The sequence below is a fragment of the Halorubrum wangae genome (assembly GCF_051194135.1).
GTDB lineage: Archaea > Halobacteriota > Halobacteria > Halobacteriales > Haloferacaceae > Halorubrum.
Window position 1 is genome coordinate 273,830 of sequence record NZ_JBLZNH010000001.1, and the last position, 55,220, is coordinate 329,049.

Here is a 55,220-nt window from a genome sequence, read left to right on the forward strand (position 1 = left end):
GCTCCCGTTGACCGTCGCGACGTACGCGAGGTTCTCGATGGCCCGCGCCCGCCCGAGCGTCCGCCAGTGCTCCACGCGCGGATACGGCCACGCGCTCGGCACCAACACGCACTCGACGCCGGCCGAGACCATCTCGCGGAACTGCTCCGGGAAGCGGAGGTCGTAACACGTCGTGACGCCGACCCGCACGCCCGCCACGTCGACGACCGGGGTGGCCTCGCCGGGCACCATTCGGTCGGTCTCCTCGGAGCCGTACCCGAAGAGGTGGTGCTTCCGGTACACCAGTCGGCGCTCCCCGTTGCGGTCGAAGAGAACGGCCGTGTTCGCGAGCCCCTCCGCTGTCGGGACGTCGACCCCGTCTGCGGCCGAGGCCGCGAGGTCCTCGACGACGGTCCCCGCGAGCAGGGCGACGTCGGTGTCGGCCGCGACCGCCGCGAACCGCGACAGCCGGTCACCGGCGACGCTCTCCGCCGCGCGGGCGTACGAGTCGAACGCGAAGTACCCGACGTCGAACAGCTCCGGGAGGACCACCAGGTCCGCTCCGTCGGCGGCGGCCGCCCGGACTCGGTCGATCGCGCTCTCGACGTTGGCCGCCACGGCGCCGCCCTCGACTCCGAGTTGGACGCAGGCTATGTTCATGCGTTCGGGCCGAGCGAGGCGCGGAGTGCGTCTTCGAGGTTATCGAGCTCTGCGTCGAAGTTACGCTCGAAGAAGGACTCGACGCCGGGGAGGCGACCGTCGACGACGAACTCGTTGGCCAGCCGGCACCCTCCGTCGGTCTCGGTGATCTCGTGTTCTCCCGTCACGCGGAACGCCTTCGATTTCCCGACGAACTTCACTCGGTTCGGCGGGTCGCGCTCGACTTCTTCCGTCTCGACGGAGATTGTCGAACGGATTATCGGGATCGGAAGCGCGACGTGCCAGGTCGCGCGTCCCTCGCCGTGGACATCGAAGGTGTCGACCACGCTGATCGCTCCGGCGCGCTTCTCGGCGTCCGAGATGAACGCCCACACGTCCTCCGGTGGCGCGTCGAACTCGAACGTCCGGGATACTCGGACGGTCATACCTCGTTGTAGGTGCCGCGGGTGTTAAAAAGACGCGAGTTCGACGGCGGTGGACTCAGCCTTGGGGGGTCACTCGCCACGTCGTCGAGCGGGCCCGCCCCCACTTCTCGATGTCGACGTCGTCGGACTTCTCTGCGAGTCGAGGGAGCCGCGATCCGACCTGCTTGGCCGTGAGGCCGATGGCCTCGGCAATCGTCTTCGAGCGGACGTACCGCTCGCCACGGGTGACGCTGTCCGTGAGGTACGCGAGGATACGCTGCTCTTCCTCGGTGTACTCGCTCATGCCGAGAACGTAAGCGTCTGACGTCCTTAACGGTTTCTCGTCTGACGCTCGCTCAGTCGAACACCTGCACGGCGACGACCGCGCAGAGGCCGAAGACCAGCGCCGCCGCGAAGCCCCACGCGCGGCCGATCTGCGACGGGTACCCGATCATCAGCGCCGCGCCGACGAGCGCGACGGCCCCCAGCGCGAGCGCCACACCGATCTCCATGTCGGACTCGATAGATCCCTCAGTCATACCTGTCGCTTCGCGGGCGACCACTTAGTTCATGCGAAGGGCGCGACGACAGTTCGGCTCACAAAACCGCCGCGATCAGATAATCTCGACGTGCTCGGACTCCTCGTTGAGCGCGAGGTTCGCGGCGATCTCGGCGTTCCGCATCGCGTACTCGGCGGTGTGCTGGAGGCTGACGAGCACTTCGCGAGTCATCAGCAGGGTGTCGTTGTCGAGGTCGCTCGGTAGCTCGCCGAGGATCTCCTGTTCGCGGTCCTCCAGCCGGGCGAACATGTCGCGGCACTCGACGGTGAGGTCGTAGTCGCGTTCGACGACGGCCCTGACCGCCAGTGCGGTCAGGTCGTCCACCTGATCGGTGAACTCGCGGATCTGGCGCATCGTCGCGCTGTCGACGTCGAGAGTGTGGCCGTCGGCCTCCATCACGATGTCGGCGATGTCCTCCGCGTTGTCGGCAGTGAGCTCCAGGTTCTTCGCCACGGAGCGGTAGCCGATGAGGGGGAACCCCTCTTCCAAGCCGACCGCGCGGGCGAGGTTCGGGTTCTGGTACGCCGTGAAGATGAGCCGGAGCAGGAGGACGAATATCTTGTTCGCCTGTCGCTCTCGGTTGAGCGCGCGCTGCGCGAGGTCCGGGTTGCCGTGGGCGAGCGCCTTCACGGCCTCGCCGCGCATCGTCGACCCCGTGTTCTCCAGCCGTTCGAGCAGGTTGTCGAGGGTGAAATCCTCCGGGTCGACCGAACAGCGGATGGAGATGTCTTCCGGCGTCTCCTCGATGACGCCGAGCCCCATCAGCTGCGTCTCCGCTTTATATACGGCGTTGATGTGTTCGCTGTCGAGCGTCCCCTCGCTTCGGACGTGGATCACGCGCCGCCCGAGCACGTACTGCGCGACGATAGCCCGCTCCAGCGACCTGGCGTCGAGTCCGTCGGCGTTGATGACCGCCTCCGACTCCTCCGTGCTCACCGACTCCGGGAGCACCGTGAGCGTCCCCTTTCCGCCCATCCGCAAGGAGACTTCGTCGCCCTTGTTGACGCCGTGTTCCTGTGCCCACTCGGCCGGGAGCGTCATCGCCAGCGTCGACGGACCCAACCGCTGAACCTTCCGCGTTTCCATGCCGTAGGATACCGCGGGATACACCTTAACCTTGTTCCTATGGTGATTATATGCTTCGTCGAATATACAAGGGATTGTGTTGCGTGGTAGGACACGTATCTTCGGTGGCGCCTCCACAGTAAGCCGCCCTCGGATACCGATCGGCGGCCGATCGGTTGTCATGACCGATCGGGTACTCGTCGACGCGTGTTGTCACACCGCTTCGAACGACCGCAGGATGGCCATGAGCGCGCTGGCAAGCTCCTCGAACCGGTCCATCTCCATCGAGTCGGTCGTTACCCACACGCCGTGGTCTCCGGCGATGACCCGTGTGAGGTACCCGTTCTCGAACACGCGAACGGTGAACTGGTAGTCGCCGAGCTGCGTGTCGGCGTACAGCGACTGCGAGTGGAACCCCTGCCGCTCATTCTCTGCGAATCCGACCAGATCGGCGGTCCGGCTTAGGTCGCTGCGGAGGTACAACTGTGTGACGTCATCCTCCGTGAAGTACGTGAGGCTTCGGAGTTCGTCGCCGATCGCCGTCCGAGACGCGCTGAGTAGTTCGTCGACATGAGAGTCGGGTGGCTTCGACATATGTCCATTATCTATGGTCGGATACATGAGCGTGTGGGTGGCCGCAGGACCGACGACATGTCGACAGGTCGAGTTGAACTCTCCGTCGGCAGGGTCGACAATCCGGACCATCCTCCCCGACCGCGAGTGTCGGTTGCGCCGACGCCCATTCGCTCCGTTCCGCCGCGCCAGAAGGGCAGAGTTTAGGGACTCCCCCGCCGTCGACCCGCCATGAGCGACTACGACGACGTCTGCGTCCTGCTGCCCACGATGGACGAAGTCGAGACGGTCGCAGACGTCGTCGATGCCTTCCGCGACGCCGGTATCGAGGACGTCCTGGTTATCGACGGCGGCTCTACCGACGGGACACGGGCGGCCGCTCGCGATGCCGGCGCCCGCGTGGTCGAGCAGTCGGGGCGAGGGAAGGGACAGGCCGTTCGCGAGGCAGTGCGCGACCACATCGACGCCTCCTACATCTTGATGGCGGACGCCGACGCGACGTACGACGCGGCGGACGCCGACGCGATGCTCGATCCCCTGCTGGCCGGCGAGGTCGACCACGTCATCGGGAATCGGTTCGCCGACATGCGCCCGGGGGCAATGACTCGTCTGAACCGGGCCGGGAACCGCATCATCAATCTCGCGTTCCACACGATCCACGGCGAGAGGTACAGAGACATTCTCTCGGGGTACCGTGCGTTCACCCGTGAGTCGTTCCTCAAGCTTCACCTCACCGCCGACGGCTTCGGTGTCGAGACGGAGATGGCCGTCGAGTGCGTGAAAAATCAGGTGCCGGTCGCGGTCGTTCCGATCACGTACCGCGAGCGCCCCGGCGGCTCGGCGACGAACCTCCACCCGATCCGCGACGGCGGCGTGATCTTCCTCGAACTGTACCGCAAGGCGAAGACGAACAACCCGCTGTTCTACTTCGGTAGCCTCGGTGCGGTGTCGACGGCGGCCGGCGGGGTCATGACCGCGTACGTCCTCTACGAGTGGTTCGCGTTCCGCGTGACTCACGAAGTCATTGCCATCGGCGCCGTCGGGGCGGCGATCCTCGGCATCCAACTCCTAATATTCGGCGTGCTCGCGGACATGATCCTCTCGCTGCACCGCGAGCAGGAGGCGCGGCTTGAGCGAGCGTTCGAAGACGACAACGCGGCGGGGAGCGAGGAAGCGGCGAGGAGCGAGGACGCGGCGAGGAGCGAGGACGCTGCGGGGAGTGGAAACACGGAGACGCTCCGCGGCTCGGCCGACGGCGACGACTGAGCGCTCGAAGCGAGCCGCTCCGGCGACAGCCCGCTTCTATCCGTTGATCGGAGCACATCGTTTATGTCGGTACGCGGAGAGCAACGACTATGGACGAAAAGCGGTTCGTCATCGCCCTCTTCGGTCTCGCAGTGGCGCTTGTCGTCGGGTTCATCGGCTATCGGTTCATCGCCCCGCTCACGGTCGCGGTGTTCCTCTACTACTCCACCCGCCGGCTCTTCTACCGGCTCGATCGATTTCACCTCCCCGCCAGCGTCCGCGCCGCCGTCTCCCTCTCACTCATTGGAATCCCGCTGATCGCCCTCCTCGGGTACACGGTGCTGTTGGTGCTGATCGAGGCGCGACGGTTCATCGGGCAATATCCGGTCGCCGAGACGATCGGCGCGGAAAACTCCTGGGTCGGCGACTTGGCCGAGCTTTCGAACCCCACCCTCGACGGGCTCGTCGCCGCGTACCGTTCCGGGCAGCTCGACCCACTTATCGAGTTCGTCTCCGAGCAGGCGCCGCTGTTGGCGAGCACGCTCTCCGGGCTCGTGCTCAACCTCCTTATCGTCGTCGTCGTCACGTACTACCTGCTGCTGGACGGCTCGAAATTCCACGGGTGGCTGCTCACGTTCGACGACGACGCGATGGTCCGGCAGTACCTCGAGACCGCCGACGCCGAACTGGAGGCGGTGCTGTACGGGAACCTGCTCAACGTCATCGCCATCTCCATCATCGCGGTCGTCACGTACACCGCGTACAACGTGGTCGCGCCCGCACCGGTCGAGGTCCCGTATCCGGCACTCGCTGGCGCGCTCACCGGGATCGCGAGCTTGATACCGGTGATCGGGATGAAGATCGTGTACATCCCGCTGGCAGCCGTGAGCTCCGTGCCGACCATCCTCGGCGACGACCTCGCGCTGCTCGTCTACGTCGCCGGCTTCCTCGTCGTCGCCGCGGTCGTCGTCGACACGATCCCCGATCTCGTGCTCAGGCCGTACTTCAGCGGGAAGACGACCCACGTCGGACTGCTCATGCTCGCGTACATCTTCGGGCCCGTCGTCTTCGGTTTCCACGGGCTGTTCCTCGCGCCGATCGTCCTGGTGTTGGCGCTCACGTTCGCTGACACGGCGCTGATCCAACTGCTCGGCGGCGACTCGGACGAGATCGGCGACGACAGGGGTTCCGTAACGGTCGATCGCGGACAGCGGCGGCTCGACGAGTTCTGACCGACGGTGGCTCCGGGCGCGCGGCGAGCCGAAGAGATAAGCCCCCGCTGACCGACCGAGGTGACGTATGCGAATTCACGTCATCGGTCTGGGCGGCGCCGGTGGCCGGATCGCCGACCGGCTCGCGACCGACCACGGCGACAACCGGTTCCTGCAGGGGATCAACGCGTTCGATACGGACGCGGCGGCCCTCGGAGAGCTTCGGTCGCTCGACGAGTCGCGCCGGTACCGCTTCGGCGACGCGGCCGACGGCGACGGCCTCGCCGGCGACCTCCACGCGGGCCGGCGGCTCGGCGGCGCCCACGCCAGCGAACTCGGTCGCGTCATGGACGACGAGAACCCGTCGACTTCGGAGGCGTTCGTGCTCGTCGTCGGCCTCGGCGGCGGCGCGGGCGCGGGGGTCTCGCCGGCACTCGCCGAAGAGGTGTCGCGGCTCTACGACGCCCCGGTGTACGCCGTCGGGTTGCTCCCGACGCCGGCGGAGTCGGCCGCCAGCGAGGTGGACCCCGTCCGCGGGAGTGCGACCGACCCCGCCGAGCGCAAGCCTGACCGCCCGCTCGCGGAGAAGAACGCGGCCCGAACGCTCGACGCCCTCTCCGACCACTGTGCGGCGCTGTTCCCCTTCGACAACGACGCGTGGCTGCGCACGGGTGAGACGCTCCTCGACGCCCGGGACCGACTGAACGGTGTGGTCGCCGATCGGATCGCGGCACTGTTCGCGGCCGGCGACGGGACCGACGCGGCGTCGACCCCCCAGCAGGTCGTGGACGCGAGCGACGTCGCTCGCGCGGCGGGCGACGACGGGGCGATCGCGGCCGTCGGTCACGCAACACAGGCCGTCGACCCGCCGGAGTCGGGATCGCGGTTCGGACTCGGGCTGTTCGGTTCGAGCGAACCCGCAGCGGTCGACACCAGCGCCGCGGTGTCGGTGGTCGAGACGACGATCCGGAAGGCGACGCGGGGGAAGTCGACGCTCGAGGTCCCCGAGGGACGCGCGGACCGGACTCTCCTCATCGTCGGCGGACCCCCGGCCTGGCTCAACCGACAGGCGATCGCTGACGGTCGGCGGTGGCTCGCCGAGGAGACCGGATCGGACGCCGTTCTGAGCGGGGACGCTCCGGACCCGGACGCCGAGGCGGTGTACGCCGTGGTGTTGCGCTCGGGGATCGATGAGCCGGCGCGGCTTCGGGAGATCCGCGAGTCGATCTCGTGAGTATCGACGGATCGGCCCGTTCTCTACCCGAACTGATTAACCGCTCGTGGCACTCATCTCCGTCGTGACTACCCACGCCGACCTCGGCCTCGACCTCGACGTGCGCGACACGGACGCGGTCGCCGACCGGCGCGACGAACTCGTCGCCGCGGTCCGCGACCACGCCGGAACGATCGCCTACCAGCTCGCCAAGCTTCAGGGCGGCGACTACGGTCGCCAGGAGCTGTCGACGTCCGGCGGCGCGTGGACGGTCAAACACGAGGCCGGAGAGCTTGAGTTCCTGCTGTTCTCGCCGAAGTCCGGCTCGGACGTGTACGTCGTCTCGACGAAACAGCCGCCCGATCCGTCCGACCTCGCGGCCGCGCTCGGCGACTACGCGAACCTCGTCGGCGCGTGGAACGAGTACGTCGCGTCGCTGTCGGGCGTCCTCGACGGCGTGAGCGCCGACTTCCCGGAGCCCACCTCGACCGACGGGGTCGTCGCCGAACGCGACCGCGTGCTGGACGCGATCCGCGAGGCCTGCTCCGTCATGGCCGGCGAGATCTACCGGTACGAGGGGGACGACTACGGCACCTACACCGCCCGCGTCGACGGTAACCGATGGGAACTGAAGTGGGACGAAGGGACCGTCTCGTACCTCCGCGTCGGCGGCTCCGGCGGGCTCTACCTCCTCTCGCAGTACGAGGCACCCTCCGCGGCCGACGTCCGGGAGTACGCCGAGCCGTTCCGCGGGTTCGTCGGGGCGTACAACGAGTTCGTCGACGACTTGGAGAGCGACCTCGCGACCGTCGATCTCTGAGCGAGGTCTCGCTCGACGCCGCGATCACGGGCCTCCCGACCCGTTGACGGCCCCGAACGGAACACGTTCCGTGGCTCCGTGCGCGCCCACTACTATCCACGTTTATCCACGTTCGTGCGTATCTATCCGGGCGATGTGGGAATATTTATGCAGCAACGTCGGGTACGCGCCGTGTATGTCGATCACCCTGCCGGGACCGACGCTCGGCGTCGTCGGCGGCGGACAACTGGGTCGGATGATCGGGGAGGCGGTCGCGCGGCTCGGCGTCGAAGTCGTCGTGCTTGACCCGACGCCGAACTGTCCGGCCGCCCCCGTCGCGAGCGAGCAGATCCTCGGCGACTTCGACGATCCGGACGCCGTCCACGAGCTTGCGAGCCGCGTCGACGCGCTGACATTCGAGATCGAACTGGCCGACCCGGACCTGCTCGCCGAGGCGAGCGCGGAGCACGAGGTGCCAGTCCAGCCGGACCCCGCCACCCTTGAGACGATCCAGGACAAACTGGTTCAGAAGGAGGCGCTCGCGGACGCGGGGATCCCCGTCCCGGAGTTCGTCGCGGTCGCGACCGCGGAGGGACTCGAACGCGTCGTCGAGGAGTTCGGCGGCGTCATGCTGAAGGCCCGCGAGGGCGGCTACGACGGCCGCGGGAACGTCCCCGTCACCGACCCCGCGGACGCCGCGGACGCGCTTGACGAAGTCGGCGGGAACGCGATGGCCGAAGAGCTCCTCGACTTCGAGCGCGAGATCGCCGTGATGGGGCTGAAAGGCGCCGACGGCGAGACGCGGACCTACCCCGTCACGGAGACGCTCCACCGCGAGGAGATCCTCCGCGAGAGCGTCGCGCCCGCCCGCGCCGACGACGGGGTCGTCGCCGAGGCGGAGTCGGTCGCCGGCGACGTGCTGTCGTTCCTCGACGGCCGCGGAGTCTACGGGATCGAGCTGTTCGAGACCCGCGACGGCGAGGTCCTGGTCAACGAGATCGCACCGCGCCCCCACAACTCCGGCCACTGGACCATCGAGGGCGCGCGCACCTCGCAGTTCGAGAACCACGTCCGGGCCGTGCTCGGGTGGCCGCTCGGTCCGACCGACCTCGTCACGCCGTCGGTCACGGCGAACGTGCTCGGCGACGTAGACGAGACGGGACCGGCGACTCTCCGCGGCGCCCGATCGGTCCTCGCGGCCCCCGACGCGGATCTCCACTGGTACGGGAAGGCCGACGTTCGCCCCCTCCGGAAGATGGGGCACCTGACGGTGACGTCCGGTGACGAGGCGGACACGGACCGTGACGCTCTGCTCTCTCAAGCCCGGGAGCTACGCGACGGACTGACGTTCCGAGACGCCTGACGCCTCGAGACCCGGCGTCGCCGCATCCGGGACTTCCTTGTAGCCCTCCGCCGAAGCCCCTCTATGCCAACCGTGCAGGACCTCATCGACCGACTCGAATCTGAGGCGGCGGCCGACGCCGACCCGGAGACCACCCCCGACGTGGGGATCATCATGGGTTCGGACTCGGACCTGCCCGTCATGGAGGGCGCGTACGAGGCGCTCGACGAGCTCGGCTTCGCGGAGCAGACCGACTTTCGCGACGCGCCCGACGCGCGGTTCACCTACGAGAGCTACGTCGTCTCCGCGCACCGAACGCCTGAGCTCATGTACGCGTACGGGGAGACCGCCCGCGCTCGCGGCGTCGACGTGATCATCGCCGGAGCGGGCGGGAAGTCCGCCGACCTCCCGAATATGACCGCGTCGCTCGCGTACCCGCTTCCCGTCATCGGGGTGCCGGTCCAGGAGAAGTCCGTCGACTCCGTGATCGGGATGCCGACCGGCGCACCGATCGTCGCGGTCGACGCCGGCAAGTCCTTCAACGCGGCCCTCTCCGCCGCGCAAGTGCTCGCGCGCGAACACGACTCGATCGAAGAGCGGCTGATGGCGTATCACGAGGACCTCAAGGGCGGCGTCGCCGACGTCTCCGCCGACCTCCACGACCTCGGAATCGACGGGTTCCGCACTCGAAGCGGGGAGTAGCCTTCGAGCGACCCGCGACACCGCGAGAATCGACGGCTGACGGATCGACCGTTCGGCTGTCTCGCGTCCGTCTGTGGCCGCCTCGGAGCGATGCTCCAAAGACTCAACGCTTATGAGGGGGCGGTCCAAACCCCAGCACGTTACGGAGACCTATATGAGCGATTGGATAGCGATCGGCGCCTTGGCGGCCGTCGGCCTGCTCATCCCTATCGGGATGATGACCGTGTCGGCGTTGCTCCGTCCGAGCGTGCCTGAGACCGGTAAAAGCACCACCTACGAGTCCGGCGAGACTCCGACTGGCGGAACGAAGATCCGCTTTAACATCCAGTACTACATGGTCGCGCTGTTGTTCGTCGTGTTCGACATCGAGACCGTGTTGCTGTTCCCGTGGGCCGTCATCTACCGCCCGGCGATTCAAGCCGGCGTGCCGATGATTGCCCTCCTGTGGCCGATGTTGGCGTTCGTCGGGATCCTCGCGATCGGACTCGTCTGGGCGTGGCGGTCGGGAGCGATCAGTTGGGCCCGGAGCCCCCGCGCGTCCAGGAGAAAAACGGAGCGTGACCTCAACTAATGAGCAGCGACCAACCATTCATCACCGACGAATCGCAAGTTGTAACCGAAACCCGAGACGCCCGAATGACCGGGCAGGGGGACCGGTTCAACTCTCGGCTTCGTGAGGCGTTCGGCTCCTCACCGTTCATCCTCACCAAGTTCGACAAGTTCCTTAACTGGTGTCGCGGCTCCTCGATGTTCATGCTGCAGTTCGGTATCGCCTGCTGCAGCATCGAGATGATGCACACCTACGCGGTGAAACACGACCTCGACCGGTTCGGGAGCGGGGTCCCCCGCGCGTCGCCGCGACAGGCCGACGTGATGATCGTCCCCGGGACGATCGTCTCCAAGTTCGCGCCGCGGATGAAGCGCGTCTACGACCAGATGCCCGAGCCGAAGTTCGTCGTCGGCATGGGCTCGTGTACCATCTCCGGCGGCCCGTTCCAGGAGGGGTACAACGTGATCAAGGGCGCCGAGGAAGTCATTCCGATCGACATCCACGTCCCCGGCTGTCCGCCTCGTCCCGAGGCGCTCGTGTACGGCGTCGTGAAGCTACAGGAACGCGTCGCCAACGGCGAGGCCTCGCCTGTGACCGTCAAGCCGTACGAGCTGGAGGAGTTCTCCGACCTCGAACGCGACGAGCTCGTCGACAAACTCGCCGACCAGATTGACGACGACGAACTCGTCATGCGGTACAACTTCGCTGATTCACCATGAGTCTCGAACGACAGGACACCCCCGACGACGCGGCGATCGAGCGCACCCCGGACGAGCTGGAGGCGCTGTTGGGCGACCTCGTGGTCAAACGCGACGACCACCTGAACGCGCCCGGTTTCGTCATCCGCCCCGACACCGTGCAGGAGACGCTCTCGCTGCTGAAAGAGCAGGCGGGTTACGACCACCTCTCGGTGGTCAGCGCCCAGGAGTACGAGAACCGCTACGAGTCGATCTACCACCTGAAGAAGTTCGACGACCCGACTCAGGAGGTCAGCATCGTCGTCCCCGCCGACAAGGACGACCCCGTCTCCGAGTCGGCCGAGCCCGTCTTCCGCACCGCCGACTGGCACGAGCGGGAGGCGTACGACCTGATCGGCATCGAGTACGACGACCACCCCGACCTGCGCCGGATCCTCCTGCCCGAGACGTGGCAGGGTCACCCCCTGTCGATGGACTACGACAAGGACCGGCCGCAGATCGCCACCCTCCCGGAGCACGCGAACCCGCTGCAGGAACACCACAAGGACGACGAGTCCGACACGATGTTCCTCAACATCGGGCCGCACCACCCGGCGACGCACGGCGTCCTCCACCTGAAGACCGTCCTCGACGGCGAGCAGGTCGTCGACGTCGAGCCCGACATCGGCTACCTCCACCGGAGCGAGGAGCAGATGGCCCAGTCCGGGACGTACCGCCACCAGATTATGCCGTACCCGGACCGCTGGGACTACATCTCGGCGGGGCTGCTCAACGAGTGGGCGTACGCCCGCGCGGCCGAGGACCTCGCCGACATCGAGGTGCCGGAGTACGCGCAGGTCATCCGGACGATGGGCGCCGAGATGTGCCGGATCGCCGCGCACATGCTCGCGCTCGCCACGTTCGCGCTCGACGTGAACGGTGACTTCACGGCGACGTTCATGTACGCGATCAACGACCGTGAGCGCGTGCAGGACCTGCTGGAGGACCTGACGGGTCAGCGGCTGATGTTCAACTACTTCCGGCTCGGCGGCGTCGTCTGGGACCTGCCGGAGCCGCGCGACGAGTTCTTCTCGAAGACGCGCGACTTCCTCGATCAGCTTCCGGAGTCCGTCGAGGAGTACCACAACCTCGTCACCTCCAACGAGATCTTCCAGATGCGGACGATCGACACCGGGATCCTGCCGCCGGACGTCGCGAAGGACTACGGCGCGACCGGCCCGGTCGCCCGCGGATCGGGGATCGATTACGACCTTCGTCGCGACGACCCGTACGGCTACTACGACGAACTCGACTGGGACGTCGTCACCGAAGACGGCTGCGACAACTTCAGCCGCCTGCTGGTGCGGATGCGCGAGGTCGAAGAGTCCGCGAAGATCATCGAGCAATGCGTCGACCTCCTCGAGGACTGGCCTGAGGATGAGCGGACGATTCAGGCGAACGTGCCCCGGACGCTCCGCCCCGACGACGACGCCGAGATCTACCGGGCCGTCGAGGGGGCGAAGGGCGAACTCGGCATCTACATCCGCTCCGACGGCACCGACAAGCCGGCTCGGTTCAAGATTCGGTCGCCGTGCTATTCGAACCTGCAAACGCTGCCCGAGATGGCTAACGGCGAGTACATCCCCGACGTCATCGCGGCGCTCGGGAGCCTCGACATCGTACTCGGGGAGGTGGATCGCTGATGGGGACGGCACCCGCACAGCTGTTCCCGGAGTTCCTCGTCGAGACGTTCGGGCTGCCGGGCGTCCTCGGTGAGGTCGTCGCCGCGCTGATCGCGGCGGCCGTCGTCGGGAACATCGTCCTCGCGTTCACGGGTGTCGCCGGTCCGTGGGCCAAACGGAAGATCACGGCGGCGTTCACCGACCGGATCGCGGTCAACCGGGTCGGGCCGTTCGGCCTCCTGATCATCCCGGCGTCCGCCGTCCAACTGCTCGCGAAGGAGCTCATCGTCCCCGAGGGCGTCGACCGCCCCGCGTGGGACATCGCGCCGGTCATCCTGCCGGCGTCGGCGCTGCTCGGCTTCTCCGTGATCCCGATGGGCCGACTCGGCCCCATCAACTTCCAGCTCGCCGACCCCGAAGTCGGGTTCGCGCTGGTGTTCGCGTTCGCCTCCATCGCCTCCGTGTCGCTGGTGATGGCCGGCTACGCGTCGAACAACAAGTACTCGCTGCTCGGCGGCCTCCGCGCCGTCGCACAGAATCTCGCGTACGAAATTCCGCTCATTGTCACGGCGATGTCCGTGGTGCTGTTCGCGGGCACGCTTCAGATGAGCGGCATCGTCGACGCGCAGACCACGACGCTGGTGTCGATCGCCGGCATCGACATCCCGGCGTGGTACGCGTTCGTCAACCCGTTCGCGTTCGTGCTGTTCCTCACCGCGAACATGGCGGAGATCGGCCGGAACCCGTTCGACATCCCGGAAGCACCGACCGAAATCGTCGCCGGGTACCAGACCGAATACTCCTCCGCGTACTTCGTCCTGTTCTACCTCGGCGAGTTCGTCCACATCTTCCTCGGCGGGGCGATTCTCGCCGTGACGTTCCTCGGCGGCGCCTCCGGGCCCGGCCCGGAGAGCATCGGCTTCATCTGGTTCGTGGTGAAGATCTGGGGCTTCTTCCTGTTCACGCAGTGGTGCCGCTCCGCGATGCCGCGCGTCCGTATCGACCAGCTAATCGAAATCGGCTGGAAGGGAATGCTGGTGCTGTCGTTCGCGAACCTGGTGCTCACGGCCGTAATCGTGGGGGTGATCGCGTAACATGATCGGACTCATGAAATCCATGGCGACGACGATGAAACACGCACTGGACGGGAAGACGTTCACGGTGGAATACCCGGAGGACGCGCCCGAGGTGAGCCCCCGGTTCCGCGGGGTACACAAGTTCAGCCAGGAGCGATGCATCTGGTGTCGACAGTGTGAGAACGTCTGTCCGAACGACACGATCCAGATCGTGCAGGACGACCAGCGCAACGGCGAGCAGTACAACCTTCACATCGGGCAGTGCATCTACTGCCGGCTCTGCGAGGAGGTCTGCCCCGTCGACGCCATCCTGCTGACGCAGAACTTCGAGTTCACCGCGGACACGAAGGACGACTTCGTGTTCAACAAAGAACAGCTCAAGAACGTCCCGTGGTACAAGGGAATCGACCCGCTGGAGTCCCGGAACCCCGATCGCGGCGCGTGGATCGGGGAGGGCGACGGCGAGGTCGACTACCAGTAGCGGGCGCGTCTCGAAATCTTCAAAGGGGTTCTCATAGGAGACAAACACAATGGTTTATGCTACTATCGCGTTCGGGCTGTTCGCCGCCGTCACGCTGGCGTTCGGCCTCGGGGTCGTCCTGGCGCGCGACGTGTTCCACGCCGCGCTGCTTCTGGGCGGAGCCCTGACGAGCGTCGCGGTACACTACGTGATGTTACAGGCGGAGTTCATCGCCGCCATGCAGATCCTCGTCTACGTGGGCGGGGTTCTGATACTCGTCACGTTCGGCGTGATGCTCACGCGATCGGAGACTGAAACGGAGGTGAATAGCGCATGAGCGACGACAACTCGGAGCGTCGCGGGCGCATCGTGCCCGCAGCCGCCGTGGGGCTTCTCTTCGGAACGATGGCCCTGACGGCGTTGTCGGCCGACTTCGCGGCGGACGGGGCCGGGTTCCCGGCCGACGCGTCGGTCGTTCACAACATCGGGTACGCCCTGTTCAACCTCGGCGCGTACGACATCGCGACGATCCCCTCCGAGGGGTTCCTCGCGGCGTTCCTGATCGCCGCCGTCGCGCTCGACGTCGCCGTCGACGGCGCCGTCTACCTGGCGAAACGCGAGGAGGGCGGCTCGATCATCACCGCAGTGGGACAGGCGTTCACCGACGGGGGTGAACGGCAATGACCGCCGTCGCCTCGTCAATCCCGCCGGAGTGGTACTTGCTGCTCTCGGCCGCCGTGTTCTGTATCGGCCTGTTCGGCGTGCTCACGCGGCGCGACGCGCTGTACTTCCTGATGAGCGTCGAGCTCATGATGAACGCAGCGAACATCAACTTCGTCGCGTTCGCGCTGTACTACGGCGACCTCACGGGGCAGGTGTTCGCGTTGTTCGTTATCGCGCTCGCCGCCGCCGAAGTCGCCATCGGCATCGGCATCATCCTGGTGCTGTACCGCAACTTCGGGGTCACAGACGTGACCGTTCCAACGGAGATGAGGTGGTAACATGATAGACGTGTTCTCATACGTTCCGGCAATCGTCCTCCTGCCGTTCTTCTCGTTCCTGATCGCGCTCGGCGTCGGCAAGTACCTCCCCAAGGGAGGCGCCTTCGGCGGCATCGCGGCGACGGCGGGCTCGTTCCTGCTGTCGCTGTGGGTGCTCGCGACGGTCGCGGGCGGGGGCGCGGCGAATCGCACGATATACACCTGGGCGAGCGCCGGCGGAATCGGTCCGACCGACATCGAGCTCTCCTTCGGTATTCTGATCGATCCGCTGTCGGCGCTCATGCTCGTCATCGTGACGCTCGTCGCGCTGCTCGTGCACGTGTTCTCGCTCGGGTACATGAACGACGAGGGTGAGACGGGGCTCCCGCGGTACTACGCCGGACTCGGTCTGTTCACGGCGTCGATGCTCGGGTTCGTCGTCGCCGACAACCTGCTGATGGCGTTCATGTTCTTCGAGCTGGTCGGGCTTTGCTCGTACCTGCTCATCGGCTTCCACTTCCGGGAGCCCGGACCGCCGTCGGCGGCGAAGAAGGCGTTCCTCGTCACCCGCTTCGGTGACTACTTCTTCCTCATCGGCGTCGTCGCCGTCATCGCGACGTTCGGCACGGCGCAGTTCGCCGGCCCGGAATCGTTCCCGGCGCTCGCGGACGCGGCGCTCAACGACTCCGGATCGGTCGCGTGGACGCCCGGCGGACTCGACCTGATGACGTGGTTCACCGTCGTCGGTCTGCTCATTCTCGGCGGGGTCATCGGGAAATCGGCGCAGTTCCCACTGCACACGTGGCTGCCCGATGCGATGGAGGGCCCGACGCCCGTCTCCGCGCTGATCCACGCCGCGACGATGGTCGCGGCCGGCGTCTACCTCGTCGCGCGGATGTACGGCTTCTACGCGCTGACGCCGACGACGCTCGCGGTAATCGCCTTCATCGGCGGCTTCACCGCACTGTTCGCGGCGACGATGGGAGTCGTGAAAGACGAACTGAAGCAGGTGCTCGCGTACTCCACCATCTCGCAGTACGGCTACATGATGCTCGCGCTGGGTGCGGGCGGGTACGTGGCCGCGGTGTTCCACCTGACGACGCACGCGTTCTTCAAGGCGCTGCTGTTCCTTGGCGCGGGCGCGGTGATCATCGCGATGCACCACAACGAGAACATGTGGGACATGGGCGGGTTGAAGGACAAGATGCCCGTCACCTACTACACCTTCCTGGCCGGGTCGCTGGCGCTCGCGGGCATCTTCCCGTTCGCCGGCTTCTGGTCGAAAGACGAGATCCTCTACGAGGCGCTCGTTCACGCGCCCGGCGAACCGCTGCTGTTCGGCGGCTACCTGATGGGGCTGCTCGCGGTTCCCGTCACCGCCTTCTACACGTTCCGGATGGTCTTCCTGACCTTCCACGGCGAACCCCGCAGCGCGACCGCGCGAGACCCCGAATCCGTCCGGTGGAACGTGAAGGGGCCGCTCGCCGTGCTGGGAACGCTCGCGGTCGTCACCGGCTTCATCAACATGGTGCCGGTCCAGAAGGTCCTCGGCCTCGAAGGGATCGACCTGCTCCATCTCTGGCTCGACAACGAGTGGGGCGGCATCGAGGGACTCTCCTCGCACCACTACGGCGACATCGGCCCGTACAGTAGCGAGTACATCGTCGGCGGCGAGGTCGCCACGGTGCTCGTCGGCGCGGCCGTCTCGCTCGGCCTTGCGTTGACCGGACTCCTCGTTGCGTGGCGGCTCTACAACGTTCCGTCTCCGACGGAGCACACGGCGAAGCTCGGCGCAATTAAAGACGTGCTGTACAACAACTACTACCTCGACGAACTGCAGGTATGGCTCGCGTATCGCACCGAGGACATCGCCGGCGGCGCCGACACCTTCGATCAAGGGATCGTCGACGGCGTCGTCAACGGCGTCTCCTCGGTGAGTCTCATCGGCGGTAACCGGATCCGTCAGATCCAGAGCGGCGTCGTCTCGCAGTACGCCGCGCTGCTCACGCTGGGACTGGTCGCGTTGATTCTCGTCCTCGGCGTCACTGGGGGGTGGTTCCTGTGATACTCGAAGCGCTCATCGGGGTCGCCTTCCTGAGCGCGCTGCTGGTCCTCCTCTCGCCGAACGAGTGGGCCGGACGGCTCGCGTTCGCCCTGAGCCTGATCCCGTTCGTCGGGTCGCTGTACCTCTGGTCCGGCTTCGACGGGTCCGGAAACGCCCTCCTGGGCGGCGATATCGCGTATCAGACCCAGATCGAATGGCTCGAAGTCGGCGGTCGCTCGGTCTCGTGGTTCGTCGGACTCGACGGTATCAGCCTCCCGCTCGTCGTGTTGACGACGTTCCTCGTCCCGCTGGCGATCCTCAGCGCGTGGACGCCGATCGACACTCGTCAGTCCCAGTTCTACGGGCTCATGCTGTTCATGGAGGCGAACCTCCTCGGCGTGTTCACTGCGCTCGACTTCTTCCTCTGGTTCGTCTTCTGGGAGGCCGTCCTCGTCCCGATGTACTTCCTCATCGGCGTCTGGGGCGGCCCCCGGCGGAAGTACGCCGCGATCAAGTTCTTCGTCTACACGAACGCGGCGTCGCTGCTGATGTTCATCGGGTTCATGGCGCTGACGTTCTCGCTCGGCGACTCCGTGAGCTCGTTCGCGCTCCCGGAGATCACGGCCGCCATTGCCGACGGCGGACTGGGGACGTGGTTCGGCATCTCCCCTGACCTGATCGCGATGGGCGCGTTCCTCGCGATGTTCGCCGGCTTCGCGGTGAAGGTCCCGATCGTGCCGGTGCACACGTGGCTCCCGGACGCCCACGTCGAGGCGCCGACCCCCGTGTCGGTGCTCCTGGCGGGCGTCCTCCTGAAGATGGGGACGTACGCGCTGCTCCGGTTCAACTTCACCATGCTCCCCGACCAGGCCTCCGCGCTCGCGATTCCGATCGCGGCGATCGCCGTCATCAGCGTCATCTACGGCGCGATGCTGGCGCTCGCACAGAAGGACCTCAAGCGCATCGTCGCCTACTCCTCCGTCTCGTCGATGGGGTACGTCATCCTCGGGCTCGTCGTGTTCACCGAGTACGGCGTCGGCGGCGCGACGTTCCAGATGGTCGCGCACGGCCTCATCTCGGGGCTGATGTTCATGGCCGTCGGCGTCGTCTACAACGCGACGCACACGCGGATGGTCGGCGACATGGCCGGGATGGCGGACCGTATGCCGGTCACGGTCGGCATCCTCGTCGCCGGCGCGTTCGGCTACATGGGACTGCCCCTGATGGCCGGCTTCGCCGGTGAGTTCTTCATCTTCGTGGGCTCGTTCTCCGCGCCGGCGCTCCCGTACGCCCCGGTGTTCACCGCGCTCGCGATGTTCGGCATCGTTATCGTCGCCGGCTACCTGCTGTCGGCGATGCAGAGCACGCTGTTCGGTCCGTACGAACTCGCGACCGACTACGAGGTCGGCCCCGCGCCGTTCCACGACGTCGCCCCGCTCGCGGTGCTGCTGGTGGCTATCATCGTGCTCGGCGTCGCGCCCGACATCTTCTTCGAGATGATCCGTGACGCTGCCCTTCCCGTGGTCGAGGGGGTGAGCCTCAATGGTTAACTCGCTCCCGCAGGTGATGGCGCTGCTTCCCGTACTGCTACTCGGTTTCACCGGGCTGGCGCTGCTGCTCGTCGACACCCTCCGCCCCGACACGCGGTCGAACACCTCGATGGCGGTCGTGAGCGCGCTCGGTGCGCTGTCCACGCTCGCTGCGACGGTCTGGTTCGTGGCCTCCGGCACCGGTAGCACTGACACCGGCGGCGCAATTCTACTGTTCGCCGACGCGGTCAAGGTGGACACGATGGCGCTGTTCTTCACCGCCATCTTCGCGTCCGTGACCTCGCTCGTCGTCGTGGCGGCGCACGACTACTTCCACGACCACCCGAACCCGGCGACGTTCTACTCGCTGACGCTGTTCGCGGCGACCGGCATGTCGCTGCTCGCGGTCGCGAACTCGCTCGCGGTCGTGTTCGTCGCCCTGGAGATGGTGTCGCTGCCGTCGTACGTGCTCGTCGCGTTCCTCAAGCAGAACCGCGGGAGCGTCGAGGCGGGGCTGAAGTACTTCCTCGTCGGGGCGCTCTCCTCGGCCATCTTCTTGTTCGGCATCTCGCTGGTGTACGCGGCCACGGGGTCGCTGATCCTCAGCGACGTGGCCGGCGTCCTCGGCGACATCGCCGCGGGCACCGACGGCCTCGACAGTCGCAGCGGGATCGCCGGCCTCGGGATCGTGATGATCCTCGGCGGCGTCGCGTTCAAGACGGCCTCCGTCCCGTTCCACTTCTGGGCGCCGGAGGCGTACGAAGGGGCACCGGCCCCCGTGAGCGCGTTCCTCTCGTCGGCGTCGAAGGCCGCCGGCTTCGTGGTCGCGTTCCGCGTGTTCACGGAGGCGTTCCCGGTGGGCGCGTCGCTGTCGGCGAACATCAACTGGGTGCTCGCCTTCGGTATCCTCGCGGCCGTGACGATGACGCTCGGTAACTTTGCGGCGGCCGTCCAGGAAGAGGTCAAGCGGATGCTCGCGTACTCCTCGATCGGGCACGCCGGCTACGCGCTCATCGGCGTCGCTGCGCTCTCGGCGGACGGGAGCGGCAACAGCGCCGTGATGGGCGCGGCGATGGCGCACCTGCTCGTCTACGGGTTCATGAACACCGGGGCCTTCCTCTTCGTCGCCATGGTGGAGCGGTGGGGCGTCGGCCGGACTTTCGAGGACTACGCCGGCCTCGCGAAGCGCGCACCCGTCGCCTCGACGGCGATGGCCGTGTTCATGTTCTCGCTGGCCGGGCTCCCGCCGTTCGCGGGATTCTTCTCGAAGTACTTCCTGTTCATGGGCGCCATCGATAACGGCTTCCTGTGGCTGGCGGCGGTCGGCGCCGTCAACAGCGTCATCTCGCTGTACTACTACAGTCGCGTCGTCAAGGCGCTGTTCATCGACGACCCTGCGTCGCCGACCGCGCTGGACACGATCGACGTGCGGCCGACGGCGCTGTACGCCGCGGTCGTATTCGCGGCGGTCGCGACGGTGCTGCTCCTGCCCGGCTTCGGTCCGGTCATCGAGACCGCCGAGGCGGCCGCGTCGGCGCTGTTCTGACGACCCGGCGCCACTTCGTTTCCGGCTGTCGGCTCTTTTCGATTCGCGATGTCATCGCGCAGAGCCACCGGTACCCGCAGCTATTACCGACTGGGAGCCCTATCTAAACTGTGAGTAGAACCCGAGCGTACCGCTGTCTGAACTGTCTCGAGCACACGATCGAGCGCGAGTTCGACACGTCTCACCTCTCGGTGACGTGTCCGAACTGCGGTTCATTCGAGCGATTCATCAACGAGGCGGTGTTCCAGCAGTTCGAGGCGTTCGAAGCATCGCCGCCGGCCGAGATCGACTGGAATCGGTTGGATCGCACGGAGAAACTCGTGATCGCCGAGCGGCTCGTCCGCTCGACCAAGACGCTCGACGACTTCAAAGTGGTCGACGGAGCGGCGGCGAACGACGACGGCGAGCGCGACGAGGCCGACGAGGCGATCGCCGAGGAGAGCGGAGAGAGCGTCGAATGGGTCGATAAGAGTGCCGACGACGGCGACGCGGTCGCCGAAGAGAGTGGTGAAACTGCGGACCACGACAGCGAGTCAGTCGACGAGACGAACGACGAATCTGCGAGCGAGGTCGTGGTGAAGCGGAATAGCGGCGAGACGGCGTAGTCAGCGAGCGTACAGCTTTTCGCCGACGAGTGCCGCGAGCCCGTCGTTCGGCGTGACGGCCACGTACGGTCGATCGACTGGGCCGAATACGTCCACGACGCGGCCGACCGTCGATAGCGACTCGTCGACGACGGCCGAGCCGATACGGGGTGGCTCTTCGCCGTGTTCGCCGCGGGCGATCGCGAGTCCCCCGGCGGTGCGGACGACGGTGCCGACGCGCTGCATCGTCACTCTCGGAGGACGCCGAGGTATGCGGCGATCGCCTGCACGAGGTCGTTTTTCGCGGTGTCTTCGGTGCCCTGCACGACGACCGCGCCGCGCGACTCGAACTCGCGAGAGTATGTCTTTTCGCGTTCGATCACCGCGTCGTAGCCGACCTGCTGGACCGCCTTCGCTATCTCGTCGACGGTCGGTTCGGTGATCGCGAGCCCCATCGGGACGCGACGGCCCTCTGAACGCGACCGCTCGGCGTCGAAGTACGCGGGATAGACGACGTTCTCGACCATACCGGAGAGGCGAGCGCGCGGCCTAAGGTCGTTTCGGACCCGCGCTCAGAACGTCCGGACCTCGAACCGCGCTCCGTCCGACTCGCCGGTCAGGGAGCGCACCTCCCAGCCGTGGGCCTCGGCGAACGCGTCAGCGTCGGCGGGGGTGCTGACTCGGCTCGGCACGCCATCGGGGAGGGCGGGCGGGGGCGATCATCCGCGGTGAGGACGAGGACAATCGGACTCTCGCTCGGCACGGTGTCCACTATGGCTTTTGATACCTCCTGCCGCCAGCAGACATGTTTCCGTCGCGGGAACACGTTACGGCCCGAAGCGTCTCACGGACGCCCTCGACGCTCCTCCTCTGCGATGCGGGGCGGACGGCGTCGCTTCCGTCCGCGCCCACCCCGGAACCCTTTTGCACGAACACGGGCCACATTGCTGTAATGAGCGATCTCGAAGCGGAGTACCGTCTCGATTACTTCGAGGAGGAGGGATTCGTCCGGAAGGAGTGTTCCTCCTGTGGCGCGCACTTTTGGACCCGCGACGGCGACCGCGAACTCTGCGGCGAGCCGCCGTGTGAGGATTACAGCTTCATCGACGACCCCGGCTTTCCCGAGCCGTACTCGCTGTCGGAGATGCGGGAGGCGTTCCTCTCGTTCTTCGAGGATCACGGGCACGAGCGGATCGACCCGTATCCGGTCGCGGCGAACCGCTGGCGAGACGACGTCCTCCTGACGCAGGCGTCGATCTACGATTTCCAGCCCCTCGTCACCTCGGGACAGACGCCACCCCCGGCGAATCCCCTCACCATCTCCCAGCCCTGCATCCGGATGCAGGACATCGACAACGTCGGCAAGACGGGCCGCCACACGATGGCGTTCGAGATGATGGCGCACCACGCGTTCAACACGCGGGCGGACGCCGAAGAGGAGTACGCCTACGAGGGCGAGGTGTACTGGAAAGACGAGACGGTCCAGTACTGCGACGAGCTGTTCGAGAGTCTCGGCGCCGACCTCGAGGAGATCACCTACATCGAGGATCCGTGGGTCGGCGGCGGCAACGCGGGGCCAGCGATAGAAGTCATTTATAAGGGCGCTGAGCTGGCGACGCTCGTTTTCATGTGCATGGAGCGGGACCCCGACGGCGAGTACGAGATGAAGGACGGGCACACGTACTCGTTCATGGACACGTACATCGTCGACACTGGCTACGGCCTCGAGCGGTGGACGTGGATGAGTCAGGGGACGGCGACGGTGTACGAGGCCATCTACCCCGACGCGATCGACTTCCTGAAAGAGAACGCGGGGATCGAACACACCGAGGAAGAACAGGCGCTCGTCCACCGCGCCGCGAAGCTCTCCGGGCGACTCGACATCGACGACGTCGACGACGTTGAGGCCGCACGCGGCGAGATTGCAGACCGGCTCAACGTCAACGTCGACCGGCTTCGTGACCTCGTCGAGCCCCTCGAATCGATCTACGCGATCGCCGACCACTCGCGGACGCTCGCGTACATGTTCGGCGACGGGATCGTTCCCTCGAACGTGGGGACGGGCTACCTCGCTCGGATGGTGCTCCGACGGACGAAGCGACTGGTTGACGAGGTCGATGTCGATGCACCGCTCGACGAACTCATCGACATGCAGGCCGAGCGGCTCGGCTACGAGAACCGCGACACGATCCGCGAGATCGTTCGCACCGAAGAGCGGAAGTACCGCGAGACGCTCGAACGCGGGTCGCGCAAGGTGGAATCGCTCGCCGACGAGTACGCCGGCACCGGCGATCCGATCCCGACCGAGACGCTGTTGGAGCTGTACGACTCTCACGGGATCCAGCCGGACATGGTCGCGGATATCGCGGCCGAGCGCGGCGCGACGGTGGACGTCCCCGACGACTTCTACGCACTCGTCGCCGACCGCCACGAGGAAGCGGACGCCGACGAGCAGGTCGACGATGCCGACGAACGGCTCAGTGAGCTCCCCGAGACGGAAACGCTGTTCTACGACGACCAGGGCCGCACCGAGTTCGAGGCGGTCGTCCTCGACGTCTTCGAGCGCGAGGACGGCTACGACGTGGTCTTGGACCAGACGATGTTCTATCCGGAGGGCGGAGGCCAGCCCGCCGACCGCGGTCACCTCACCGTCGGCGAGACGACGGTCGACGTCGTCGACGTGCAGGAGGTGAACGGCGTCGTGCTCCACCGGACGGACGCCGACCCCGGCAAGGGCGAGTTCGTTAAGGGCCAAGTCGACGGTGATCGGCGGACTCGGCTCCGCGCGCACCACACGGCGACCCACCTGATCGGTCACGCCGCCCGCCAGGTGCTCGGCGACCACGTCCGACAGGCGGGCGCACAGAAGGGGATCGACTCCTCACGGCTCGACGTCCGCCACTACGAGCGGATCACCCGCGAGGAGGTCAAACGAATCGAGCACGTCGCGAACGAACTCGTCCGCGACGATCTGCTCGTGCGGCAGGAGTGGCCCGACCGCAACGAGGCCGAGGCCGAACACGGCTTCGACCTGTACCAAGGCGGCGTTCCGCCGGGAACGAACGTGCGGCTGATCCACGTCGGCGACGCGGACGTGCAGGCGTGCGCGGGTACCCACGTCGACCGGACCGGCGAAATCGGCGCCGTGAAGGTGTTGAAGACGGAGCCAGTTCAGGACGGCGTCGAGCGTATCGTGTTCGCCGCCGGTGGTGCGGCGATCGATGCGACGCAGCGCACGGAAGACGCGCTGTACGACGCCGCGAACGCGCTCGACGTCGACCCGCTCGACGTTCCCGATGCCGCCGAACGGTTCTTCGAGGAGTGGAAGGCGCGAGGCAAGGAGATCGAGTCGCTGAAAGAGGAACTCGCGGCGGCGAGGGCCTCCGGCGGCGCCGACGCCGAAGAGGTCGACATAGGCGACGCCACGGCAGTGATCCAGCGGCTCGACGGCGACGCCGACGAACTGCGCGCCACCGCGAACGCCCACGTCGACGACGGGAAGGTGGCCGTCGTCGGTAGCGGGGCGGACGGCTCCGCGAGCTTCGTCGTCGGTGTCCCCGACGGCGTCGCGGTCAACGCCGGGCAGGTCGTCGCCGAGCTCGCCGGTCGCGTCGGTGGCGGCGGCGGCGGGCCGCCGGACTTCGCGCAGGGCGGCGGTCCCGACGTGGACGCCCTCGACGACGCGCTCGCGGCGGCCCCGGACGTCCTGCGGAGCCTGCAAGAGGCCTGAACTCCCTTCCAAACTCAAATGCCACACGCGAACAACGGCGGCGTCTCGATCCGGTACGAGGTCGACGCCCCGGACGCCGGCGATCCGGACGAGGCGGTCGTGTTCTGCGGCGACGTCGGCCTCGGTGCGTGGCAGTTCGGGTGGCAACACGCGGCGCTCGCGGGCCCACACACGGTGATCACGCCGGAGACGCGCGGCGTCGGTCGTTCCGACGCACCGCCCGGCCCGTACACGGTCGAGGAGCTCGCCGCCGACGTCGAGGCGGTCTGCGCCGCGGAGGGCGTCCGGAACGCCCACCTCGTCGGCTACGGGCTCGGCGGGATGGTCGCACTCACCGCCGCACTCGCCTCCTCGCGTCCCGCCAGCCTGGCAGTGATCGGAACGCCACCGTCGGGCGACGGTTACAATCCCGACGGCGTATGGGCGGACCCCGCGGACCCCGCCGCGGTGGAGGGGTCGCTCCACGGGCTGTGTTCCGCTGACTTCCGCGAGACGCATCCGGACGTGCTCTCGCGGATCACCGAGTGGCGGATCACCGAGGACGCCGATCGCGAGACGTTCGCGGCTCACCGCGCGGCCGTCGAGTTGTTCGACCTCACCGACAGGCTCTATGAGGTCACGACGCCGACGCTCGTCGTTCACGGGACCGACGATACGGTCTGCCCGACGGCCGCGGCGGAGACGCTCGCGGAGGGCCTCCCGCGCGGCGAACTGCACGCGGTCGAGGGCGCGCGACACTTCGTCGGCGTCGAGGCGTCGGCCGCGGTCAACGACGCGCTGGTCGGGTGGCTCGCGGAACACGGCGCCGACCCACTCTCCGAGTAGTCGCTTCTCTCCTGGCCGGCGCTCGGCGCCAACTTCGACGCCGGCCACGATTCCCGTCGTCGCAACCGTTTTGCGTCCGTCCCGCGTGAGTGCGGTCAATGACACGGCTCCGGTTCGCCCTGCTGAACGCGGCTCACAACGACGCGAACACCCGTCGGAACTTCCGGCGGGAGCTCGACGCGGACCTCGTCGAGTTCGATGCAACCGCCGGACATCTGCCAGACCACACCGACTTCGACGGCGTGGTCGTCACCGGCTCGCGCTCGTCCGTTTACTGGGACGAGCCGTGGATCCCCCCGCTCGTCGACTACGTCGCGGACGCCGCGGCGGACGACGTCCCCGTTCTCGGCGTCTGTTACGGCCATCAGGTGCTCGCGGAGGCGCTCGGCGGGCGCGTGGCGGGGATGGACGAATTCGAGATCGGATACAACGCAGTGCGCCGACGCGCCGACGATCCGCTGTTCGACGGGATCAGCGAGGAGTTCACGGCGTTCACCACCCACGGCGACGAGGTGGTCGAACTCCCGCCGAGCGCGACGCTCATCGCCGAGAACGACCACGGCGTCCACGCGTTTCGCGACGGCCACTGCTGGGGCGTGCAGTTCCACCCGGAGTACGACATCGAGACCGCACGGGAGGTCGCCGACGGGAAACGCGAGCGACTCGGAGACGCGCGGATAGACGCCGTCCTCAACGATATCACTCCCGAGGCACACGACGCCGCCTGCGAGGTGAAGGGACTGTTCGACAACTTCACAGAGTACGCTCGACGACTGCGTGCGGACCGAGCGTCGCCGTCGGCCGCCGACGACTGAGCGCGCCACGCCGGCCGCGGGGCCCGTCCCGCGAATGTGGACCGCAGTCGGGTCGAACACGCTTATACCGTTCCCGCCCGGAACCTCGGTATGAACGTAGTACCGGACACCAGTGCGGTCATCGACGGCCGCGTGTCCGAACGCGTCGCAGACGGCACCTACGAGGGAGCGACCGTGCTCGTCCCCGAGGCCGTCGTCGGCGAGCTGGAGTCGCAGGCGAACGACGGGCTGGAGTCCGGCTGGGACGGGCTGAGCGAGCTCAAGCGACTTGCCGACCTCGCCGACGAGGGTACGATCGACTTACAGTACGTCGGCGAGCGCCCCGACGGTGACGCCCGCTCGCACGCCCACGAGGGAGACGTCGACGCGCTGATTCGCGAGGTCGCCGACGACAACGACGCCACGCTCCTCTCCAGCGACATCGTGCAGGCGGAGGTCGCTCGCGCGAAGGGGATCGACGTCGAGTACGTCGAGCCGGTCGCTCGCGGCGTCGTCGACGGGCTCCCGATTCAGGACTTTTTCACCGAGGAGACGATGTCGGTCCACCTCAAGACGGGGACGAAGCCGAAGGCGAAACGCGGGTCGCTCGGCGAGATGCGGTACGTCGTCATCGAGGACGAGCCGACGAGCGAGACGCAGATGGACGAGTGGGCGACCGCCATCGTCGACTTGGCGCGCCAGTCCAACGAGGGGTTCATCGAGCTCTCCGACGACGGGATGGACATCGTTCAGTTCCGGAACTACCGGATCGCGGTCGCGCGTCCACCCTTTGCGGACGGGATCGAGATCACGGCGGTCCGACCGATCGCCAAGACGACACTCGACGACTACGAGTTCGCAGACGAGCTTCGCGAGCGCTTCCTCGAACAGAAGCGGGGCGTGCTTATCTCCGGATCGCCCGGCGCCGGGAAGTCGACGTTCGCACAGGCGGTCGCTGAGTTCCTCAACGACAACGACTACGCGGTGAAGACGATGGAGAAGCCGCGCGACCTGCAGGTCGGCCCGGAGATCACTCAGTACGGCGCGCTGGGCGGCGAGATGGAGAAAACCGCCGACTCCCTCCTCTTGGTCCGGCCCGACTACACCATCTACGACGAGGTGCGGAAGACGAACGACTTCGAGGTGTTCTCGGATATGCGGATGGCCGGCGTCGGCATGGTCGGCGTCGTCCACGCCTCCCGTGCGATCGACGCGCTCCAGCGGCTCGTCGGTCGGGTCGAACTCGGGATGATCCCGCAGATCGTCGACACCGTCGTGTACATCGAGGCCGGCGAGGTCCACACGGTCTACGACGTGACGACGGAGGTGAAGGTGCCCGCCGGGCTCACCGCCGAGGACCTCGCGCGGCCGGTGATTCAGGTGTCGAACTTCGAGACCGGTCGCCCGGAGTTCGAGATCTACACGTTCAACCGACAGGTCGTCACGGTCCCGCTGAACGACGAGGACGGCGAGAACGAGGAGACGGGCGTCGGTCGCATCGCCAAACAGGAGATCGAGCGCGAGATCCGGTCGGTCGCGCACGGTCACGTCGACGTCGAACTCAAGGGGAACAACAAGGCTATCGTGTACGTCTCCGAGGGCGACATCGGTACCGTGATCGGCAAGGGCGGCGGTCGCATCGCCGACATCGAGAACCGGCTCGGCATCGAAATCGACGTCCGGACCCACGACGAGAAGCCGAAGGATGCGTCGGGCGCCGGGGGAAGCGGCGGCCGCGGCGGTCGCGGCGCGAACGAGGCGGGCGGCGGGCAGGTCGGCGAGGAGCGCGGCACCGTCGTCCAGCCCGAAATCACCTCCCGGCACGTCGTCATCGACGTCGAGGACGGCGTCGGCGAGACAGTCGAGGTGCGCGCAGACGGCGAGTACCTGTTTACCGCCACCGTCGGCCGCGGGGGAGAGGTCCAGGTGTCTCGCGGGTCCGCGATCGCAGAGGAGTTGGAAGACGCAATCGACCGCAAGCGGACCGTGACGGTCGTTCCGGCTCGGTAATCCGTCGAGCGGTCCGTCTCGTTTCGGCGTGACGAGAGCGATCGACGACGAGGCTGTCCCGATCGGTACCGACGACGCTGTCCCAGCCGGTGGAGTTGCCGTCGTTCGACTCCGGTACATTCGTCGATCGTCGTAATCTATTCCTCCTGAAAGATAACGCTTTTTTGGCGGTGGTCGGAACATCACAGCATGTCAGACGAGTTAAAGCGCGGGCTCGAAGGTGTCCTCGTCGCGGAGTCGGAACTGAGTCATGTCGACGGCGAAGCCGGCAGACTCGTTTACCGTGGATACGACATCGAGGACCTCGCCCGCGGAGCGAGCTACGAAGAGGTGCTGTACCTCCTCTGGCACGGGTCGCTGCCGACGCGCGAGGAGCTCGACGCGTTCGCCGCGGACCTAGCCGCGGAGCGGGCCGTCGATGACGACGTGATCGACACGGTTCGAACGCTTGCCGATGCCGGCGAGCGACCGATGGCCGCCCTGCGGACGGCTACCTCCATGCTGTCGGCGTACGACCCCGACGCGCTCGACGACGGCGACGACGACGACGACGTCACTGAGACGGCCCGCCGCCAAGGCCGCCGAATCACGGCTAAGATCCCGACGATCCTCGCGGCCTTCGAGCGAGCGCGGCAGGGCAACGACCCCGTCTCACCCGACCCGGAGCTCTCGTACGCCGGGAACTTCCTCTACATGCTCACCGGGACCGATCCAGACACCGTCAGTGAGGAGACGTTCGACATGGCCCTGACGCTCCACGCCGACCACGGGCTCAACGCCTCGACGTTCACGGCGATGGTGATCAGCTCGACGATGGCCGACGTCTACTCCGGCGTCACCGGCGGGATCGGCGCGCTCTCCGGCCCGCTCCACGGTGGCGCGAATCAGGACGTGATGGAGCTCCTCCACGAGATCGACGACTCGTCGAAGGACCCGGTCGCGTGGGTGAAAGACGCCCGCGACGACGGCCGGCGTATCCCCGGCTTCGGTCACCGCGTGTACAAGGTGAAGGACCCGCGCGCGAAAATCCTTCAGGAGAAGCTCCAGGACCTCTCCGAGTCGTCGGGCGACACGAAGTGGCTCGACTACACCAGCGCCATCGAGGAGTACCTGACCGACGAGGGACTGCTGGACAAGGGAATCGCGCCGAACGTCGACTTCTACTCGGGCTCAGTCTACGACTCGCTCGGGATTCCGGTCGACATGTACACGCCCATCTTCGCGATGAGCCGCACCGGCGGCTGGATCGCTCACATGGTCGAGTATCAGGCCGACAACCGGCTTATCCGCCCGCGCGCTCGGTACACCGGCGCCAAGAACGCCGAGTTTGTCCCGGTCGACGAACGATAGGCCAGCGGGCGTTCGGCTGCGACGGAGCACCCTTTTCGGACGGCTTGCGTTTAAAAAGCGGGCGAGCTACGAACCGAGCCGTTCGCGGGCGAACTTCGCCAACAGCGGCAGGTCGTCAAAGTGGAGCAGCTTCGCCATCGCGGACTTGTCGCCCTGATTCGCCTTCTCTAAGGTGTTGTCGTCCGTCCGGCGGAGGTCTTCCATGAACCGGTCGTACCGTTCGTTCGGCGCGAGATACAGCAGTCGAGTGAGCATCAGCCTGGCGCGCATTCGCGGAGCGACGTCGCGGTGCCAGAGACGCTTGTAGACGGCGAGGCTCTCCGCGTCCACGCACCGCTCTGAGTCGGTGAGACACCGGTCGATAGTGGCCGCCGCCGCTCGAGCCGACTTCATCCCCTTGTGGATCCCCTCGCCCCACAGCGGGTCGATGGTCGGGACGGTGTCGCCGATGGCGAGGAACCGGTCGGTGTGCATCTCGCCAGGCATTTGAATGTGCGCGGAGCCGCGGTGGACGGTGTCACCGATCTGTTCGGCGTCCGCGAACCGGGGGTCTCGATTGATCCAGTCGTCGAGGTAGCCGTCGACGGTTTTTCCGTCGGCGGCGAACTCGCGGTGGCGGTCGTTCTGGATGTAACAGATGCCGACCTTCGCGGTGTCCTCGCCGGTCGCGAAGATCCACGAGTAGCCGCCGGGCGCGATGTCGTGGTCGAGCCTGAGCATCATCGACCGCCGGAGATCGGCGTAGTCGGGATGATTCATCTCGACGCCCTCCATCTCGTACTCGATGCCGATGGCCTGGTTCTTGCGCTCCAGATCGACGACGTCGAGCGCGGTCGCGATCGGTGCGGCCGGGCCGGTCGCGTCGACCACGACTTCGGCGTACACCTCCTCGTCGCCGTTGTATCGAACTCCCTCGATGACGCCATCGTCATCGAGGATCGGACGGGAGACGCGTGCGTCAAACCAGTACTCCGCGCCGTTCTCGCGACCGTCCGCCACGAGGAAGCGCTTGAAGTCGGCGAACTCCAGGACGGCGCCCGGCTGATAGCTCTCGTAGTAGCTGTTCGGCGACTCCAACACCACGTCGTCGGTGTACGACATCACGACGTCGTCCGGAATCCCGAACGCGGACATCATCGACGGGAACGTCCCTGCGGTCGACTTGTTGCTCTGTCGCGGGAATTCGGCCTCCGGTTCCGTTTCGAGAACGACGACGTCGTAGTCGCGTCTCGCCAGGTCGCGGGCGCACTGTGCCCCCGCTGGTCCGGCGCCCACGACCGCGACGTCGTAGCGATCAACCATGTATACGATGTAATTCGGACCCACGTAATTAGGCTTGCTGAAACCGGCCGCGAATAGGGCCTGACCCGGTTCGTTCGCCGGATTTCTGACTACCCGATAAGGTCGGAATGCGCCGCTGATCGCGCTCGTCAGGTTCGGAAAATTGCGCCGTGGAAACGCGCGTCCGCCTCAGTAGAACTCGCGGACGAGATCCGTCGCGCCCTCGGGCGCGCCGTCCGGAATCACGGACATGTCCTCGTCGACGCCGTGCTGCTCGTGGTACGGCACCGACTCCTCGTCCTGGTAGATGACGCCCTGGTACTCCTTCTCGGAGTCGAGGATGACGTCCTTCGCGTCCTCGCGGTCGGTCGGGTCGTGGTCCGCCTCCTTCAGGTCGATCAGCGAGTCGCGGAAGTAGTCGTACGTGTCGACGTCGTTGAACGTGACGCACGGCGAGTAGACGTTCACGAAGCCGAATCCGTCGTGTTCGACCGCCTTCTGGATGATCTCTTGGTGACGGAGCGCGTCCGACGAGAACGACTGCGCGATGAACGTCGCGCCCGACGCCAGCGCCAGCGCGTGCGGGTTGACCGGGGGCTGTTTCGGCCCGTCCGGACTCGTCGACGTCTCGAAGTCCTCGCGGGAGGTGGGCGACGCCTGCCCCTTCGTCAGTCCGTAGATACGGTTGTCCATCACGACGTACGTCATGTCGACGTTCCGTCGAACGGCGTGGACGAAGTGGCCCGCGCCGATGGAGTAGCCGTCACCGTCGCCGCCGGCGACCATCACTTCGATGTCGGGCCGGGCCATCTTGACGCCGGTGCCGACGGGGAGCGCGCGTCCGTGAACGCCGTGGAGCGCGTAGCTGTGCATGTACGTGCCGATCTTTCCGGAACAGCCGATGCCGGCGACGACGAAGGTGTTGTCGGGGTCGTTGCCCGTCTCCGCGAGGGCCTTCATCATGCCGTTCATCGTGCCGAAGTCGCCGCATCCCGGGCACCACGTCGGCTGCTTGTCGGATTTGAAGTCGGTGAATCGAATGTCTGAGCTCATTGGTTACGCCTCCACCCCCTCCGAGAGGGCCGCCTTGATTTCATCTGCGAGTTCGTCCGCCTTGAACCGCACGCCGTTGTACTTGTTCACTCGGTCGACGCGCTCTAAGACGTCGTGTTCGACCAAGTCGGCGAACTGTCCCGTTTCGTTGCACTCGACGACGATGACGTTGTCCGCGCTCTGCACGTCGTCGCTGAGGTCCGGCCGCGGGAAGATGTACGGCACCGAAAGCACGCGCACGTGGTGGCCGTCTTCCGACAGCAGATCGACCGCCTCGTTGATCGCGCCCTCGTTCGATCCCCACGTGATAACGAGCGTGTCGGCGTCTTCGTCGCCGAACTCGCGCGGGCTCCAATCCTCGCGCTCGCGGGCCGTCTCGACCTTCTGGTTCCGCTTGTCGACCTGATCGATCCGCATCTGGGTGTCCTCTGTCCGGCGTCCCTGCTCGTCGTGTTCGAGGCCGGTCGACATGTGCGCGCCGTCGGCGGTGCCGGGGAACGCTCGCGGCGAGATGCCGTCTTCGGTGATCTCGTGGGGCTGGAAGCCGCCGGAGTCGCTCATGTGGTCGTCGATGTCGGACTCGTTGACGACGAATCCGCGGTCGATCTCGACCTCGTCCATGTCGAAGGTGTCCGGCGTGAACGTCTGCTCGGTGACCGCCATCGAGAGGTCGGCGGTGAGGTAGACGGGCAACTGGTACTTCTCGGCGAGGTTGAACGCCTCGACCGTCTTCCAGAAGCACTCCGAGATCGTCGTCGGCGCGAGCACGAACCGCGGTACCTCGCCGTGGCCGCCGTACAGCATATGGTTCAGGTCGCCCTGCTCCTGTTTCGTCGGCATCCCGGTGGAGGGACCCGAGCGCATCACGTTACAGATGACGAGCGGCGTCTCCGAAGTCGCGATGAGACCGAACGTCTCCGTCATCAGGTCGATCCCGGGGCCGGACGTGGCGGTCATCGACCGCGCACCTCCGCGAGCGGCGCCGAGCGCCATGTTGATCGCGGATAGCTCGTCTTCGGCCTGCACGACGTGACCGCCGTATCGGTCGATTCGGCCCGTGAGGTACGTCATTACGTCGGTCGCGGGCGTGATCGGGTAGCCGGCGTAGAATCGACAGCCGGCCGCGATGGCGCCCATACCGATGGCCTCGTCGCCGTTGAGGAGCACGTAGTCCTCGTCGGTGGTCTCCAGGTCGTAGTCGAACTCGTGGTCGTACTCCTCGTCGACGTACGACTGGCCCGCGCGGGCGGCCTCCTTGTTGTTGTCGACGAGCTTCTGACCCTTGTCTTTGAACCGCTTTCCGAGCGCGGAGTCAAGATTCTCGATCGGGAAATCCGCGACCTCGCAGGCCGCACCGAGTGCGACGACGTTCCGCATGATCGCCCCGCCCGCCTCCTCGGCGAGCCGTTTGAGCGGGACGTCGATCCCGACCATCTCCTCGGGAATCTCGACGTTCTGCATCGTGGTCCGCTCGCCGTCGTAGATGATCACCGACCCCTCGTGGAGTTCGGCGAGGTTCTCATCGATGGTCCGCGGAGTCAGCGCGATGAGTACGTCGAGCCGGTCAACGACGCTCTGTACCTTGTCGACGGATGTCCGCACCTTATACGCGGTGTAACCGCCTCGGATCCGTGAGGCGAAATCCTTCGACGTGAACACGTGTCGACCCGCCCGAGAGAGCGCTTGCGCAAATATCTTCCCGGTCGAGTCGATGCCGTCGCCGGCTTCTCCGCCGACGGCCCAATTGAAGTCCGCAGCCATGCTATGACGGGGCTTTCGCCGGACTCATAAAAAGACTTCTGGAAGGAGCCACCGGCGTATTTCCAAACATTCGTTCAGCATCTCGTGAATATTGTCGAATATAAACCAGCAGGTGTGAGTTACACGGAGAATAAGTGAACGCGTGTTTTCCATATCTCTCACGATCGACCCACTCCGACGCATCCGCTTTCGACGTTCGTCGAACGGCTCTCGCCGGCACTCGCCCCGCCCGGCGCGGTCGGCGGCGTCGCGGACGGGAACACGTTTGTGTCCCCCGACCCGAGCGAATGCATGGACACGACAGCGACGATCAGTGCGGTCGAGTCGGTCGGCCGCGACACGTACGCCCTCCGGTTCGACGCGCCCGACGGATTCACCGCGGAACCCGGTCAGTTCGTGAAGCTCGGCACCGAGATCGACGGCGAGTCGGTCGCCCGGTTCTACACGCTCTCGTCGCCGACGGTCGGCGACTCATTCGAGGTCACCGTCGGGATCGATCCCGAGGCGGGCGGCGAGTTCTCCGCGTTCCTCGCCAACGCCGAGGCGGGCACCGAGATGACGCTCTCGGGTCCGTTCGGCGACCAGCATTACGACGGCGAGCCCCGCGCGGTCGTGATCTCGGGTGGTCCCGGCGTCGGACCGGCCGTCGCCATCGCGGAGCGCGCGCTCGACGACGGCGCCGAGGCTGCGATCGTGTACCGCGACGACGACGTATCGCACGCGGACCGGCTGAGCCGGCTGGAAGAGCGCGGCGCCGCGATCCACCTCCTCGACGACGACGAGGAACTCGACGACGCGGTCGCCGCGGCGCTGACCGGAATCGAGGGCGAGACCGTCTTCGTCTACGGCTTCGCCGACCTCGTCGCCGACGCCGAAGCCGCGATTGCGGCGGCCGGCGGGGACGCCGACGCCGCGAAGGTCGAGAACTTCGGATAGACGCGGCTTGCGGTGGCCCGGAGGGTCACTCGCCCTGATCGAGGTCTCACGACGCGTCGTCAGGACGGTCGCTCGTCCGATACACTCCTCGATGTCGAGCGGGTCGCGGGACGAGCTACGGTTGAAGAGTCGCGGACGTCGCCACTCCGGTTATCGAGAATCGCTCGGGGGGTCGGGCGTCCCGTCGGCGAAGTAATCCGCCAGCCGCTCCGCGGCGTCGACGGCGCGCGGCGTCACGAGGGCGAACCGGATCCACTCGTCGCGCGCGGTGCCGAACGCGTCGCCGGGCATTCCCGCGACGCCGGCCTCGTCGACCAGCCGCTTCACGTTCGCCATCGTCCCGGGGAACCCCTCGAAGCGTGCGAGCACGTAGAAGGCGCCCTCGGGGCGATTGTACTCGGCGTCGGCCGCGTCGAGCGCGTCGGTGAATGCCTCGACCCGCTCCGCGAGCAGGTCACGGGCCTCCGCGTAGTAGCTGGGCGGCGTCTCCGAGAGCGCGTGCTGGACCGCGTACTGCGAGGGACGCGCCCCGGCGACGTTCACGAGCATGTGTCGGGTCTTCGCGTCGGCGACGTGTCTTTCGGGGAAGATACCGTACCCCACGCGGAACCCCGTTATCGCCATCGACTTCGAGAAGCCGCTGGTGACGATCACGCGGTCGGACGACAGCGTTAGCGCCGACTCGAACGACCCGGTCAGGTCGAAGTGGTCGTACACCTCGTCGGCCACGACGAGAGCGTCGACCTCGTCTGCGATCGCGACGACCTCGCGGACCGCGTCGATGTCGTAGACGGCGCCCGTGGGGTTGTTCGGCGTGTTCAAGACGATCAGCGCGGTGTCGGCGCTCGCGGCCTCGCGGATAGCCGCGACGCCGAGGCCCCCGTCTCGCTCGGTCGGGACCAGCGTCGACTCCCCGCCGAGCATGTTCACCTTCCCGGGGTAGTACGGATAGACGGGGTCCATCAACAGCGCCTCGTCGCCGGCGTCGCGAGCGAAGGCGCGCGCCATCGCGAGGTAGTTCGCCTCGCCGGTCCCGTTCGTGATGACGACGCGGTCGGGGTCGACGTTCCGACGCTCGGCGATCGACTCTCGAAGCTCCAACAACCCCTCGCTCGGCGGGTACTGGAAGGCGTCGGGCGGGAGGTCGGCGTACTCGTGGAGCGCCTCCCGCAGCGCCGCCGGCGGCTCCCAGTCGGGGTTACCGCTCACCATGTCGATGACGTCGCGGTCGGCCGCCGCCGCGTACTGCATGACGTGGAAGAACTTCGGCTCCTCGTACTCCATACCAACCGCTGGGCGGCGCCCTTCGTGGCTCTTTCGGCTGCCACTCAGCGTGCGTTACGCCGTCCTTACTTCGGCCGGTCCGGATTCGGTGGTTTCACCTGTCGCGCCGGCCAGTCGGCGATATGAACAAACGCGGCCACGTTCTCAACGCCCTCCTACTCGCGCTCGGGCTCGGGTTCGTCATCGAGCCGGGGCTCGATATGGCCACGGCGCGGACCACCGCCCAGATTACCGTGCCGATCGTGTTGGGGGCGCTGTTCCCCGACGTCGACACCGACTTCGGGCGGCATCGAAAGACGCTCCACAGCCTCCCGGTGCTCGCCATCTTCGTCGCGTATCCGATCGTCTTCGGCAACCTCCAGTACGTCTGGATCGGCGTGTTGACGCACTACCTTCTCGACATCGTGGGGAGTCGCCGCGGTATCGCGCTGTTCCACCCCTTCTCCGATACGGAGTACGGGCTCCCCTCCGGCGTGACGACGAGCAGCAAGTACGCCGATCTGGTCACCGTGATCATCACGGCGCTGGAGCTGGTGGCGTTCTGGGCGTTCCACACCTACGTCGTGACGCTCGACCTCGACCTCTCCGCGGCCGCTTCGGAGGCGGCGGCCGTGCTCGGGATCTAAGAAGCTCCGGTCCGGCTCCGTCGCGATACGGCGGTCGCGTTACTTCGGTCGGTAGTCCGACAGCGCACCGGAGTAGACGCTGACGTCCCTGAACCGTCCCTCGTAGGCGACGTTGGTCGGGAGGGTCGGCTCGTCGCCGGAGAGGAACAGGCGGTCCAGCTTCTCCCAGGTGTTCTCGTAGCCGAGGTGCGCGAACTCCAAGAGCCCGCGGAGCTGGTGGCGGACCCCGCCGCGGTGGACCACCGTTCGCGGGCCGCCCTGACGGAAGGCGTCCACGACCGCGTCCTCGTCGTCGAGGTCGCCGGGGAACTCGGTCCACGCCTCGCCGATGGTGCCCGGGAGGTGCGCGTACGAGGAGCCGAAGCCGGGCATGTCGGTCGCCTCCGCGATCCGCCGCGTTCGCGTGTTCTGATGGGGGAGAAGTTTGGTGTTGTACGTCTCCACCGCGGCGAGTCGCTCGCGGTGGGCCGCGATCTCCGGCCGCGTGAGCGAGATGGTCGCGAAGCCGGGGTGCGGGACGAGCACCACGGCGTTCTGTCGCTCGAACTCGGCCATCGCGGCCTCGAAGGTGATGTAGTCGGGGACCGGATCGGTGAGACCGATAACGAGGAGGTGCCGACGGTTCCCCCAGTCGCCGGTGAACACCTCCCGGCCGGGGACGATAGTCAGATCGTCGTCGGCGTATCGGGCCGCGCGCTCCCTGACCGTGGTGAGTCGCGTGAAGTGCGGCGCGTACACGAGCGCGTCGATCCCCCGCTCCTTCGCGAGGGCCACGACATCGTCGTCGAGCACCTTCACGTGGGCGTCGACGCGCGTTCTCGATCGGGTCACGAGTGCACCGTGTGTGTCCCCGAGCAAAGGCGTATCGTTCGACGGCGAGCGGATTCGGTTCCGCTGACAACGCGTCTGGTCGACCGCGGGACGGCCCACAGGGGGAAACGGTTAATCCCTCGCGGGGGCCACGGTGGAACATGCCTCGCTGGATGTGCGGAATCGACGGTTGCGACGCCGCCTTCGACGACGTGGAGTCGGCCATCGTCCACCAGACCGACGGCCACCAGCGCCACGAGTGCAAGGTGTGCGGCACAATCGTTCCGGACGGCTACTTCGCGATCCGGCACGCGTTCGACGAGCACACCCGCGCCGAGTTCGTGCGCGCGTACGAGGCCGACTCTGCGGCCGTCCGCCGCCGCGAGGAGATCAAACGCGAAATCGAGCAGGAGGTCGATCTCCAGCGCGTCGTCGACGAGCTGGACCGCGGCGTCTGAAGCCGTACCGCCGACCGTTCCTACAGCACCCGCTTCCCGAACGCGCTCGCCGCCAACTCCGTCGCGAGCTCCGCGGTCTCGTTGTGCTGGTCGAGCGTCGGATTCACCTCGACGAGCTCCATCGATCGGAGGCTGTCTGCCTCTTGGACGATCTCCATTGCGCTGTGGGCCTCCCGGTAGGTGACGCCGCCCCGGACCGGGGTCCCGACGCCGGGCGCCTCCTTCGGGTCGAGGAAGTCGAGGTCGAGACTGACGTGGACGCCGTCGACGCCGTCGCCGGCGGTCGCCATCGCCTCCTCCGTGACCTCGGTGATCCCGCGCTCGTCGATGTCCGACATCGTGTACGTCGTGAACCCGTGGTCACGGATGGTCTCGACCTCCGCTTCGTCGACGGATCGAAGCCCGACGAGCGCGACGTTTTCGGGAGTGAGCCCCCGAGCGGTCGCCCAGTCGGACCCGGCAAACTCGTCGAGCCCGAGCGCGGCCGCGAGCGGCATCCCGTGGACGTTCCCCGAGGGAGTCGTCGAGGGGGTGTTGAGATCGGCGTGGGCGTCGAACCACACCGCACCGATGTCCGCGTCGCGCGCGGCCCCCGCGAGCGAGCCGATCGCGATCGAGTGGTCGCCGCCGAGCGCGAGCGGAACCGATCCGTCGGCGAGCGTCTGCTCGACTGTGTCCGCGAGGCGCCGGCAGACGTCCGCCGTCTCTCTGAGGAACTTCGCTTTCCCCTTGCTCGGCGCGTCGGTGTCCGGATCGCGCTCCTCCGCGCGCGGGACTGCGAGGTCGCCCGAGTCGACGACCGAGACGCCAGCGCTCGCGAGTTGGTCGGCGAGCCCGGCGTATCGGATGGCCGACGGCCCCATGTCCACGCCGCGTCGGTTCGCCCCGTAGTCAGTCGGTGCGCCGATGATCCTGACGGTGGTCATACGAAACGTGGCGACGCCCCGACGCTTGAATGCTGGGGGTCTCGCGACCGGCGACCCGCTCCGCGCGATCGCACACGGTTTAGTTGCCCGACACCGTTCGGACGGTATGAGCGGCTCCGCGGGCGGGAACCACTCCGACGACATCGCTGCCACCGACGGCGGGGACGCCGCCGCCGACGGCGACGGGGCGCCCGACGAGTTCGATGACGGTGACGTCAGCGCCAGCGACATCGGACCCGTCGGCGCCATGATCGCCGTGGCCTTCACGGGCGCTGTGATCGGTCTCGTCGGGGCCGGTATCTCCCTGTTCGTCAGCGATCTCGGCCTCGCGCTGATCGGCGTCGGCGTCGTCGTGGCGCTCTCCAGTCCGATCGCGTACCTCCGCCATCGGCGGCAGTACGGATCGTGAGAATCCGCACGATCATTTATAACGGGCTTCCATCGCATTTAAGCGGTGCCGTCGTCTATTCGCGACTATGTCATCCATTGAGCTCACGTCAAGTCAGAAAAGCATCCTGACGGCCCTAATAAACCTATACGGGGAGCGGGAGGACGCCGTCAAGGGCGAGGCGATCGCCGAGGAAGTCGACCGTAACCCCGGTACGATCCGCAATCAGATGCAGAGCCTGAAGGCCCTCCAACTGGTCGAGGGCGTCCCCGGCCCGAAGGGCGGCTACAAGCCCACCTCGAACGCGTACGAGGCGCTCGACATCCAGCGCATGGACGAGCCCGCCGACGTCCCCATCTTCCACGAGGGCGAGCAGGTACCGGGCGTCAACGTTGACGGGATCGACCTCTCCAGCGTCCACCACCCCGAACTCTGCCGCGCCGAGATCCACGTCCAGGGGTCCGTTCGCGACTTCCACGAAGGCGACTCGGTCACCGTCGGTCCGACGCCGCTCTCGAAGCTCGTCATCGACGGAACGGTCGACGGCAAGGACGACACCGCCAACATTCTCATCCTGCGGATCGACGACATGCGCGCGCCCGACGAACCCGCCGAGCACTGATCGCGTTCGCCGCTTGAACCGTTTCAGCTTTTCACGACGCCTCGAGAGCCGCAGCGCCGTCGCTTTTCGACACTGACTGCCGCTGACCGTTCTCGATAAAAATCCGCTCCGAATCGAGCGTCGTTTCCGCCGCCGGTCGGAGCGTCGCTGTCGCCGGCGTTACATGTCGCCGAACGCGCTCACGCCGCGCCCGACCGAGGAGACCTTCGCAATCCACCGCACCGCGATGGACTTCTTCAGCAGCTTCGCCGGGGTACCGCCGAACGTCTTCATCGGCATTCCCATCACGTCGTGGGCGACGGCGTCCTCGCCGACCGAGATGACCGTCCCCTTGTCCTTGTGCGTCCACGACTGGAGCGGGGCGCCGCGGGCGGCGCGTGCGAGGTTTTCGCCGGCGACCTCGGCGGCCTGCCAGGCGGCCTGCGCGGTCGGCGGCGCCACGTTGTCGTCGCCCTGCTCGATGAGGGCGGTGTCGCCGATGGCGAAGACGCGGTCGTCGCTGGTGACGAAGTCTGAATCGGCGTGAACGCGGTGCGAGCGCTCGTCCTTCTCGACCTCCACACTCTCCAGTTCGGGCTGGCCGGTGATGCCACCGGTCCAGATCAACACGTCGTGTGCGAGTTCCTCGGGCTCCTCGTCCTCGCCGCCGCCGAGGTAGACCGCGTCCTCGTCGGCCTCCGAGATGAAGTCGCCGGTGAGGATCTCAACGTCGGCGTCCTCCAGGCGCTGGCGGAGCGCGCCCTGAAGCTGGGAGTCGTTTCCGGGGAAGACCTCGTCGAGGCCTTCGACGAGTTTGATGTTGATGGGGGCGCGGTGTTTGTCGCGGTACTCCGCGATCTCGCCCGCAGTCTGAATGCCGGAGAGTCCGGCGCCGCCGACGATGACCTCGACGGGGTCGGACCGGGTCGCCTCGGCCGCGGCCGATCGCACGTCCTCGTGGATCGCCTTCGCGTCGTCGAGGCTCTTGAGCTGGTGGGCGTGCTCTTCCAGGCCGTCGATACCGAAGAAGGCCGTCGTGGAGCCGACGCCGAGCAGCAGGTAGTCGTAGTCGACGGTCGTCCCGTCGTCCGTCTCGACGACGCGTTCGTCGGTGTCGACGTCCACGACGCGCCCCTCGACGAAGTCGGAATCGGCCGATTTGATCTCGTCGACGGGGATCGTGATCTTGTCCGTGACCGTGGGATTGCGGATAGCACGGTGGACCTCGTGAAGCACGAGGTGGTAGTCGTGCTCGGAGATCCACGTGAGCTCCGCCTCCCCGTCGCCAACCTCGTCTTCGAACGCCTTCACCGCCCCTGCCCCGGCGTAGCCGGAGCCGACGACGACGACCTGTGTTGCCATACGCTCAACTCCACGGTGCGCGGGTAAAATCGCTTTGGAACGCCATTGAACTGGCGACGAGTCGGACGACGCGCCGCCGCCTTACAGCGAGAGTCCGGCGTGCCAGCGCTCGACGCCCGCCTCCCGCTTGACCTCGTCCATCCGCGCGAGAAGCTTCACGGCGAGGCTCGCCGTCTCGGCCGCCCGCGACTCGCCCTCGGTCCGGAACTCGCCGGTCACGCGGTTCGCGTAGACGGAGCAGATCGCACCGGCGCGGAGGCCGTACACGCTTGCGATCGTCAGGATCGCCGACGCCTCCATCTCGATGTTCTTCACGTTCGCGTCCTGGAGTTCCCGCACCAGTTCGTCGGAGCCGGCCGCCTCGAACCCCTCGAATCCCGGCCGTCCCTGCCCGGCGTAGAAGGAGTCGGCGCTCATCGTCACACCGGTGTGGTAGTCGTACCCGAGCCGCTCTGCGGCGGCGACGAGCGCCGAGACGACCTCCCCGTCTGCGGCGGCCGGGTAGTCCTCGCGGACGTACTCGTCGCTCGTTCCCTCTTGCCGGACCGCCCCGGTCGTAATCACCAGGTCGCCGACGTCCATCTCGGGCTGGATCGCGCCACAGGAGCCGACCCGGATGAACGTGTCCACGCCCACTCTGGCGAGTTCCTCGACGGCGATGGCGGCCGACGGCGAGCCGATGCCCGTCGACGTCACCGATATCGGCGTCCCGTCGTAGCTGCCGGTCGCGGTGCGGTACTCCCGGTGATGTGCGACCTCGTCGTGCTCGTCCCACAGCGCGGTGATCTTGTCGACGCGCTCGGGGTTGCCGGGGAGGAGCACGGCGTCGGCGACGTCGTCGGGACCCACCTCGACGTGGTACTGGATCTCGTCGTTGGGATCCTCGCTGTCTTCGGTCATGTCCGCGACGTTCGCGGAGCCGTTTAAAAGGAGTTCCGTCTCGCGGTCTCTTGCCTCGCGGATCCGACCCGGCGATCAGGCTCCTCTCGCGTCGTCGAGCGTCCCCTCCGAGATGGTGTTCGGAAGCAGTTCGCCGAGCGTGTACTCGGTGGTCTCGCCGTCGCCCTCGTCGCAGACGACGACGAGGTCGTCGGTCGCGAACTCCGCGAGCGACTGCCGGCACATCCCGCAGGGAGTGACGCCGTCGCGGACGCCCGACGTGACGGCGATGCGATCGAACTCGCGGTGGCCGTTTTTGACCGCCTCGGCGAGCGCGACCTCCTCGGCGTGGAGGCTGTTGGAGTAGTTCGCGTTCTCGATGTTACAGCCGGTGTAGACGGTGCCGTCGGCGGTCCGGAGCGCGGCGCCGACGCGGTACTCGGAGTAGGGGACGTGGGCCTCCGACAGGACGCCGCGCGCGGCTTCGATCAGGTCCATACGGGGGCGTCGACCGGCGGTCGAATAAATGAACGGTTCGCGACCGACCGCGGGCGGTGGGCGGTCCGGCCTCTCCGTCACCCTCTGGGCTCTCCCGGGGACTCAGGTGGTCGGCTCCCCGCTGTGTTCCCGAGCGAAGCAGTCGAGGACGAGCTTCGCGCCGCCCAGGACGACGGGGCCGATGAACAGGCCGACGGCGCCGAACACGGCGAGCCCGCCGAAGATACCGATGACGATGGTCGTGGAGTTGAACGCGCCGGTTCGACCGATCAGCGCGGGCCGGAGGTACGTGTCCGAGAAGGTGATGATCAGGCCGTACACGACTATCACCGCGCCGGCGACCGGTCGTCCGACCGCGAGGAGATACACCGCGGCCGGGACCCACACGCCGAACGAGCCGACGAGCGGGAGCAGCGTCAGCACGAACGTGGCGACCGTGAGGAAGATCACGGCGGGGAGGCCGGCGATCGCGAGCCCGACGCCGAGCAGCACCGCCTGAATGGCCGCGACGGCGACGTTTCCGACGACCGACGCCCACATGAGCTGATCTAATCCCTCGCGGAGCTCGTCCGAGACCTCCTCGTCGATCGGCAGCACCCACTGGACCCACGCCACGAACTCCTCGCCGTCGCGCAACAGGGCGAAGAGGACGAACAGCATGATGGTCAGTCCGATGAACAGTCTCGGTAAACTCCCGACGAGATCGATCGCCCCCGACGTGATCTCCTGGAGGCTGGTCGCGATCCGTTCCTGATTCGATTCGTACAGGGCGGCGAGGTCGACCCGGTATCCGATACCCTCGAGGAACTCCTCGATCGACGCGAGGTCGAGCTGCCCGTCCCTGACGGCGCTCACGACCCTGAGCGACTGCTGGACGGCGATCGTGAGGAGATAGATGATCGGGATCAACACGAAGATCAGCGCGGCACCGACGACGCCGATCGCCGCGACCGTGGGCCTGACGTGCTCCTCGGCTCGCTGCTGGACGGGAAACAGGATGTACGCGAGGACCACGCCGAACAGCGCGAACTGGAGGTACGGCAGCAGGACGAACAGAGCGAGGAGACTGCTCAGCAGGGCGAGTGCGACCAGTCCTGGTTGCCCCACGAGCCACGCCGGGGGGCCGGGTCTACCTGACATACCGGGGATGGGACGGAGGCGGGTATTCGTTCACGGGTGTGATACGTCGTCTCACCGCCCGGTGTCGTACTTATACGTGGCCGACTCGGGATCGATCCCGAAGTCCTCCGCGGTCTCCTCGACGTCGTCTGCGGCGGCGTCCGCCGGCTCGGCCGTCTTGAACGCCTCGCGGAAGCGATCAGCCATCTCGAACTCGTCGACCGGGAGCCGCAGGCCAACGACGTCCCCGCTCAAGAACTCGCGCTTCTCGTCGAGACGGTCGGAGAGCGCGGGCGGCAGCTCTTCGGTGGCGACTTCCTCGAAGCCGAACTGCGTCAGGTAGTCGGGCTGGTCGGTGAGGACGTACACCGTCTCGAACCCGTCCGCGGCCGCGGTGTCGACGAGCCGCTCGACCACGTGCGCGCCGACGCCGCGGCCGCGCCACTCGGGGAGCACGCCGATCCCGGTGAGCTCGATCCGGTTCTCCTCGCCCTCGTCGCCGCGGTGGAGCCGGAGTCGGCCGAATCCGGCCCTATCACCCGACTCCTGGTCGACCGCGATTACGTAATCCCGTGACCGGAAGGCGACGTCGTCGAGCCCGAGTTGCTCGATCGCGTCCAGTAACCACGCCTCGTCACGGTTCTTGGCGTCGCGGACGTACATGGTCGACTGTACGCCGGCCGACGTAAAAACGGTTCCCCGCGCCACGTCGCCGTCGGCGACCGCCCCTTAAATCCCCTGGCCCATCAAATGGCTGCGCAGGACGTCAGGGGTTTTGAGCCCAGCGTCGCTGTTGATCAGGACGACCGTCTCGTCGCCGTCGAAGAATCCGTTCTCGTTGAGCACCCACGCCCCGGCCGGCGCGGCGCCGCCGGTGGCGCCCATCTCCATCACCTCGTTCTGCGCGACGGCGACCGCGCTCGCGAGGATGTCTTCGTCCTCGACGCCGACCGCCGTCCCGCCACTCTCCGTGACAGCCTCGATCGCAGCCGCGCCGCCGGCGGGGTCGGCGATCTCGAGTTCGCCGCAGATCGTGTCGGGCGTCCCCCACGGCTCCGGCTCGTCGAGTCCGCGCTCGACCGCCGCCGCGATCGGCGCGCAGCCAGCCGCCTGAGCGGCGACAATCTTCGGGACCGCGTCGATCGCGCCGACGCGCTCCAGTTCGGTGAATCCCTTATAAATGCCGGCGACGACCTCACCGGATCCGGTCGGCACGACGACGACGTCGGGGGCCGCGTCGAGTTCGGCGACCAGTTCGAACGCGAGCGTCTTGACGCCGTCGTGGCGGAACGGCGTCGCGAACTCGCCGAGGTCGGTGTAGTCGGTCTCCAACTGCTCGTCGACGGCGTCGACCGCGTCGGGGAAGCGCCCGCCGACCACGCGCATGTCGCCCCCGTGAACGTTCGTCATCGCCTTGTTCGAGAACGCACACCGCGAGGGGACGAACGCGTACGAGCGCAGGTCCGCGCGGCCCGCGTACGCCGCCATCGACTGCCCGGCGTTGCCGGGGCTCGCGCACGCGAGCGGTTCGACGTCGGCCCCCTCGGCTGCCCGCGCCGCGACCGCCGTGAGCGCGACGGAGAGCCCGCGGTCGAGCACGGTACCCGTCGGGTTCCGGCCCTCGTCTTTCACGTAGACGGCGTCGACGCCGAGTTCGTCGGCGAGACGCTCGGTCGGCACGAGTGGCGTGGCGCCCTCTCCCGCCGTGATTGCGGTCTCGGCCGGGAACGGAAGCAGCGCGTCGAACCGCCAGTGGCCGCGGCCCGGCGTCGCCGGCCCGCCTCGCGGAGCCCCGAGCAGGGCCTCCGGGTCGACCGCGTCGTAGTCGTAGGCGGGGTCGAGCCCCCGCGCCTGTTCCTCGGCCGACACCGTCGTCGGGTCGGCCGTCTCGTGGACGCGACCCGACGCGTGACTCTCCAGCCCGCGGAACGCCGTCGTCGTCTCCGTCGACTCCATAGCGTCCCTTGCGTCGGCGGCGACTAATCGCTTCCCTCTCGAAGGTGGACCGCGAGCGAAGTGTCACGGTGCCGGGCGGCGAGGGTGGGGAGACGTGCGGCAGCCGTGCGGGTAGCGCGACTCCTCGCGACTGGCTTTCGGAGCGGTGCTCCGCCGTCGCTCTGCCATCAACGGCCGCTTATAAGCCCGCAACCCGATACACCGCGTATGAACGGAGACGTCACCGTCGTCGGCGGCGGCCTCGCCGGACTGGTCGCGGCGAGCCGACTCGCCGAGGCGGGCGCGGACGTGACGCTGTACGAGCGACGGCCCGGGGTCGGCGGACGGGTGCGAACCGAGACCGTCGACGGGTTCACCCTCGACCGCGGCTTCCAGGTGCTGTTCACGAGCTACCCGGCGGTCGCGAGCGAACTCGACGCCGACGCGCTCGACGTCCGGCGGTTCGCTCCGGGCGCGACGATCTGCCGGCCGGGCTCGCGCTCGGTCCTCTCTGACCCCTTCCGGGACCCTCGGGGGGCACTCCCGTCGCTCCGCAACGACGAGGTCATTTTCTCGGACAAACTACGGACGCTCGCGCTCCGGTACGACCTCGCGAAGCGGGACGAGAGCGACTTCTTCGCCGGTCAAGACGTTTCCATCCGCGAGTACCTGCGCGACTGGGGGTTCGCCGACGACTACGTCGAGCACTTCGTCGAGCCGTTCTACGGCGGGATCACGCTCGACCGGAGCCTCGCCACCTCGAAGCAGGTGTTCGAGTACACGTTCCGCGCGATGGGCCGCGGCGCCATCGGAGTCCCCGCCGAGGGGATGCGGGCGATTCCCGACGCGCTCGCCGCCAGAGCCCGCGAGGCGGGCGTGGCTATCGAGACGGGCGCCGACGTGGAGTCGGTTCGTATCGCGGGACAGGGTCGCATCCCGTTCCGTACCGGACGCGGCGACGTCGAGGGCGCCACCGTCGAACTCGCGGATGGGTCGACGCACGAGACAGATGCGGTCGTCGTCGCGGCGACCCCGCCCGAGGCCCGCCGGCTCACGGGCGTCGAATCGATCCCCACGGAGGGCGTCCCGAACGTGACCGGCTGGTACGCGCTCCCGGCCGGGGAGTCGTTCGAGACCGGAAAGCGCATCCTGCTCAACGCGGCCGAGGAGTCGCCGAACGCCGTCGTACCAATGTCGGAGGTCGCACCCGAGTACGCTCCCGACGACCGGGCACTGCTCGCCGCGACGTTCCTCGGCGAGGTCCCGCTGGATAGGCCAGCCGACTCGCTCCGCGACGACGTTCGCGACGCCCTGGAGGCGTGGTACCCGGACCGCGACTTCGGCGGACTGGAGACCGTCGACGTCCATCGGATCCGGTTCGCGCAGTTCGCGCAGCCGCCGGGCGTCCACGCCGACCTCCCCGACCCGGACGACCCCGAGGGGCCAGTTGTCCTCGCCGGCGACTACACCGAGTGGTCGTCGATTCAGGGGGCGCTGGAAAGCGGTCGAACGGCCGCCGATGCGGCGGGCGAGCACTTATAAGAGCCGACCGGCGGGCGAGTACTGAGACGGAGAGCGGCGCGTCCAGACCTACTCGTCTCGGCGGAACGACCCCTCGCCGTGTTCCTCGACCGCCGCGAGCAACTCGTCGCGCTGGCGACGGATCTCGATCGGGAGGTCGTCGTACGCGTAGTCGAACATGTCGCTCGGATCGGCCTCGACGGACTCCGCGAAATCGATCGCGTCGGCGACGACCTCGTCAGCCGTCTCGCGGATCGCTGCGACGTCCTCGTCGTCGATCCGCCCGGTCTCACGCAGGAAGCTCTCCATTCGGTCGATCGGATCGAGCGCGCGCCACGGGTCCACGTCGTCGGGGTCGCGGTAGGCGGTCGGGTCGTCGGCGGTGGTGTGCGCGCCGAAGCGGTACTCGACGAACTCGATGAGTGCTGGGCGAGGGGCGTTGGAGTCGTCCCCCGATTCGTCGCGGTCTGCGGTCCCTCGGGCGCGCGCCGCCGCCTCCCGGGTGACCGCGTAGCTCGCGAGCGGGTCCATCCCGTCGACGCGGACGCCCTCGAAGCCGTACGCGGCCGCTTTCTGTGCGAACGTGTCGCTCGCGGTCTGGCGCGACTCGGGGATCGATATCGCCCAGCCGTTGTTGTGACAGCAGAACAGCGTCGGCGCGTCGAAGACGCCCGCGAAGTTCATCGCCTCGTGGAAGTCGCCCTCGCTGGTCGCGCCGTCGCCGAAGTGCGCGGCGACGACCCGGTCCTCGTCCCGGTAGTCGAACGCCCACGCGGCGCCGACCGCGTGCGGGAGGTGCGCCGCGATCCCGATGTTCAGCGGGAAGACGTTGCCCTCTGCGATAGCCTCGGTCCCGGACTCGTGGCCCATCCAGTAGGGAAGGTACTCCGAGAGCAGATCGCGCACGACCACCGCCCCGTGCTCGCGGTACTGGTAGCTGATCAGGTCGTCGTCCGCGAGCGCGTGAGTCGACCCGACCGCCGACCCCTCCTGGCCCGCACAGGGCGCGTACGTCCCGATGCGCCCCTGCCGCTGGAGGCTCACCGCGCGCTCGTCGAAGCGACGGGTGACGACCAAGTCCCGATAGATCGCGCGGAACTGCTCGTCCGACAGGTCGGGGACCGTCGCGTCGGGCAGGGGACTCCCGTCCGGGCCGAGCACGCGGTAGACGTCCGCGTCGGCGAGCGGGTCGGCGAGCGAATCGGGGGAGCCGGCGGCGTCGACGCCGTTCTCGTCCATGGGCGATCGGTGTGCGCGCGGGTCACAAGGAGTTAGCGGTCTCGGCGGCGTCCGATCGCCCCCGACTCCGCCGCCGCGCGTACGTGATTGGCAGGCCGACGAGGCCGCCCGCGACGCCGGCCGCGCCGAGCACGAACCCGACGAGCAGCGGGACCGGCCCCGCCGTCAGCATCTCGACGCTCCAGACCGAGACGAACCGCGCGGTCCAGACGACGCCGGTGAGCAGCGCGGTGAGCAGTCCGAAGGCGACCCCGCGAGCGTACGTGACGGTCCCCGGTCGCTCGATGAGCGCCCACCAGACGCCCGCGCCGGCGACGAGCGCCGGCGTCGCGAGAAGCGGCATCGAGAGCGCGGACGGGAGGCCGATCACCTCGGCGAAGAGCCCGAGCGCGTCGGAGAGCAGGAACGCCGTGAGGGTGGCACAGCCGAACGCGTAGCCGCCGGCGATCAGCGCCCACCGCTGCGGAGACGAGAGTCCCGACTCGGACCGGAGAGCGTCGTCCATACCCGGAAGACACAAACGCGGAATAAAGGTTTTCTCGTGGGTGAAACGCCGATTTGCGCCTCCGCCTACGGCGTGATCACGGCGCGCCCGTCGATCTCGCCGTGTTCGAGCTTCTCGGCGACCGCGTTCACGTCGCCGAGGTCGTACCGGCTGGTGTGGAGGTCGACGTCGCCCTGCTCGACGAGCGCGACGAGCTCCTGTAGCTCCGCGTACCGGCCGACGATGTTGCCGACGAAGGAGAACTCGCCGTTCACCAGCGCCTGCGCCGGCTCGTGGATGTGCCCGCCGTAGCCGATGATGTGGTGGTTGCCGCCGGCGGCGGTGATGTCGGGCGCGTACCCGGTGGTGACGTCCTCGCCGACGAAGTCGAGCACCTGCGCGGCTCCCGTCCCGTCGGTGATCCCCTCCAGTTCCGCGCGGACGTCGACCTCGCTCGGGTTGACGAGGTGCTCCGCGCCGTAGCTATCCGCGAGCGACAGGGCGGACTCCTTCACGTCGACCGCGGTGATGCGCGCCGCGCTCATCGCGTTGAGACACTGGAGCCCGATGTGACCGAGCCCGCCGACGCCGATGACGACCGCGTGGTCGCCGGGGTTGAGGTCCGCGACAGCCTTCTTGGCCGCGTGGTACGCCGTGATACCGGCGTCGGCGTGCGGGGCGATGTCGATCGGTTCGACGCCCGACGGGAGTGGGATCACCGAGCGCTCGCTGGTGTGGAGATACTCGGCGAAGCCGCCGTCGGTGGTGAGCCCGTTGAACGCGTCGTTCTCGCAGTACATCGTCTCGCCGAGTCGGCAAGGGCGACAGGTGCCGCAGGTCTGAACCGGGTGACAGATCACCGGGTCGCCCACGGAGACTATCTCGACGTCTTCGCCCGTCTCGACCACCGTCCCCGCGTTCTCGTGGCCGAGCGTCAACGGCAGTTCCTGCGGGACGTACTCGGTCCACATCCCCTCGATGATGTGGTTGTCTGTCTGGCACCACCCCGCGCCCTCGACCTCGACGATCACGTCGCTCGCTCCCGTCGCGGTCGGGCGGTCTACCTCGTCGATACTCAGCCCTTCGCTCATGTCGTCCGTGTACTCGTGGAGTCTGGCAGCCTGCATGTGACATAATGACTAGTACCCATCATCATAAACGTTCGTTACGTTGTCGTGTTCTTCCGGTGCCGGAGGGCTCAGGGGAACGTCTGAACGTCGACTCGACCGTGAATGAGAAACTTGTTCGTAATTTACCTGAACGATCCTTATGATTATGTGTTGTCGTTCCTCATACGTATTCGTATGTACGAGAAAGACGGCGAGGAGATTTTCGTCATCGACGGTCACGTTCATCTGTGGGACGCGCGGCAGGAGAACATCATCCACGAGGGGGGCGAGCAGTTCCTCCAGTGTTTCTACGACTACCACACCGGGTTCACCCCGGAGGAGGAGCAGTGGGACATCGACACGTATCGACACTACGGCGCCGACAAGATGACTGAGGACCTGTTCGGGAACGCGGCGGCGGACATGGCCATATTCCAACCGACGTACCTCGACGACTTCTACGACGAGGGGTTCAACACGACGGAACAGAACGCGGAACTCGCGGAGGAGTATCCCGAACGGTTCGTGCTCAACGGGAGCTTTGACCCCCGCGACGGCGAGGAGGGACTCCGCTACCTCGAACACCTCAAGGAGGAGTACGACATCCCCGGTGTGAAGCTGTACACCGCCGAGTGGCGCGACGACTCGAAGGGCTGGCGGCTCGACAGCGACGACGCCTTCGAGTTCCTCGAGAAGTGTGCGGACCTCGGTATCGAGAATATCAACGCCCACAAGGGGCCGACGATCCGCCCCCTCAACCGTGACGCGTTCGACGTGAAAGACATCGACGACGCCGCCTCATCGTTCCCGGAACTCAACTTCATCGTCAACCACGTCGGGCTCCCGCGGCTCGACGACTTCTGCTGGATCGCCGCGCAGGAGCCGAACGTGTACGGCGGCCTTGCGGTCGCCTCCGCGATGTCGACCCACCGGGAACGGAAGTTCGGCGAGATTATGGGCGAACTCCTGTTCTGGCTCGGCGAGGACCGGATCCTGTTCGGCTCCGACTACGCGCTGTGGAACCCCGACTGGCTCGTCGACCAGGTGATGAACGCGGAGCTCACCGACGAGCAGAAAGACGAGTACGGCGTCGAACTCGACGTCGACACCATGAAGAAGATCATGGGCGAGAACGTCGCGGAGCTGTACGACATCGACATCGAGGAGAAGAAGCGGCAGTTCCGCGACGACGACATCACCGAGCGGTTCGACCTCGGGGCCCACTACGGCGGCGACGCGGGGGCCGCGGCGGACTGATGTCGGGGAGCCGCAGAGACGCCGGTGGTGATCCTCGCGGAACGGCGGCGGTCCGCGATCGGCTGGACCGCGTCGAGGATCCTGAGCTGGCCCGCTCCATCGTCGAACTCGACTACATCGACGCTATCGAGGTCGACGGCGGCCGCGTCGAGGTCAGGTTCACGCTCCCGACGGCTTGGTGTTCGCCGGCATTCGCGTGGATGATGGCGACCGACGCCTGCGACGAGGTCGAGGCGCTCGACTGGGTCCACGAGGCCCGGATCGAGCTCTGTGATCACATGCACGGCGAGGAGATAACCGCCGGCGTCAACGCCCGTGACGGCTTCGGGGAGACGTTCCCGGACGCCGACGGAGACGTTGCCGCGGTCCGCGCCGCCATCGCCGATAAGGCCCGCGTCTCCAGGCAGCGCGAGGCGGTCCGAGTCCTGCTCGACGCGGGGGTCGGCCCCGAACAGGTCGTCTCGCTCGTCCGCGCCGACCTGACCGTCACCGGGGACGAGGCGCACGTCGACGTCGGCGGGCTGTCGGTCGTCGTCGACGCCGAGCCCGTGGCCGACTACATCGACCGCGTCGAGACGAGCGGACACGTCACGGCGCCCGACGATACGCTGTTCTTGACGCCAGAAGGCGACCAAATTCCCGCGGACGAACTGGACGTGGTGCAGAAACGCTCCCGGCTCGCGACCGTGAACATGGGCGGACAGGGCGCCGTCTGCGACGCGCTGCACCGCGCGCGTCACGGGTCCGAGGGCCCGGACGGCTCCGGTCCGTCGTATATCGACCAGTCGCCCGATCAGTCGACGTACGACGGCGACGTGGATGAGTTCACGTCGACGTGGACGGTCGGCACGGACGACTGATTCGCGGTCGGGTTCCCAGCCTCAGCGGATCGGTCCGAGTCCGCCCATTCCGCCGCCGGCACCACCCGTCCCACCGTCTTCGTCGGGCTCGCCGTGGCCCTCCTTCTCCAGTCCGTGTCGACCCTTCGCGGCCCACTCGTCGCGGTCCCAGCCGCACGCCGGACACTCCCCCTCGCCCCAGTCGAAGGGGTCGCCGCAGCCGAGACAGGCGTTCTCCGTGTTCATAGCACACAGTACGCACGAATGACTAAAAGCGTTCACAACATTCCGCGGAACGCGCCGAGCGGCGGGAACTCGAGCGGTTCCCCGGCGTTTCCGCCGGCGCCGTCGCCCGCGCCGTCCGCGTCGCCTGCCTTCGAATCGAACACTACCGGAGCCAGTTCGTCCGCGTCAGTGACGAGCGGGGAGTCGAACGCCCCCGTCCGAATGTTGTTGACGGCCACGCCCGGGGCGAGCCGAGTGAACGCGGGGAGCACGAGGAGGTCGGCGCCGCGGTAGACCCCATCGCCGCGGAGGAAGCACGGGCGACGGTCGCCCTCTATCTCGATGGTCGGATGGACGTGTCCGATCACGTACCGGTCCGCCGCCGTCGTCGGCGCCTCGTGGCCGTGACAGACGACGGTGCGGGGAGCGTCGGCGGCGTCCAGCACGTACGCCTCGTGAACCGGCCCCTCCCACGCGCTCGCGAGGGCGGCGTCGTGGTTTCCCGCGACGAGTTCGAAGGCGGCCCCGTTCGCCCTGCACACCTCTCGGAGCGCGGCCAGCGTTTCGAGACTCCGGTCGCTCACTCGGTCGAAGGTGTGCACGACGTCGCCGGCGACGACGACGGTCTCGGGATCGAATCGCGTCACGAGCCTCTCAAGCCGTCCGACGAGGTCCTCGCGCTCGCCGAGCGGGAGCGACACCGCCGAGGCCTCCCCGCGACCGACGTGCAGGTCGGCGAGGACGAGTGCGTCGTGCCGGTCGAAGTACGCCGCGCGCTCATCGAACGTCGTCGTCGTCATTGGGCGTCTCCAGTCATCGGGCGTCTCCAGTCATCGGGCGTCTCCAATCATCGGCCGAATCCCGTCGGTGGGTCGGCGCGATCGGACCGCCCGGTCCGTGCGGCCGGACGCCCCTGCCCGGCTCCGCCGTCCGCGTCGCCGGCGTGATTGCGGGCAGTCGCGTACGCCTCGCGGACGCGGCGGAACGACTCCTCGTCGCCGCCCTGGTCCGGGTGGGTCTCCTTGACACGATCGCGGTAGGCGCGTTTCACCTCGTCGGCGTCGGCGTCGCGGTCGACGTCGAGCTCCGCGAACGCGGCGGCGACGGGGTCGCGACCGCTGTTCCTGGACGGTCGACTGGGGCCCCAGTCGGGTTCGACCACGTCGAAGGGGAGTCGGCGACCCAGCCCCCGTCCCGGCATCTCGTGTTCGCAAAGGACGGTGTAGACGCCCTCACCCTCAAGTTTGAAGTAGTCGTGCGCGTCGAAGGTGATGGCGACCTCGCGCTCGGGGAGGTAGAAGGGGACGGTCACCTCGCCGAGCGCGTGGTCCTCGCGAAATCGCTCGCCGATCGCCGTCAGGTATTCACGGATCTCCCGCCGCCGGCGGTCGTCGCCTGCGTCGGTCCGATCGCCGCCGGCCGCGGCGACGCCGGGGGCAACGAATCGATTGCCGAGGTAGAAGGCGACGGCTGCGAGCGTAGAGGCGAGCCCGCCGAGCGCGACCCCCAAGAGGACCCACGTCGGCACCACGCTGATGAACTCGACGACCACGACCAAAGTTACGGCTCGGCGCGTATCAACCTCTCGCCGGGACGCCAGACGCGGCGAGCGACGCGCTGGGCGTGCGCGGTCACTCCGAGAGAATGGGCGTCGCCGGGCTCAGATCATCCCCTTCGACTCGAGGCCGTCGAGGATGTCGTCGACGAGTTCTTCGGCGGTGTCGTAGGGGAACTCCTGTTCGTTGCCGAGCTTCGCCGCCATCTCCATCGCCGTGAGGCTCACGTCGCCGGCCTCGAACTTCGTGGCGGGGCCGTCCGGGAGTGCCGGGACGAGGTCCATCTGGTTCTTGACGGGGAAGTCGGCGCCGCCGAACGCGTCTAAGAACTGTTCGCGAAGTTCCGCTCTAACGTCACTCATACTCTCCCATCCCGCGAGCCGCCGCAAAAGCGTTGCGGAACAACGGTAAACAAGTTTGAGGTTTGTAAACGACCGCGGGGGGCTGACGGCCCGCTGCGAGTCGTCTCCGAGAACAGCGACGGCCGTGCCGGAACCTCCGATCCTTTGTCGCTGGGCGGCAACTGTCGCCCATGTCGTTCGACTTCGACTTCGACCTGCTCCGAGAGTTGACCGAGGCCCGCGGCGTCCCGGGCTACGAGGACGACGTCCGCGAGATCGTCCGCCGCGAGTTCGCCGACATCGCCGACCGCGTTCGCACCGACGCGATGGGGAACGTCGTCGGGACCGTCGAGGGGGACTCGGACTATTCGGTCGCGATCGCGGCCCACATGGACGAGATCGGCTTCATGGTCCGGCACGTCACCGACGAGGGGTTCGTGCAGGTCGACCCGCTCGGCGGGTTCGACGCCCGCGTGCTCCGCGCCCAGCGCGTCACTGTCCACGGCGACGAGGACCTCACCGGCGTCATCGGCTCCGTGCCGCCCCACACGCTCACGGACGAGCAGAAGGAGGCGGACGACGAGGTCTCGGACGTGTTCATCGACCTCGGGCGCGACGGCGAGGACGTGGCCGACCTCGTGAGCGTCGGCGACCTCGTCACGCTCGACCAGACGACGACGCGCATGGGCGACCGCGTGACCGGGAAGGCGCTCGACGACCGGGTCTGCGTGTTCGCGATGCTGGAGGCCGCCCGCCGGATCGACGGCCCCGACGTGACGATCCACTTCGCGGCGACCGTGCAAGAGGAGGTGGGGCTTCGGGGGGCGAGCGCGCTCGGCGTCGACATCGACCCGGACCTCGCCGTCGCCTTAGACGTCACCGTCGCCAACGACGTCCCGCAGATCGGTGAGCCGGCCGACGCCGTCACCGAACTCGGCGAAGGGACCGCGATCAAGCTCAAGGACTCCTCCGTGATCACCAGCCCGAAGGTCCATCGGCGTCTGACCGACGTGGCCGAATCGGCAGATATCGACCACCAGCACGAGGTGTTGCCCGCGGGCGGTACCGACACCGCCGGTTTCCAGAACACGGCCGGCGCGAAGCCCGTCGGCGCCATTTCGATCCCGACGCGGTACCTCCAC

General features: G+C 67.3%; 58 protein-coding genes and 1 pseudogene (2 of these 59 running past the window's edge). 32 read left to right on the plus strand and 27 right to left on the minus strand.

Features of this window, described 5'->3' with window-relative positions:
- From ACNS84_RS01435 to ACNS84_RS01460, 6 genes are all read right to left on the minus strand, one after another.
- Positions 1-639, minus strand: the 5' portion of a protein-coding gene (locus ACNS84_RS01435) for a nitrilase-related carbon-nitrogen hydrolase (protein ID WP_435073070.1). 168 nt of this gene lie to the left of the window's left edge; the window shows 639 of its 807 coding nt (coding positions 1-639); its start codon is at positions 637-639; the stop codon falls past the left edge of the window.
- The gene (locus ACNS84_RS01440) at positions 636-1,064 is read right to left on the minus strand and encodes an SRPBCC family protein (protein ID WP_435073071.1); all 429 of its coding nucleotides are present in this window, start codon (positions 1,062-1,064) and stop codon (positions 636-638) included. Before ACNS84_RS01440 ends, ACNS84_RS01435 begins: the two co-directional genes overlap by 4 nt.
- Positions 1,065-1,119: 55 nt before the next feature.
- A complete protein-coding gene (locus tag ACNS84_RS01445; RefSeq protein ID WP_280588125.1) occupies positions 1,120-1,347 on the minus strand; it encodes a DUF7123 family protein in 228 nt (75 codons plus the stop codon).
- Positions 1,348-1,399: 52 nt separating this feature from the next.
- A complete protein-coding gene (locus ACNS84_RS01450) occupies positions 1,400-1,582 on the minus strand; it encodes a DUF7525 family protein (RefSeq protein WP_435073072.1) in 183 nt (60 codons plus the stop codon).
- 75 nt (positions 1,583-1,657) lie between these two features.
- Complete coding sequence (locus ACNS84_RS01455; protein WP_435073073.1) at positions 1,658-2,689, minus strand: PhoU domain-containing protein; 1,032 nt, start codon at positions 2,687-2,689, stop codon at positions 1,658-1,660.
- A gap of 192 nt (positions 2,690-2,881) precedes the next feature.
- Complete coding sequence (locus tag ACNS84_RS01460) at positions 2,882-3,262, minus strand: DUF7522 family protein (protein ID WP_435073074.1); 381 nt, start codon at positions 3,260-3,262, stop codon at positions 2,882-2,884.
- 210 nt (positions 3,263-3,472) lie between these two features.
- Between ACNS84_RS01460 and aglJ the strand changes: the two genes are divergently transcribed.
- The 18 genes and pseudogenes from aglJ to ACNS84_RS01550 all read left to right on the plus strand — a co-directional run.
- A complete protein-coding gene (gene aglJ, locus ACNS84_RS01465; RefSeq protein ID WP_435073075.1) occupies positions 3,473-4,507 on the plus strand; it encodes an S-layer glycoprotein N-glycosyltransferase AglJ in 1,035 nt (344 codons plus the stop codon).
- 89 nt (positions 4,508-4,596) lie between these two features.
- Positions 4,597-5,718 carry an AI-2E family transporter gene (locus ACNS84_RS01470; RefSeq protein WP_435073076.1) on the plus strand — a complete coding sequence of 374 codons (1,122 nt, stop codon included), beginning with the start codon at positions 4,597-4,599 and terminating at the stop codon, positions 5,716-5,718.
- Between the two features lie 67 nt (positions 5,719-5,785).
- Entirely contained in the window at positions 5,786-6,931 is a 1,146-nt protein-coding gene (locus ACNS84_RS01475) for an FtsZ/tubulin family protein (RefSeq protein ID WP_435073077.1), read from the plus strand.
- Between the two features lie 64 nt (positions 6,932-6,995).
- Complete coding sequence (locus ACNS84_RS01480; RefSeq protein WP_435073078.1) at positions 6,996-7,730, plus strand: profilin-fold protein; 735 nt, start codon at positions 6,996-6,998, stop codon at positions 7,728-7,730.
- 175 nt (positions 7,731-7,905) lie between these two features.
- Positions 7,906-9,072: a 5-(carboxyamino)imidazole ribonucleotide synthase gene (gene purK / locus ACNS84_RS01485; protein ID WP_435073079.1), complete on the plus strand. Its 1,167-nt coding sequence runs from the start codon at positions 7,906-7,908 to the stop codon at positions 9,070-9,072.
- A gap of 63 nt (positions 9,073-9,135) precedes the next feature.
- Positions 9,136-9,753: a 5-(carboxyamino)imidazole ribonucleotide mutase gene (purE, locus tag ACNS84_RS01490; RefSeq protein ID WP_435073080.1), complete on the plus strand. Its 618-nt coding sequence runs from the start codon at positions 9,136-9,138 to the stop codon at positions 9,751-9,753.
- Positions 9,754-9,907: 154 nt separating this feature from the next.
- Entirely contained in the window at positions 9,908-10,324 is a 417-nt protein-coding gene (locus ACNS84_RS01495; RefSeq protein WP_435073081.1) for an NADH-quinone oxidoreductase subunit A, read from the plus strand.
- Complete coding sequence (locus ACNS84_RS01500; protein ID WP_137782834.1) at positions 10,324-11,022, plus strand: NADH-quinone oxidoreductase subunit B; 699 nt, start codon at positions 10,324-10,326, stop codon at positions 11,020-11,022. The genes ACNS84_RS01495 and ACNS84_RS01500 overlap by 1 nt, the downstream gene beginning before the upstream one ends.
- Entirely contained in the window at positions 11,019-12,683 is a 1,665-nt protein-coding gene (locus tag ACNS84_RS01505) for an NADH-quinone oxidoreductase subunit D-related protein (RefSeq protein ID WP_435073082.1), read from the plus strand. Before ACNS84_RS01500 ends, ACNS84_RS01505 begins: the two co-directional genes overlap by 4 nt.
- A complete protein-coding gene (locus ACNS84_RS01510; protein WP_435073083.1) occupies positions 12,683-13,756 on the plus strand; it encodes a complex I subunit 1/NuoH family protein in 1,074 nt (357 codons plus the stop codon). The genes ACNS84_RS01505 and ACNS84_RS01510 overlap by 1 nt, the downstream gene beginning before the upstream one ends.
- A 1-nt stretch (position 13,757) precedes the next feature.
- The gene (locus ACNS84_RS01515) at positions 13,758-14,219 is read left to right on the plus strand and encodes a NuoI/complex I 23 kDa subunit family protein (RefSeq protein WP_006629674.1); all 462 of its coding nucleotides are present in this window, start codon (positions 13,758-13,760) and stop codon (positions 14,217-14,219) included.
- A 49-nt stretch (positions 14,220-14,268) separates the two neighbouring features.
- Positions 14,269-14,535 (plus strand): NADH-quinone oxidoreductase subunit J, encoded by a 267-nt coding sequence (locus ACNS84_RS01520; protein WP_256408677.1) that lies wholly within the window; start codon positions 14,269-14,271, stop codon positions 14,533-14,535.
- Complete coding sequence (locus ACNS84_RS01525) at positions 14,532-14,882, plus strand: hypothetical protein (RefSeq protein WP_435073084.1); 351 nt, start codon at positions 14,532-14,534, stop codon at positions 14,880-14,882. The genes ACNS84_RS01520 and ACNS84_RS01525 overlap by 4 nt, the downstream gene beginning before the upstream one ends.
- Positions 14,879-15,199 carry an NADH-quinone oxidoreductase subunit NuoK gene (nuoK, locus tag ACNS84_RS01530; RefSeq protein ID WP_322532419.1) on the plus strand — a complete coding sequence of 107 codons (321 nt, stop codon included), beginning with the start codon at positions 14,879-14,881 and terminating at the stop codon, positions 15,197-15,199. The genes ACNS84_RS01525 and nuoK overlap by 4 nt, the downstream gene beginning before the upstream one ends.
- Position 15,200: 1 nt before the next feature.
- Positions 15,201-17,243, plus strand: a complete 2,043-nt coding sequence (gene nuoL / locus ACNS84_RS01535; RefSeq protein ID WP_435073085.1) for an NADH-quinone oxidoreductase subunit L — start codon at positions 15,201-15,203, stop codon at positions 17,241-17,243.
- Entirely contained in the window at positions 17,240-18,772 is a 1,533-nt protein-coding gene (locus ACNS84_RS01540; protein WP_435073086.1) for a complex I subunit 4 family protein, read from the plus strand. Before nuoL ends, ACNS84_RS01540 begins: the two co-directional genes overlap by 4 nt.
- On the plus strand, positions 18,765-20,297 hold the full coding sequence (locus ACNS84_RS01545; RefSeq protein WP_435073087.1) for an NADH-quinone oxidoreductase subunit N: 1,533 nt from the start codon (positions 18,765-18,767) through the stop codon (positions 20,295-20,297). The genes ACNS84_RS01540 and ACNS84_RS01545 overlap by 8 nt, the downstream gene beginning before the upstream one ends.
- 110 nt (positions 20,298-20,407) lie before the next feature.
- A pseudogene (locus tag ACNS84_RS01550) lies at positions 20,408-20,689 on the plus strand (hypothetical protein); the annotation flags it as partial.
- 213 nt (positions 20,690-20,902) lie between these two features.
- Here the strand turns inward: ACNS84_RS01550 and ACNS84_RS01555 are convergent.
- Both ACNS84_RS01555 and srp19 read right to left on the minus strand, forming a co-directional pair.
- Complete coding sequence (locus ACNS84_RS01555) at positions 20,903-21,127, minus strand: H/ACA ribonucleoprotein complex subunit GAR1 (protein WP_435073088.1); 225 nt, start codon at positions 21,125-21,127, stop codon at positions 20,903-20,905.
- A 2-nt stretch (positions 21,128-21,129) separates the two neighbouring features.
- Positions 21,130-21,408 (minus strand): signal recognition particle subunit SRP19, encoded by a 279-nt coding sequence (srp19, locus tag ACNS84_RS01560; RefSeq protein ID WP_435073089.1) that lies wholly within the window; start codon positions 21,406-21,408, stop codon positions 21,130-21,132.
- A gap of 425 nt (positions 21,409-21,833) precedes the next feature.
- Here srp19 and alaS point away from each other — a divergent pair, with 425 nt between their 5' ends.
- From alaS to citZ, 5 genes are all read left to right on the plus strand, one after another.
- Positions 21,834-24,611 carry an alanine--tRNA ligase gene (alaS, locus tag ACNS84_RS01565; protein ID WP_435073090.1) on the plus strand — a complete coding sequence of 926 codons (2,778 nt, stop codon included), beginning with the start codon at positions 21,834-21,836 and terminating at the stop codon, positions 24,609-24,611.
- Positions 24,612-24,629: 18 nt separating this feature from the next.
- Positions 24,630-25,436, plus strand: a complete 807-nt coding sequence (locus ACNS84_RS01570) for an alpha/beta fold hydrolase (RefSeq protein ID WP_435073091.1) — start codon at positions 24,630-24,632, stop codon at positions 25,434-25,436.
- 98 nt (positions 25,437-25,534) lie between these two features.
- A complete protein-coding gene (locus ACNS84_RS01575) occupies positions 25,535-26,251 on the plus strand; it encodes a type 1 glutamine amidotransferase (protein WP_435073092.1) in 717 nt (238 codons plus the stop codon).
- A 90-nt stretch (positions 26,252-26,341) separates the two neighbouring features.
- Entirely contained in the window at positions 26,342-28,240 is a 1,899-nt protein-coding gene (locus ACNS84_RS01580) for a PINc/VapC family ATPase (protein ID WP_435073093.1), read from the plus strand.
- Between the two features lie 189 nt (positions 28,241-28,429).
- Positions 28,430-29,590: a citrate synthase gene (citZ, locus tag ACNS84_RS01585; protein WP_435073094.1), complete on the plus strand. Its 1,161-nt coding sequence runs from the start codon at positions 28,430-28,432 to the stop codon at positions 29,588-29,590.
- A 66-nt stretch (positions 29,591-29,656) separates the two neighbouring features.
- Here citZ and ACNS84_RS01590 read toward each other — a convergent pair whose 3' ends face one another.
- The 3 genes from ACNS84_RS01590 to ACNS84_RS01600 form a co-directional block, all read right to left on the minus strand.
- Positions 29,657-30,892: a digeranylgeranylglycerophospholipid reductase gene (locus tag ACNS84_RS01590; RefSeq protein WP_435073095.1), complete on the minus strand. Its 1,236-nt coding sequence runs from the start codon at positions 30,890-30,892 to the stop codon at positions 29,657-29,659.
- A gap of 168 nt (positions 30,893-31,060) precedes the next feature.
- Positions 31,061-31,924 carry a 2-oxoacid:ferredoxin oxidoreductase subunit beta gene (locus ACNS84_RS01595; RefSeq protein WP_435073096.1) on the minus strand — a complete coding sequence of 288 codons (864 nt, stop codon included), beginning with the start codon at positions 31,922-31,924 and terminating at the stop codon, positions 31,061-31,063.
- Between the two features lie 3 nt (positions 31,925-31,927).
- Entirely contained in the window at positions 31,928-33,685 is a 1,758-nt protein-coding gene (locus ACNS84_RS01600) for a 2-oxoacid:acceptor oxidoreductase subunit alpha (protein ID WP_435073097.1), read from the minus strand.
- 291 nt (positions 33,686-33,976) lie between these two features.
- Here ACNS84_RS01600 and ACNS84_RS01605 point away from each other — a divergent pair, with 291 nt between their 5' ends.
- Entirely contained in the window at positions 33,977-34,621 is a 645-nt protein-coding gene (locus ACNS84_RS01605) for an FAD-dependent oxidoreductase (RefSeq protein ID WP_435073098.1), read from the plus strand.
- 150 nt (positions 34,622-34,771) lie between these two features.
- Here ACNS84_RS01605 and ACNS84_RS01610 read toward each other — a convergent pair whose 3' ends face one another.
- The gene (locus tag ACNS84_RS01610; protein WP_435073099.1) at positions 34,772-35,905 is read right to left on the minus strand and encodes a pyridoxal phosphate-dependent aminotransferase; all 1,134 of its coding nucleotides are present in this window, start codon (positions 35,903-35,905) and stop codon (positions 34,772-34,774) included.
- A gap of 122 nt (positions 35,906-36,027) precedes the next feature.
- Here ACNS84_RS01610 and ACNS84_RS01615 point away from each other — a divergent pair, with 122 nt between their 5' ends.
- On the plus strand, positions 36,028-36,531 hold the full coding sequence (locus tag ACNS84_RS01615) for a metal-dependent hydrolase (RefSeq protein WP_435073100.1): 504 nt from the start codon (positions 36,028-36,030) through the stop codon (positions 36,529-36,531).
- A gap of 39 nt (positions 36,532-36,570) precedes the next feature.
- Here ACNS84_RS01615 and ACNS84_RS01620 read toward each other — a convergent pair whose 3' ends face one another.
- Positions 36,571-37,362, minus strand: coding sequence for a PHP domain-containing protein (locus ACNS84_RS01620; RefSeq protein WP_435073101.1), 792 nt, complete (start codon positions 37,360-37,362; stop codon positions 36,571-36,573).
- 140 nt (positions 37,363-37,502) lie between these two features.
- On the opposite strand from ACNS84_RS01620, the gene ACNS84_RS01625 reads away from it, so the two are divergent.
- Complete coding sequence (locus tag ACNS84_RS01625; RefSeq protein WP_435073102.1) at positions 37,503-37,799, plus strand: DUF7565 family protein; 297 nt, start codon at positions 37,503-37,505, stop codon at positions 37,797-37,799.
- 20 nt (positions 37,800-37,819) lie between these two features.
- On the opposite strand, the gene rocF is transcribed toward ACNS84_RS01625, so the two are convergent.
- Positions 37,820-38,725 carry an arginase gene (gene rocF, locus ACNS84_RS01630; protein ID WP_435073103.1) on the minus strand — a complete coding sequence of 302 codons (906 nt, stop codon included), beginning with the start codon at positions 38,723-38,725 and terminating at the stop codon, positions 37,820-37,822.
- 106 nt (positions 38,726-38,831) lie between these two features.
- On the opposite strand from rocF, the gene ACNS84_RS01635 reads away from it, so the two are divergent.
- Together ACNS84_RS01635 and ACNS84_RS01640 are read left to right on the plus strand one after the other, a co-directional pair.
- Positions 38,832-39,134 carry a hypothetical protein gene (locus tag ACNS84_RS01635; RefSeq protein ID WP_435073786.1) on the plus strand — a complete coding sequence of 101 codons (303 nt, stop codon included), beginning with the start codon at positions 38,832-38,834 and terminating at the stop codon, positions 39,132-39,134.
- Between the two features lie 67 nt (positions 39,135-39,201).
- The gene (locus tag ACNS84_RS01640; RefSeq protein WP_435073104.1) at positions 39,202-39,735 is read left to right on the plus strand and encodes an Rrf2 family transcriptional regulator; all 534 of its coding nucleotides are present in this window, start codon (positions 39,202-39,204) and stop codon (positions 39,733-39,735) included.
- 159 nt (positions 39,736-39,894) lie between these two features.
- On the opposite strand, the gene ACNS84_RS01645 is transcribed toward ACNS84_RS01640, so the two are convergent.
- The 6 genes from ACNS84_RS01645 to ACNS84_RS01670 form a co-directional block, all read right to left on the minus strand.
- Positions 39,895-41,076 (minus strand): NAD(P)/FAD-dependent oxidoreductase, encoded by a 1,182-nt coding sequence (locus ACNS84_RS01645; protein WP_435073105.1) that lies wholly within the window; start codon positions 41,074-41,076, stop codon positions 39,895-39,897.
- A gap of 81 nt (positions 41,077-41,157) precedes the next feature.
- The gene (locus ACNS84_RS01650) at positions 41,158-41,976 is read right to left on the minus strand and encodes a nucleoside phosphorylase (protein WP_435073106.1); all 819 of its coding nucleotides are present in this window, start codon (positions 41,974-41,976) and stop codon (positions 41,158-41,160) included.
- Between the two features lie 75 nt (positions 41,977-42,051).
- Positions 42,052-42,453 (minus strand): cytidine deaminase, encoded by a 402-nt coding sequence (cdd, locus tag ACNS84_RS01655; RefSeq protein ID WP_435073107.1) that lies wholly within the window; start codon positions 42,451-42,453, stop codon positions 42,052-42,054.
- Positions 42,454-42,555: 102 nt separating this feature from the next.
- A complete protein-coding gene (locus ACNS84_RS01660; protein ID WP_435073108.1) occupies positions 42,556-43,593 on the minus strand; it encodes an AI-2E family transporter in 1,038 nt (345 codons plus the stop codon).
- A 51-nt stretch (positions 43,594-43,644) separates the two neighbouring features.
- Entirely contained in the window at positions 43,645-44,235 is a 591-nt protein-coding gene (locus tag ACNS84_RS01665; RefSeq protein WP_435073109.1) for a GNAT family N-acetyltransferase, read from the minus strand.
- Between the two features lie 66 nt (positions 44,236-44,301).
- A complete protein-coding gene (locus ACNS84_RS01670) occupies positions 44,302-45,528 on the minus strand; it encodes a pyridoxal-phosphate dependent enzyme (RefSeq protein WP_435073110.1) in 1,227 nt (408 codons plus the stop codon).
- Between the two features lie 207 nt (positions 45,529-45,735).
- On the opposite strand from ACNS84_RS01670, the gene ACNS84_RS01675 reads away from it, so the two are divergent.
- Positions 45,736-47,049: an NAD(P)/FAD-dependent oxidoreductase gene (locus ACNS84_RS01675; protein WP_435073111.1), complete on the plus strand. Its 1,314-nt coding sequence runs from the start codon at positions 45,736-45,738 to the stop codon at positions 47,047-47,049.
- 48 nt (positions 47,050-47,097) lie between these two features.
- On the opposite strand, the gene ACNS84_RS01680 is transcribed toward ACNS84_RS01675, so the two are convergent.
- The 3 genes from ACNS84_RS01680 to ACNS84_RS01690 all read right to left on the minus strand — a co-directional run bounded on the left by ACNS84_RS01680 (position 47,098) and on the right by ACNS84_RS01690 (position 49,878).
- On the minus strand, positions 47,098-48,267 hold the full coding sequence (locus ACNS84_RS01680; protein ID WP_435073112.1) for a thiamine pyrophosphate-dependent dehydrogenase E1 component subunit alpha: 1,170 nt from the start codon (positions 48,265-48,267) through the stop codon (positions 47,098-47,100).
- 22 nt (positions 48,268-48,289) lie between these two features.
- The gene (locus ACNS84_RS01685) at positions 48,290-48,772 is read right to left on the minus strand and encodes a hypothetical protein (RefSeq protein WP_435073113.1); all 483 of its coding nucleotides are present in this window, start codon (positions 48,770-48,772) and stop codon (positions 48,290-48,292) included.
- Between the two features lie 65 nt (positions 48,773-48,837).
- Positions 48,838-49,878, minus strand: coding sequence for an NAD(P)-dependent alcohol dehydrogenase (locus tag ACNS84_RS01690; RefSeq protein WP_435073114.1), 1,041 nt, complete (start codon positions 49,876-49,878; stop codon positions 48,838-48,840).
- A gap of 177 nt (positions 49,879-50,055) precedes the next feature.
- On the opposite strand from ACNS84_RS01690, the gene ACNS84_RS01695 reads away from it, so the two are divergent.
- Both ACNS84_RS01695 and ACNS84_RS01700 read left to right on the plus strand, forming a co-directional pair.
- Positions 50,056-51,117, plus strand: coding sequence for an amidohydrolase family protein (locus ACNS84_RS01695; RefSeq protein WP_435073115.1), 1,062 nt, complete (start codon positions 50,056-50,058; stop codon positions 51,115-51,117).
- Positions 51,117-51,977, plus strand: coding sequence for an iron-sulfur cluster assembly protein (locus ACNS84_RS01700; protein ID WP_435073116.1), 861 nt, complete (start codon positions 51,117-51,119; stop codon positions 51,975-51,977). The genes ACNS84_RS01695 and ACNS84_RS01700 overlap by 1 nt, the downstream gene beginning before the upstream one ends.
- Before the next feature lie 21 nt (positions 51,978-51,998).
- Here the strand turns inward: ACNS84_RS01700 and ACNS84_RS01705 are convergent, their stop codons facing one another.
- The 4 genes from ACNS84_RS01705 to ACNS84_RS01720 form a co-directional block, all read right to left on the minus strand.
- Positions 51,999-52,202 carry a hypothetical protein gene (locus ACNS84_RS01705; RefSeq protein ID WP_435073117.1) on the minus strand — a complete coding sequence of 68 codons (204 nt, stop codon included), beginning with the start codon at positions 52,200-52,202 and terminating at the stop codon, positions 51,999-52,001.
- 32 nt (positions 52,203-52,234) lie between these two features.
- The gene (locus ACNS84_RS01710) at positions 52,235-52,981 is read right to left on the minus strand and encodes a metallophosphoesterase (RefSeq protein ID WP_435073118.1); all 747 of its coding nucleotides are present in this window, start codon (positions 52,979-52,981) and stop codon (positions 52,235-52,237) included.
- Positions 52,982-53,028: 47 nt separating this feature from the next.
- Positions 53,029-53,733 carry a J domain-containing protein gene (locus tag ACNS84_RS01715; protein WP_435073119.1) on the minus strand — a complete coding sequence of 235 codons (705 nt, stop codon included), beginning with the start codon at positions 53,731-53,733 and terminating at the stop codon, positions 53,029-53,031.
- A gap of 108 nt (positions 53,734-53,841) precedes the next feature.
- On the minus strand, positions 53,842-54,099 hold the full coding sequence (locus ACNS84_RS01720) for an MTH865 family protein (RefSeq protein ID WP_435073120.1): 258 nt from the start codon (positions 54,097-54,099) through the stop codon (positions 53,842-53,844).
- 170 nt (positions 54,100-54,269) lie between these two features.
- On the opposite strand from ACNS84_RS01720, the gene ACNS84_RS01725 reads away from it, so the two are divergent.
- A protein-coding gene (locus tag ACNS84_RS01725; protein WP_435073121.1) for a M42 family metallopeptidase crosses the window boundary here: on the plus strand, positions 54,270-55,220 show its 5' portion. Its footprint extends 102 nt past the window's final position; the window shows 951 of its 1,053 coding nt (coding positions 1-951); the start codon lies at positions 54,270-54,272; the stop codon falls past the right edge of the window.

Bases quoted from the DNA above. Each gene is read 5' to 3' on its own strand.
- ACNS84_RS01440 (WP_435073071.1), bottom strand. From the start codon at position 1,064: ATGACCGTCCGAGTATCCCGGACGTTCGAGTTCGACGCGCCACCGGAG.
- ACNS84_RS01445 (WP_280588125.1), bottom strand. From the start codon at position 1,347: ATGAGCGAGTACACCGAGGAAGAGCAGCGTATCCTCGCGTACCTCACG.
- ACNS84_RS01450 (WP_435073072.1), bottom strand. From the start codon at position 1,582: ATGACTGAGGGATCTATCGAGTCCGACATGGAGATCGGTGTGGCGCTC.
- ACNS84_RS01455 (WP_435073073.1), bottom strand. From the start codon at position 2,689: ATGGAAACGCGGAAGGTTCAGCGGTTGGGTCCGTCGACGCTGGCGATG.
- ACNS84_RS01460 (WP_435073074.1), bottom strand. From the start codon at position 3,262: ATGTCGAAGCCACCCGACTCTCATGTCGACGAACTACTCAGCGCGTCT.
- aglJ (WP_435073075.1), top strand. From the start codon at position 3,473: ATGAGCGACTACGACGACGTCTGCGTCCTGCTGCCCACGATGGACGAA.
- ACNS84_RS01470 (WP_435073076.1), top strand. From the start codon at position 4,597: ATGGACGAAAAGCGGTTCGTCATCGCCCTCTTCGGTCTCGCAGTGGCG.
- ACNS84_RS01475 (WP_435073077.1), top strand. From the start codon at position 5,786: ATGCGAATTCACGTCATCGGTCTGGGCGGCGCCGGTGGCCGGATCGCC.
- purK (WP_435073079.1), top strand. From the start codon at position 7,906: ATGTCGATCACCCTGCCGGGACCGACGCTCGGCGTCGTCGGCGGCGGA.
- purE (WP_435073080.1), top strand. From the start codon at position 9,136: ATGCCAACCGTGCAGGACCTCATCGACCGACTCGAATCTGAGGCGGCG.
- ACNS84_RS01495 (WP_435073081.1), top strand. From the start codon at position 9,908: ATGAGCGATTGGATAGCGATCGGCGCCTTGGCGGCCGTCGGCCTGCTC.
- ACNS84_RS01500 (WP_137782834.1), top strand. From the start codon at position 10,324: ATGAGCAGCGACCAACCATTCATCACCGACGAATCGCAAGTTGTAACC.
- ACNS84_RS01505 (WP_435073082.1), top strand. From the start codon at position 11,019: ATGAGTCTCGAACGACAGGACACCCCCGACGACGCGGCGATCGAGCGC.
- ACNS84_RS01510 (WP_435073083.1), top strand. From the start codon at position 12,683: ATGGGGACGGCACCCGCACAGCTGTTCCCGGAGTTCCTCGTCGAGACG.
- ACNS84_RS01515 (WP_006629674.1), top strand. From the start codon at position 13,758: ATGATCGGACTCATGAAATCCATGGCGACGACGATGAAACACGCACTG.
- ACNS84_RS01520 (WP_256408677.1), top strand. From the start codon at position 14,269: ATGGTTTATGCTACTATCGCGTTCGGGCTGTTCGCCGCCGTCACGCTG.
- ACNS84_RS01525 (WP_435073084.1), top strand. From the start codon at position 14,532: ATGAGCGACGACAACTCGGAGCGTCGCGGGCGCATCGTGCCCGCAGCC.
- nuoK (WP_322532419.1), top strand. From the start codon at position 14,879: ATGACCGCCGTCGCCTCGTCAATCCCGCCGGAGTGGTACTTGCTGCTC.
- nuoL (WP_435073085.1), top strand. From the start codon at position 15,201: ATGATAGACGTGTTCTCATACGTTCCGGCAATCGTCCTCCTGCCGTTC.
- ACNS84_RS01545 (WP_435073087.1), top strand. From the start codon at position 18,765: ATGGTTAACTCGCTCCCGCAGGTGATGGCGCTGCTTCCCGTACTGCTA.
- ACNS84_RS01555 (WP_435073088.1), bottom strand. From the start codon at position 21,127: ATGCAGCGCGTCGGCACCGTCGTCCGCACCGCCGGGGGACTCGCGATC.
- srp19 (WP_435073089.1), bottom strand. From the start codon at position 21,408: ATGGTCGAGAACGTCGTCTATCCCGCGTACTTCGACGCCGAGCGGTCG.
- alaS (WP_435073090.1), top strand. From the start codon at position 21,834: ATGAGCGATCTCGAAGCGGAGTACCGTCTCGATTACTTCGAGGAGGAG.
- ACNS84_RS01570 (WP_435073091.1), top strand. From the start codon at position 24,630: ATGCCACACGCGAACAACGGCGGCGTCTCGATCCGGTACGAGGTCGAC.
- ACNS84_RS01575 (WP_435073092.1), top strand. From the start codon at position 25,535: ATGACACGGCTCCGGTTCGCCCTGCTGAACGCGGCTCACAACGACGCG.
- ACNS84_RS01580 (WP_435073093.1), top strand. From the start codon at position 26,342: ATGAACGTAGTACCGGACACCAGTGCGGTCATCGACGGCCGCGTGTCC.
- citZ (WP_435073094.1), top strand. From the start codon at position 28,430: ATGTCAGACGAGTTAAAGCGCGGGCTCGAAGGTGTCCTCGTCGCGGAG.
- ACNS84_RS01590 (WP_435073095.1), bottom strand. From the start codon at position 30,892: ATGGTTGATCGCTACGACGTCGCGGTCGTGGGCGCCGGACCAGCGGGG.
- ACNS84_RS01595 (WP_435073096.1), bottom strand. From the start codon at position 31,924: ATGAGCTCAGACATTCGATTCACCGACTTCAAATCCGACAAGCAGCCG.
- ACNS84_RS01600 (WP_435073097.1), bottom strand. From the start codon at position 33,685: ATGGCTGCGGACTTCAATTGGGCCGTCGGCGGAGAAGCCGGCGACGGC.
- ACNS84_RS01605 (WP_435073098.1), top strand. From the start codon at position 33,977: ATGGACACGACAGCGACGATCAGTGCGGTCGAGTCGGTCGGCCGCGAC.
- ACNS84_RS01610 (WP_435073099.1), bottom strand. From the start codon at position 35,905: ATGGAGTACGAGGAGCCGAAGTTCTTCCACGTCATGCAGTACGCGGCG.
- ACNS84_RS01615 (WP_435073100.1), top strand. From the start codon at position 36,028: ATGAACAAACGCGGCCACGTTCTCAACGCCCTCCTACTCGCGCTCGGG.
- ACNS84_RS01625 (WP_435073102.1), top strand. From the start codon at position 37,503: ATGCCTCGCTGGATGTGCGGAATCGACGGTTGCGACGCCGCCTTCGAC.
- rocF (WP_435073103.1), bottom strand. From the start codon at position 38,725: ATGACCACCGTCAGGATCATCGGCGCACCGACTGACTACGGGGCGAAC.
- ACNS84_RS01635 (WP_435073786.1), top strand. From the start codon at position 38,832: ATGAGCGGCTCCGCGGGCGGGAACCACTCCGACGACATCGCTGCCACC.
- ACNS84_RS01640 (WP_435073104.1), top strand. From the start codon at position 39,202: ATGTCATCCATTGAGCTCACGTCAAGTCAGAAAAGCATCCTGACGGCC.
- ACNS84_RS01645 (WP_435073105.1), bottom strand. From the start codon at position 41,076: ATGGCAACACAGGTCGTCGTCGTCGGCTCCGGCTACGCCGGGGCAGGG.
- ACNS84_RS01650 (WP_435073106.1), bottom strand. From the start codon at position 41,976: ATGACCGAAGACAGCGAGGATCCCAACGACGAGATCCAGTACCACGTC.
- cdd (WP_435073107.1), bottom strand. From the start codon at position 42,453: ATGGACCTGATCGAAGCCGCGCGCGGCGTCCTGTCGGAGGCCCACGTC.
- ACNS84_RS01660 (WP_435073108.1), bottom strand. From the start codon at position 43,593: ATGTCAGGTAGACCCGGCCCCCCGGCGTGGCTCGTGGGGCAACCAGGA.
- ACNS84_RS01665 (WP_435073109.1), bottom strand. From the start codon at position 44,235: ATGTACGTCCGCGACGCCAAGAACCGTGACGAGGCGTGGTTACTGGAC.
- ACNS84_RS01670 (WP_435073110.1), bottom strand. From the start codon at position 45,528: ATGGAGTCGACGGAGACGACGACGGCGTTCCGCGGGCTGGAGAGTCAC.
- ACNS84_RS01675 (WP_435073111.1), top strand. From the start codon at position 45,736: ATGAACGGAGACGTCACCGTCGTCGGCGGCGGCCTCGCCGGACTGGTC.
- ACNS84_RS01680 (WP_435073112.1), bottom strand. From the start codon at position 48,267: ATGGACGAGAACGGCGTCGACGCCGCCGGCTCCCCCGATTCGCTCGCC.
- ACNS84_RS01685 (WP_435073113.1), bottom strand. From the start codon at position 48,772: ATGGACGACGCTCTCCGGTCCGAGTCGGGACTCTCGTCTCCGCAGCGG.
- ACNS84_RS01690 (WP_435073114.1), bottom strand. From the start codon at position 49,878: ATGCAGGCTGCCAGACTCCACGAGTACACGGACGACATGAGCGAAGGG.
- ACNS84_RS01695 (WP_435073115.1), top strand. From the start codon at position 50,056: ATGTACGAGAAAGACGGCGAGGAGATTTTCGTCATCGACGGTCACGTT.
- ACNS84_RS01700 (WP_435073116.1), top strand. From the start codon at position 51,117: ATGTCGGGGAGCCGCAGAGACGCCGGTGGTGATCCTCGCGGAACGGCG.
- ACNS84_RS01705 (WP_435073117.1), bottom strand. From the start codon at position 52,202: ATGAACACGGAGAACGCCTGTCTCGGCTGCGGCGACCCCTTCGACTGG.
- ACNS84_RS01710 (WP_435073118.1), bottom strand. From the start codon at position 52,981: ATGACGACGACGACGTTCGATGAGCGCGCGGCGTACTTCGACCGGCAC.
- ACNS84_RS01720 (WP_435073120.1), bottom strand. From the start codon at position 54,099: ATGAGTGACGTTAGAGCGGAACTTCGCGAACAGTTCTTAGACGCGTTC.